Origin of the sequence: Rothia sp. LK2588, from assembly GCF_040946465.1 — a bacterium.
GTDB lineage: Bacteria > Actinomycetota > Actinomycetes > Actinomycetales > Micrococcaceae > Rothia.
The window spans coordinates 576716-634386 of sequence record NZ_JAYWLS010000001.1 but is presented as its reverse complement, the minus strand read 5'-3'; the positions used below and the strand labels follow the sequence as shown (position 1 = coordinate 634386).

The 57671-nt window shown below is 57.9% G+C and carries 56 protein-coding genes and 1 tRNA gene (2 of these 57 running past the window's edge); 34 read left to right on the top strand and 23 right to left on the bottom strand.

Going from position 1 to position 57671, the window contains the following annotated elements; genetic code table 11:
* Window positions 1-65, top strand: partial view of a preprotein translocase subunit SecG gene (secG, locus tag VVR12_RS02995; RefSeq protein WP_409349872.1) — the 3' end only. It extends 166 nt beyond the left edge of the window; the window shows 65 of its 231 coding nt (coding positions 167-231); the start codon falls outside the window, past its left edge; it ends in the stop codon at window positions 63-65.
* A 142-nt stretch (window positions 66-207) separates the two neighbouring features.
* Here the strand turns inward: secG and pgl are convergent, their stop codons facing one another.
* From pgl to tkt, 5 genes are all read right to left on the bottom strand, one after another.
* Complete coding sequence (pgl, locus tag VVR12_RS02990) at window positions 208-972, bottom strand: 6-phosphogluconolactonase (protein ID WP_368549628.1); 765 nt, start codon at window positions 970-972, stop codon at window positions 208-210.
* Entirely contained in the window at window positions 965-1948 is a 984-nt protein-coding gene (locus VVR12_RS02985) for a glucose-6-phosphate dehydrogenase assembly protein OpcA (protein WP_368549627.1), read from the bottom strand. Before VVR12_RS02985 ends, pgl begins: the two co-directional genes overlap by 8 nt.
* Window positions 1945-3477, bottom strand: a complete 1533-nt coding sequence (gene zwf, locus VVR12_RS02980; RefSeq protein WP_368549626.1) for a glucose-6-phosphate dehydrogenase — start codon at window positions 3475-3477, stop codon at window positions 1945-1947. The genes VVR12_RS02985 and zwf overlap by 4 nt, the downstream gene beginning before the upstream one ends.
* 127 nt (window positions 3478-3604) lie before the next feature.
* Complete coding sequence (gene tal / locus VVR12_RS02975) at window positions 3605-4714, bottom strand: transaldolase (RefSeq protein WP_368549625.1); 1110 nt, start codon at window positions 4712-4714, stop codon at window positions 3605-3607.
* A gap of 20 nt (window positions 4715-4734) precedes the next feature.
* Window positions 4735-6846, bottom strand: coding sequence for a transketolase (gene tkt / locus VVR12_RS02970; protein WP_368549624.1), 2112 nt, complete (start codon window positions 6844-6846; stop codon window positions 4735-4737).
* Between the two features lie 394 nt (window positions 6847-7240).
* Here tkt and VVR12_RS02965 point away from each other — a divergent pair, with 394 nt between their 5' ends.
* Complete coding sequence (locus VVR12_RS02965; protein WP_368549939.1) at window positions 7241-8176, top strand: heme o synthase; 936 nt, start codon at window positions 7241-7243, stop codon at window positions 8174-8176.
* 79 nt (window positions 8177-8255) lie between these two features.
* Here VVR12_RS02965 and VVR12_RS02960 read toward each other — a convergent pair whose 3' ends face one another.
* From VVR12_RS02960 to VVR12_RS02950, 3 genes are read right to left on the bottom strand one after another with little or no spacing between them, the layout of a single operon-like run.
* A complete protein-coding gene (locus VVR12_RS02960; RefSeq protein ID WP_368549623.1) occupies window positions 8256-9341 on the bottom strand; it encodes a heme A synthase in 1086 nt (361 codons plus the stop codon).
* Window positions 9342-9381: 40 nt separating this feature from the next.
* Window positions 9382-10149, bottom strand: coding sequence for an ABC transporter permease (locus VVR12_RS02955; protein ID WP_368549622.1), 768 nt, complete (start codon window positions 10147-10149; stop codon window positions 9382-9384).
* On the bottom strand, window positions 10146-11039 hold the full coding sequence (locus tag VVR12_RS02950; protein ID WP_368549621.1) for an ABC transporter ATP-binding protein: 894 nt from the start codon (window positions 11037-11039) through the stop codon (window positions 10146-10148). Before VVR12_RS02950 ends, VVR12_RS02955 begins: the two co-directional genes overlap by 4 nt.
* Window positions 11040-11310: 271 nt before the next feature.
* Between VVR12_RS02950 and VVR12_RS02945 the strand changes: the two genes are divergently transcribed.
* From VVR12_RS02945 to VVR12_RS02925, 5 genes are read left to right on the top strand one after another with little or no spacing between them, the layout of a single operon-like run.
* Entirely contained in the window at window positions 11311-12057 is a 747-nt protein-coding gene (locus VVR12_RS02945) for a helix-turn-helix transcriptional regulator (RefSeq protein WP_368549620.1), read from the top strand.
* A gap of 58 nt (window positions 12058-12115) precedes the next feature.
* On the top strand, window positions 12116-13573 hold the full coding sequence (gene sufB, locus VVR12_RS02940; protein ID WP_368549619.1) for a Fe-S cluster assembly protein SufB: 1458 nt from the start codon (window positions 12116-12118) through the stop codon (window positions 13571-13573).
* 2 nt (window positions 13574-13575) lie between these two features.
* A complete protein-coding gene (gene sufD / locus VVR12_RS02935; protein WP_368549618.1) occupies window positions 13576-14814 on the top strand; it encodes a Fe-S cluster assembly protein SufD in 1239 nt (412 codons plus the stop codon).
* A 32-nt stretch (window positions 14815-14846) separates the two neighbouring features.
* Window positions 14847-15602 carry a Fe-S cluster assembly ATPase SufC gene (gene sufC / locus VVR12_RS02930; protein WP_368549617.1) on the top strand — a complete coding sequence of 252 codons (756 nt, stop codon included), beginning with the start codon at window positions 14847-14849 and terminating at the stop codon, window positions 15600-15602.
* A 29-nt stretch (window positions 15603-15631) separates the two neighbouring features.
* Window positions 15632-15964, top strand: a complete 333-nt coding sequence (locus VVR12_RS02925; RefSeq protein ID WP_368549615.1) for a metal-sulfur cluster assembly factor — start codon at window positions 15632-15634, stop codon at window positions 15962-15964.
* 74 nt (window positions 15965-16038) lie between these two features.
* Here VVR12_RS02925 and VVR12_RS02920 read toward each other — a convergent pair whose 3' ends face one another.
* From VVR12_RS02920 to VVR12_RS02905, 4 genes are all read right to left on the bottom strand, one after another.
* On the bottom strand, window positions 16039-16971 hold the full coding sequence (locus tag VVR12_RS02920) for a neutral zinc metallopeptidase (protein ID WP_368549614.1): 933 nt from the start codon (window positions 16969-16971) through the stop codon (window positions 16039-16041).
* Window positions 16972-16983: 12 nt separating this feature from the next.
* Window positions 16984-17613, bottom strand: coding sequence for an energy-coupling factor transporter transmembrane protein EcfT (locus VVR12_RS02915; RefSeq protein WP_368549613.1), 630 nt, complete (start codon window positions 17611-17613; stop codon window positions 16984-16986).
* On the bottom strand, window positions 17603-18298 hold the full coding sequence (locus tag VVR12_RS02910; RefSeq protein ID WP_368549612.1) for an energy-coupling factor ABC transporter ATP-binding protein: 696 nt from the start codon (window positions 18296-18298) through the stop codon (window positions 17603-17605). The genes VVR12_RS02915 and VVR12_RS02910 overlap by 11 nt, the downstream gene beginning before the upstream one ends.
* Before the next feature lie 86 nt (window positions 18299-18384).
* Window positions 18385-18999, bottom strand: coding sequence for a biotin transporter BioY (locus VVR12_RS02905; RefSeq protein ID WP_368549611.1), 615 nt, complete (start codon window positions 18997-18999; stop codon window positions 18385-18387).
* A 174-nt stretch (window positions 19000-19173) separates the two neighbouring features.
* Here VVR12_RS02905 and abc-f point away from each other — a divergent pair, with 174 nt between their 5' ends.
* Window positions 19174-20772 (top strand): ribosomal protection-like ABC-F family protein, encoded by a 1599-nt coding sequence (gene abc-f / locus VVR12_RS02900; protein ID WP_368549610.1) that lies wholly within the window; start codon window positions 19174-19176, stop codon window positions 20770-20772.
* 317 nt (window positions 20773-21089) lie between these two features.
* Here the strand turns inward: abc-f and VVR12_RS02895 are convergent, their stop codons facing one another.
* The 4 genes from VVR12_RS02895 to VVR12_RS02880 form a co-directional block, all read right to left on the bottom strand.
* Complete coding sequence (locus VVR12_RS02895; RefSeq protein ID WP_368549609.1) at window positions 21090-21821, bottom strand: metal-dependent hydrolase; 732 nt, start codon at window positions 21819-21821, stop codon at window positions 21090-21092.
* 74 nt (window positions 21822-21895) lie between these two features.
* Entirely contained in the window at window positions 21896-22852 is a 957-nt protein-coding gene (locus tag VVR12_RS02890) for an SURF1 family protein (protein ID WP_368549607.1), read from the bottom strand.
* A gap of 3 nt (window positions 22853-22855) precedes the next feature.
* Complete coding sequence (locus VVR12_RS02885) at window positions 22856-23107, bottom strand: acetone carboxylase (RefSeq protein WP_368549606.1); 252 nt, start codon at window positions 23105-23107, stop codon at window positions 22856-22858.
* 10 nt (window positions 23108-23117) lie between these two features.
* Window positions 23118-23612, bottom strand: coding sequence for a DUF3099 domain-containing protein (locus VVR12_RS02880; RefSeq protein ID WP_368549605.1), 495 nt, complete (start codon window positions 23610-23612; stop codon window positions 23118-23120).
* A gap of 149 nt (window positions 23613-23761) precedes the next feature.
* Here VVR12_RS02880 and VVR12_RS02875 point away from each other — a divergent pair, with 149 nt between their 5' ends.
* On the top strand, window positions 23762-24478 hold the full coding sequence (locus VVR12_RS02875; protein ID WP_368549604.1) for a beta-ketoacyl-ACP reductase: 717 nt from the start codon (window positions 23762-23764) through the stop codon (window positions 24476-24478).
* Between the two features lie 63 nt (window positions 24479-24541).
* A complete protein-coding gene (locus tag VVR12_RS02870; protein ID WP_368549603.1) occupies window positions 24542-25285 on the top strand; it encodes an SDR family oxidoreductase in 744 nt (247 codons plus the stop codon).
* 7 nt (window positions 25286-25292) lie between these two features.
* Here the strand turns inward: VVR12_RS02870 and serB are convergent, their stop codons facing one another.
* Window positions 25293-26225 (bottom strand): phosphoserine phosphatase SerB, encoded by a 933-nt coding sequence (gene serB, locus VVR12_RS02865; protein WP_368549602.1) that lies wholly within the window; start codon window positions 26223-26225, stop codon window positions 25293-25295.
* A 93-nt stretch (window positions 26226-26318) separates the two neighbouring features.
* Here serB and VVR12_RS02860 point away from each other — a divergent pair, with 93 nt between their 5' ends.
* From VVR12_RS02860 to VVR12_RS02845, 4 genes are all read left to right on the top strand, one after another.
* On the top strand, window positions 26319-27113 hold the full coding sequence (locus tag VVR12_RS02860) for an ABC transporter ATP-binding protein (protein ID WP_368549601.1): 795 nt from the start codon (window positions 26319-26321) through the stop codon (window positions 27111-27113).
* Between the two features lie 56 nt (window positions 27114-27169).
* Entirely contained in the window at window positions 27170-27979 is an 810-nt protein-coding gene (locus tag VVR12_RS02855) for a TrmH family RNA methyltransferase (RefSeq protein WP_368549938.1), read from the top strand.
* A 144-nt stretch (window positions 27980-28123) separates the two neighbouring features.
* Window positions 28124-28384 carry a type B 50S ribosomal protein L31 gene (locus VVR12_RS02850; RefSeq protein ID WP_368549600.1) on the top strand — a complete coding sequence of 87 codons (261 nt, stop codon included), beginning with the start codon at window positions 28124-28126 and terminating at the stop codon, window positions 28382-28384.
* A 137-nt stretch (window positions 28385-28521) separates the two neighbouring features.
* A complete protein-coding gene (locus tag VVR12_RS02845; protein WP_368549598.1) occupies window positions 28522-29727 on the top strand; it encodes an LCP family protein in 1206 nt (401 codons plus the stop codon).
* Between the two features lie 83 nt (window positions 29728-29810).
* Here the strand turns inward: VVR12_RS02845 and VVR12_RS02840 are convergent, their stop codons facing one another.
* Both VVR12_RS02840 and pepN read right to left on the bottom strand, forming a co-directional pair.
* Window positions 29811-30962, bottom strand: coding sequence for a hypothetical protein (locus tag VVR12_RS02840; RefSeq protein ID WP_368549597.1), 1152 nt, complete (start codon window positions 30960-30962; stop codon window positions 29811-29813).
* 139 nt (window positions 30963-31101) lie between these two features.
* Window positions 31102-33744 (bottom strand): aminopeptidase N, encoded by a 2643-nt coding sequence (gene pepN, locus VVR12_RS02835; RefSeq protein WP_368549596.1) that lies wholly within the window; start codon window positions 33742-33744, stop codon window positions 31102-31104.
* 200 nt (window positions 33745-33944) lie between these two features.
* Here pepN and VVR12_RS02830 point away from each other — a divergent pair.
* Window positions 33945-34031: transfer RNA gene (locus VVR12_RS02830), tRNA-Leu, on the top strand.
* A 309-nt stretch (window positions 34032-34340) separates the two neighbouring features.
* Window positions 34341-35306, top strand: coding sequence for an L-lactate dehydrogenase (locus tag VVR12_RS02825; RefSeq protein ID WP_368549595.1), 966 nt, complete (start codon window positions 34341-34343; stop codon window positions 35304-35306).
* Window positions 35307-35373: 67 nt separating this feature from the next.
* On the opposite strand, the gene VVR12_RS02820 is transcribed toward VVR12_RS02825, so the two are convergent.
* Window positions 35374-35616: a DUF5703 family protein gene (locus VVR12_RS02820; RefSeq protein ID WP_409349871.1), complete on the bottom strand. Its 243-nt coding sequence runs from the start codon at window positions 35614-35616 to the stop codon at window positions 35374-35376.
* 54 nt (window positions 35617-35670) lie between these two features.
* Between VVR12_RS02820 and VVR12_RS02815 the strand changes: the two genes are divergently transcribed.
* The 3 genes from VVR12_RS02815 to mshC all read left to right on the top strand — a co-directional run bounded on the left by VVR12_RS02815 (window position 35671) and on the right by mshC (window position 38301).
* Window positions 35671-35973 (top strand): hypothetical protein, encoded by a 303-nt coding sequence (locus VVR12_RS02815; RefSeq protein ID WP_368549593.1) that lies wholly within the window; start codon window positions 35671-35673, stop codon window positions 35971-35973.
* A 92-nt stretch (window positions 35974-36065) separates the two neighbouring features.
* Window positions 36066-36902: an undecaprenyl-diphosphate phosphatase gene (locus VVR12_RS02810; RefSeq protein ID WP_368549591.1), complete on the top strand. Its 837-nt coding sequence runs from the start codon at window positions 36066-36068 to the stop codon at window positions 36900-36902.
* 85 nt (window positions 36903-36987) lie between these two features.
* Complete coding sequence (gene mshC, locus VVR12_RS02805; protein ID WP_368549589.1) at window positions 36988-38301, top strand: cysteine--1-D-myo-inosityl 2-amino-2-deoxy-alpha-D-glucopyranoside ligase; 1314 nt, start codon at window positions 36988-36990, stop codon at window positions 38299-38301.
* Window positions 38302-38342: 41 nt separating this feature from the next.
* Here mshC and VVR12_RS02800 read toward each other — a convergent pair whose 3' ends face one another.
* Window positions 38343-39227 carry a PAC2 family protein gene (locus VVR12_RS02800; protein ID WP_368549588.1) on the bottom strand — a complete coding sequence of 295 codons (885 nt, stop codon included), beginning with the start codon at window positions 39225-39227 and terminating at the stop codon, window positions 38343-38345.
* Between the two features lie 176 nt (window positions 39228-39403).
* On the opposite strand from VVR12_RS02800, the gene VVR12_RS02795 reads away from it, so the two are divergent.
* The 14 genes from VVR12_RS02795 (at window position 39404) to VVR12_RS02730 (ending at window position 56194) form a co-directional block, all read left to right on the top strand.
* The gene (locus tag VVR12_RS02795) at window positions 39404-40108 is read left to right on the top strand and encodes a site-2 protease family protein (RefSeq protein ID WP_368549586.1); all 705 of its coding nucleotides are present in this window, start codon (window positions 39404-39406) and stop codon (window positions 40106-40108) included.
* A 73-nt stretch (window positions 40109-40181) separates the two neighbouring features.
* Window positions 40182-41231 (top strand): tRNA (adenine-N1)-methyltransferase, encoded by a 1050-nt coding sequence (locus VVR12_RS02790; protein ID WP_368549585.1) that lies wholly within the window; start codon window positions 40182-40184, stop codon window positions 41229-41231.
* Between the two features lies 1 nt (window position 41232).
* Entirely contained in the window at window positions 41233-42930 is a 1698-nt protein-coding gene (gene arc / locus VVR12_RS02785; RefSeq protein ID WP_368549584.1) for a proteasome ATPase, read from the top strand.
* A 14-nt stretch (window positions 42931-42944) separates the two neighbouring features.
* Window positions 42945-44534, top strand: coding sequence for a depupylase/deamidase Dop (gene dop, locus VVR12_RS02780; RefSeq protein ID WP_368549583.1), 1590 nt, complete (start codon window positions 42945-42947; stop codon window positions 44532-44534).
* A gap of 13 nt (window positions 44535-44547) precedes the next feature.
* A complete protein-coding gene (locus VVR12_RS02775) occupies window positions 44548-44748 on the top strand; it encodes a ubiquitin-like protein Pup (RefSeq protein WP_368549582.1) in 201 nt (66 codons plus the stop codon).
* Between the two features lie 44 nt (window positions 44749-44792).
* Window positions 44793-46226: a Pup--protein ligase gene (gene pafA, locus VVR12_RS02770; RefSeq protein WP_368549581.1), complete on the top strand. Its 1434-nt coding sequence runs from the start codon at window positions 44793-44795 to the stop codon at window positions 46224-46226.
* Window positions 46227-46287: 61 nt separating this feature from the next.
* Window positions 46288-47304 (top strand): FKBP-type peptidyl-prolyl cis-trans isomerase, encoded by a 1017-nt coding sequence (locus VVR12_RS02765; protein ID WP_368549580.1) that lies wholly within the window; start codon window positions 46288-46290, stop codon window positions 47302-47304.
* A gap of 30 nt (window positions 47305-47334) precedes the next feature.
* The gene (locus VVR12_RS02760; protein ID WP_368549579.1) at window positions 47335-47733 is read left to right on the top strand and encodes an FKBP-type peptidyl-prolyl cis-trans isomerase; all 399 of its coding nucleotides are present in this window, start codon (window positions 47335-47337) and stop codon (window positions 47731-47733) included.
* A 50-nt stretch (window positions 47734-47783) separates the two neighbouring features.
* The gene (locus VVR12_RS02755) at window positions 47784-49712 is read left to right on the top strand and encodes a transcriptional regulator (protein ID WP_368549578.1); all 1929 of its coding nucleotides are present in this window, start codon (window positions 47784-47786) and stop codon (window positions 49710-49712) included.
* A 410-nt stretch (window positions 49713-50122) separates the two neighbouring features.
* The gene (tatA, locus tag VVR12_RS02750) at window positions 50123-50401 is read left to right on the top strand and encodes a Sec-independent protein translocase subunit TatA (protein ID WP_368549577.1); all 279 of its coding nucleotides are present in this window, start codon (window positions 50123-50125) and stop codon (window positions 50399-50401) included.
* 92 nt (window positions 50402-50493) lie between these two features.
* Window positions 50494-51354, top strand: a complete 861-nt coding sequence (tatC, locus tag VVR12_RS02745; RefSeq protein ID WP_368549576.1) for a twin-arginine translocase subunit TatC — start codon at window positions 50494-50496, stop codon at window positions 51352-51354.
* Between the two features lie 96 nt (window positions 51355-51450).
* Window positions 51451-54264: a DEAD/DEAH box helicase gene (locus VVR12_RS02740; protein ID WP_368549575.1), complete on the top strand. Its 2814-nt coding sequence runs from the start codon at window positions 51451-51453 to the stop codon at window positions 54262-54264.
* A 24-nt stretch (window positions 54265-54288) separates the two neighbouring features.
* Window positions 54289-55335: a hypothetical protein gene (locus VVR12_RS02735; protein WP_368549574.1), complete on the top strand. Its 1047-nt coding sequence runs from the start codon at window positions 54289-54291 to the stop codon at window positions 55333-55335.
* 109 nt (window positions 55336-55444) lie between these two features.
* Window positions 55445-56194, top strand: coding sequence for a polyprenol monophosphomannose synthase (locus tag VVR12_RS02730; protein WP_368549573.1), 750 nt, complete (start codon window positions 55445-55447; stop codon window positions 56192-56194).
* Between the two features lie 58 nt (window positions 56195-56252).
* Here the strand turns inward: VVR12_RS02730 and VVR12_RS02725 are convergent, their stop codons facing one another.
* Complete coding sequence (locus tag VVR12_RS02725; RefSeq protein WP_368549572.1) at window positions 56253-56591, bottom strand: RNA polymerase-binding protein RbpA; 339 nt, start codon at window positions 56589-56591, stop codon at window positions 56253-56255.
* 631 nt (window positions 56592-57222) lie between these two features.
* Between VVR12_RS02725 and VVR12_RS02720 the strand changes: the two genes are divergently transcribed.
* The gene (locus VVR12_RS02720; RefSeq protein WP_368549571.1) at window positions 57223-57600 is read left to right on the top strand and encodes a DUF3054 domain-containing protein; all 378 of its coding nucleotides are present in this window, start codon (window positions 57223-57225) and stop codon (window positions 57598-57600) included.
* A gap of 63 nt (window positions 57601-57663) precedes the next feature.
* On the opposite strand, the gene trpD is transcribed toward VVR12_RS02720, so the two are convergent.
* Window positions 57664-57671 carry the 3' end of an anthranilate phosphoribosyltransferase gene (gene trpD / locus VVR12_RS02715; protein ID WP_368549570.1) on the bottom strand. The gene runs 1042 nt beyond the window's last position, so only the last 8 of its 1050 coding nucleotides appear in the window; the start codon falls outside the window, past its right edge; its stop codon occupies window positions 57664-57666.

Below are 57671 nucleotides of genomic sequence, written 5' to 3'. Positions count from 1 at the left end.
TGTTGTGGGTACTCTCAGTGATTGCCTATGCTTTGGTACTACGTTTCGAGACCTCTCTCGCATAGACCAAGCATCCCGATGCTTATAAAAATCCCCGGTTGCCCTGAGGTAACCGGGGATTTTTGTACTGAGTTTTGGCGGATGTCTCACCTGGGCAACCGAGTTGATCCGCTAAGGATTCATGTTCCCAAGGAGGGGTTCAGTAAACTAACCCCTCAGGGCGTCCTCGACTGCCAGAATCAGCGTTTCCTGGCGACCACGGGCACCTGCGGCTGGGGTCTCAGTGAGCATCTCGGACGTCATCTCATCCTCGGCAAAGTTCGCGGCTTGTACAAGTCGGTCGGATGCCTCGGCCTTGTCAGCACCGGAGATCAAGAACCAAATACGCTGCGACTTGTTGATCACCGGACGCGTCAGGGTCACCCGATGCGGCGGAGGCTTGGGGGAGTCGTGCACCGCCAGCGTGACGTCCTGCTCAGCGAGTATCTCATCGCGGTGAGGAAAGAGCGAGGCGATGTGGCCATCGGGCCCCATACCCAGGAGAGTGAGGTCGAAGACGGGTGAGACGCCATCGACCGCGTGTTTCGCCAGTTCCTCTCGGTAACTTTCGGCTGCTGCCTCGGCGCTCTCGAAATCAGTGGATGAACCCATCACGTGCACATTCTCAGCGGGAACGTTCAGTTGCCCGAGGAGGGCATCATAAGCCTGTTGAGCGTTGCGATCTTGATCTCCGCTGGCTACGAACCGTTCGTCCGACCACCAGAAATGAACCCGGGAAAAGTCGATGTTGTGGAGATCTTCTCGTCGGGAGAGCTCGTCGAGAACGGCGATGCCCATGGTGCCGCCAGTGAGGCTGACATGAACATCGTGGTCACTCTGCAGGGTTTCTTCGATCACCGCAAAAATGCGGGCGGCGCCCTCTGAACGCAGGTTCTCGGCGCTGCTATGAGCGACAATGCGGGGCTTAGGCATCGAACACCTCCGTGTATTGGTTGTCCGCGGAAAGTTCTTCATCTTCGTTGAGATCCACCACGATGCGTCCGGTCTGCAGGCCCTGGGTGAGTACTTCACCGTAGACGAGGTCTGGATCCAAACGACGGAGCTCCTCCGCCAGGCATTCTGCCAGGCTACGAACCGGCAAGGCGATCTGTTGGTCAGGCATTCCCGGGCTCGAGATGGTCGCAATGTTCAGGGCCGGGCGCTCGAGCACCACGTTGCCGTCGGCGCGTTCCAAAACCACCCGGTACAAACCGCGCTGAGCGGCAGTCGTGGAAAGATGCACCTGAGCGTCCAGTTTCATACCCAACCAGGCGCCGAGCAAAACGACCGACGGAGATTTGGACGACCCGGAAACCACGACGCGTTGCACCGGCGATTGCGGCAACTGATCCAAAATGGCTGCCAGCTGAATACGCCACAGCGTCAGACGGATCCAAGCGAGGTCTGTATCACCGGCTTCGTAGTTCTTGGCCAGCTGCGAAAGGATGACCATCGGGTCGTCTGCACGGGCGGAATCGGTAATCCGTCGAGCGGCGATGGTACCCACGTCTGTACGTGAAGGATCCTGCGGAACGGTGTGCGGCCACCAGACCACAATAGGGGAGTCCGGCAATAACAGACCCGAAATGAGCGATTCGGTGGGCTCGGCAGCCTTGCCCCATCCGTGCAACACGATCAGTTCTGAGGCACCGGAATCTCCGCCGATCTCCACTTCTGCATCGAGCCGATCCTCGGCGGAGGCGTCTTCGGCGATGTGCAGAATAATACGGCAGGGATGTTCGTGGGAGGCGCGCTGCGCAGCTTGCAAGGCCGCGTCGGAATGGCCTTGTTCGGCCAGCACGATCAGAGTCAACACGCGACCGGCGGTCATCATCCCCGTTGCATCGTGCAATCGAGCGATCTCTTTTTCGATCTTGATCGTATCGGTGTTATGCAATTCGTGAATCACGGACGTCTCCAAGCACGATTATCGCGGGCCAACATGTCGTGGGCCGAATCAGGCCCCCAGGAACCGGGAGCGTAGGGCTCAGGTTTAATCTTATGCTCGGCCCAATACTTTTCGAACGGGTCAAGAATCTGCCAGGAGAGCTCGACCTCCTGGTGACGGGGAAACAGGGGAGGTTCTCCCAACAAAACATCCAGAATCAGCCGTTCGTAGGCCTCAGGTGATTCTTCGGTAAACGAATGCGAGTAACCGAAATCCATGTTCACATTTCGAATCTGAGACTGGGTTCCGGGAACTTTGGACGCAAACCGGATGGTCATCCCTTCATTGGGCTGCACCCGGATAACAATTGCGTTCTGGCAGTTCTCTTCGGTCTGATGGAACAGGAGATTAGGTGACTTCTTGAAAACCAGCGCGATCTCCGTCACCCGGCGTCCCAAACGTTTACCCGTACGCAGGTAGAACGGTACGCCGGCCCAGCGGCGCGTGTTGATACCGACTTTAAGTGCCGCGAAGGTTTCGGTCCGCGAATCTGCGGGGATGTCTTTTTCCTCGAAGAAGCCTTTGACCTCTTCACCACCCTGATAACCACCTTCGTACTGACCCAAGGCGAAGGCGTTTTCGAGATCCTGGGGCAACGAGACTGCCGCGAGTACCTTTTCCTTCTCCGCCCGCAGGGCAGCAGCGTTGAAACTGTTGGGCTCTTCCATCGCGGTGAGGGCCAACAACTGCAACAGGTGGTTCTGAATGACGTCGCGGGCGGCGCCCACGCCGTCGTAGTACCCGGCGCGCGTTCCGATGCCAAAGGGCTCGGCCATGGTGATTTGGACGTGATCGATGTAGTTGGCGTTCCACACCGGTTCGAACATCTGGTTGGCAAAACGCAAAGCCAGCAGGTTCTGCACGGTTTCTTTACCGAGGTAATGGTCGATACGGAAAATCGAATCCGCGGGGAAGACATCCTCGACGATGGAATTGAGCTCACGCGCAGATTCGAGGTCGTGACCGAAGGGCTTTTCGATGACTACGCGACGCCAGCTTTTCTCAGATTCGCTCTGCGCCAGGCCGTGCGCGGAGAGTTGTTTGAGCACCTGTTCGAAGGCCTTGGGCGGGATAGACAGGTAAAAAGCGTGATTACCCTGGGTGCCGTGTTCAGCCTCGAGCTCGCTGAGGGTTTCTTTGAGCCGTTTATAGGCGGCATCCTCGTCAAAGGCACCCTGCACAAATCGGATACCCTTGGCGAACTGCTGCCAGACATCCTCGCGAAATTCTGTGCGGCTATGTTGCTCGACGTGTGTGCGCACCTCGGCGCGGAAGTCGTCATCACTCCAATCGCGGCGTCCAAAACCAACGAGTGCGAAGCTGGGCGGCAACAATCCTCGATTGACGAGGTCATAGGTAGCCGGGAGGAGCTTCTTGCGTGCAAGGTCTCCGGTAACGCCAAAGAAAACAAGGGAGCTGGGGCCGGCAACTCGGGTCAAACGCCGGTCGCGCGGATCCCGCAACGGGTTCTTGTCGTGACTGTTCGACACAGTACTTCCTTAAAAACTGGTGGGGTATTCCACAAAGAGTGGCTACCCGCCCGCAGGAGGGTAGCCACCGGGTTCAAGCACCACGATACACGGTTAGTCGACCGTCTCCGTAGGCCTCAAGTTCGCCTTAGAGAGCGGCATCGGCCAGGGCCGTGCGAACGGTGCCTAGCAACTCATCCCAGGAGGCGTCGAACTTCTGCAGACCATCGTCTTCCAGCTTCTGCACGACCTCGTTGTATGAGATCCCCAGTGCCTCGATGTCATTGAGGATTTTTTCCGATTCGTCGTAGGTGCCGGAAATGGTGTTCCCCGAAACCTTGCCCTGTTCGGCGAAAGCGTTGAGGGTTTTCTCGGGAACCGTGTTCACGGTGTTCGGAGCTACCAGGCCAGACACGTAGAGGTCGGCGGGCAGGGAGGGGTCTTTAGTGCCCGTCGATGCCCACAGCGGACGCTGCACGTTGGCACCTGCCGCGGCCAGACGCTGCCAGCGCTCGGTGGAGAACTCTTCTTCGAAAACCTGGTAGGCCAGGCGAGCGTTGGCAAGCCCTGCCTTGGACTTCAGAGCCAACGCCTCGTCGGTACCCACCTTGTCGAGACGAGCATCGATCTCTGCGTCGACGCGTGAGATAAAGAACGAGGCCACCGAGTGGATTTTCGAGAGATCTTTGCCGTTTTCCAGTGCCTTCTCCAAGCCCAGCATGAAGGCGTTGATTACCGCGCGGTAGCGCTCCAGCGAGAAGATCAAGGTCACGTTGACCGAGATGCCCTCGGCGAGGGTGTCGGCGATGGGGGCCAGACCCTCTTCGGTCGCGGGAATCTTGATCATGACATTGTCGCGATCAACTTGCGCGGCGAGCTTCTTGGCCATCTGGGCGGTAGCGTCACCGTCGCGTGCCAGCCGGGGGTCGACCTCGATGGATACGCGGCCGTCCTTGCCCTGGGTGGCGTCGTAAATCGGCGCGAAAACGTCGCAGGCGTTGCGGACGTCATCGGTCATGATCTCGAAAACGGCGTCTTCAAGTTCGGACTTATTGCCTGCCAATTCCTTGACCTGTTCGGCGTAGGACTCACCGTTGGAGAGCGCCCCGGCGAAGATCGTGGGGTTGGTGGTGATGCCGACAACGTTTTGTTCGTCGATCAGCTTCTGCAGGCCACCGGTGGTGATGCGTTCGCGGGAGAGGTCATCGAACCAGAGCGAGACACCCGCGTCAGAGATTTTCTGAGTTGCTTCAGTCATGAGAAATCCTTTACTTGTGGTTACTTTGCAGCGGCGATAGATGCCTGAGCCTTGGCGACAACGTTCTCTGCGGTAATGCCAAACTTCTCGTAGAGCACCTCTGCGCTGGCCGATGCACCGAAGTGATCGATGGCCACCGCCTCACCGGCGTCCCCGAGGATGTCGTACCAGCTCATGGCAGAACCGGCTTCAACGCTCACGCGTGCCTTGACAGATCTGGGCAGAACCGATTCACGGTAGTCTTCGGACTCCGCGGCAAACCACTCGCGGCAGGGCATAGATACAACGCGAGCCTGTACGTTCTGCTCGGCGAGTTTCTTGCGGGCCTCGAGCGCAATCTCAACCTCCGAACCGGTGGCGATGAGGATGACGTCGGGGGTGCCCTCGGTATCGGCCAGGATGTACCCACCGCGGGTAGCGTTCTCGGCGGAGGCGAACTTCTCACCGTCAACATCGGCGTGAATGTCTTCGCGGGCAATGGTCGACAGACCCTGACGGGAGAGGACGATGCCTGCCGGATGATCCGTGGTCTCCAGCATCTTGCGCCATACTACAGACGTCTCGTTGGCATCAGCGGGGCGAATCACATCCAAGTTCGGGATGGCTCGCAACGACGACAGGTGCTCGATCGGCTGGTGAGTCGGGCCGTCCTCGCCGAGACCGATTGAATCGTGGGTCCAAACAAAGATGTTGGGCACGCCCATCAACGAAGCCAGGCGAATCGCCGGGCGCTGGTAGTCGGAGAACACCAAGAAGGTGCCGCTGAAGGGGCGCGTGGGTGAAGAAAGCACGATGCCGTTGGTGATGGCCGCAGCTGCGTGTTCACGAATACCGAAGTGCAGGACGCGACCGTAGGGGTTCGCCTTCCACGATTCGGTGGAGCGGTGGGCGGGGTTAAAGGACTGGCCGTCCTCAATGGTGGTGTTGTTCGAACCGGCGAGGTCGGCGGAACCGCCCCACAGCTCGGGGAAGGTGTTGGCGATAGCGTTGATCACCTTGCCCGACGCCGCGCGGGTAGCCATAGACTTGCCAGCTTCGAAGGTGGGGAATGCCTCGCGGTAACCTTCGGGGAGCTCGCCGGAGCGCAGGCGCTCATAGAGCTCGGCCTTCTCCGGGTGGGCCTGCTTCCACTGTTCCATCTTCTCGTCCCAGGCGCGGTGTGCCTCGGCACCCTTCTCGACGACTCGACGAGTGTGGTTGAGAAGTTCGGGATCCATCGCAAAGTGCTGGTCGGTATCGAATCCCAGCACCTCCTTGGTGGCGATAACCTCTTCGCTCCCCAGTTTGGCGCCGTGGATGCCGCCGGTGTTCTTCTTATTAGGCGCGGGGAAACCGATGATGGTGCGGAGCTCAATGATGGAGGGCTTGCCGGTCTCCTTTTCGGCGGCCTTAATGGCGTCGTAGAGATCCTCGATACCCTCGTTGTATTCACCCGATTCGGTCCAGTCGACCTTCTGGGTGTGCCAACCGTAAGCTTCATAACGCTTCATGATGTCTTCGGTGAAGGCCACATCGGTATCGTCCTCAATGGAGATGTGGTTGCGATCGAAGATCACGATGAGGTTGCCCAGTTCCTGGTGACCGGCCAGAGAGCACGCTTCGGAGGTGACGCCTTCTTCAAGGTCGCCTTCGGAAGCGATGGCGTAGATACGGTGGTCGAAAGGTGAGGTACCGGCTTCAGCCTCGGGGTCGAACAGGCCACGCATACGACGCTGGGCATAGGCGAAACCTACGGCAGAGGCCAGGCCTTGACCCAGCGGGCCGGTGGTGATTTCCACACCCTTGGTGTGCTTGTATTCGGGGTGACCGGGGGTCAGCGAACCCCAGGTGCGCAAGGATTCCAGATCTTCCATCTCCAAGCCGTAACCGTTGAGGAAAAGCTGAAGGTAGAGAGTCAGCGAGGTGTGGCCGGGGGAAAGAATGAAGCGATCGCGACCTTCCCAGCGGTCATCACTGGGGTCGTGACGCATAATCTTCTGGAACAAAAGGTAGGCAACGGGGGCCAAACTCATTGCAGTGCCCGGGTGGCCGGAACCGACCTTTTCCACGGCGTCCACCGCCAGAACGCGTGCGGTATCGACGGCACGCTGATCTTGCTCGGTCCATTCGTATTTCTGATCAAGTTCGGGCATGACAATCCTTTCTTTAAACCTGTGTGTCTCTATCCCAGAATAGTTCACCCGAGCCAGGTGGCAATGGGGGAGTAGGGTCTTGAACGCCTGCTCACCGACCACGGGGAGCGTTAGTTTTAGAGCGTCAAAGGGTATAGTATGGAATTTGACTATCTGTTCATTTGCTGTGCCTAAAATTCACCTTAAGCAGGGTTCTACTGAGCCACCCGGGTGTAGTGCACAGGCCCCTGAACAGATGTTCGATTCAGCAGGAAATGTGGGCGTCGTGTCGATCCCCCATTCTTGAGAATCACGGAATAACTGCACGTAAACCACATACACCAACATCGATTCCGGTAGGAGCCCAACGTCATTGAAGGGTCTTAATGCCAACAGCACGGTCACAGAAGAAGCCGTGACCGCCCGTTCCACACCGCCCACCCATAAGGTCGGCCTGGCTCGTAAGGTGCGAGCCTATATCCACCTGACGAAGCCGCAGGTGATCGAACTGCTCTTGGTGACCACGGCTCCGACCATGATGTTTGCAGCCGGTGGGATGCCAAGTCTCTGGCTCATTCTCAACACCATGATTGGTGGCGCTATGGCAGCCGGTGCGTCCGGCGCATTCAACTGCTACATCGACCGCGAAGCCGATCGCAAGATGAAGCGCACCGAGAAGCGCCCCCTGGTCACCGGTGAGCTTTCCGACCGGGAAGCACTCGTTTTCGCTTGGGTGCTGGCCGTCGTCTCCATCATTTACCTGTGGGTCTTGGTCAACCCGCTCTCTGCCGTATTGGGCCTCATCGCGATTCTGCTGTACGTGGTCTTCTATTCGATCTTCCTCAAGCGCCGTACCGCGCAGAATATTGTGTGGGGAGGGCTGGCAGGGTGTATGCCGGTCTTCATCGCCTGGGCAGCCGTTGAGAACCGCATTACCTGGGCCGCCGTCGTCCTCTTTACCGTGATCTTCCTCTGGACGCCGCCGCACTACTGGCCGCTGTCCATGAAATACGCCGAGGACTATCAGCGAGCCGGGATCCCCATGCTGGGCGCCATCGCCACAGCCAAGAGTGTCTCCGTTCAGGTGGTGCTCTACGCCTGGGCCATGGTGATCTGCTCGCTGTTGCTCATCCCGCTGGGTGGTGCCGGTTGGGTCTATTCGATCACCGCCGCACTGGCCGGTGCGTGGTTTATTTACCACTGCCACAAGTTGCACAAGTTGGCGGTGGCCCATCAGGCGACGAGCCGCACAGCAATGACGGTTTTCCACGGTTCGATCACCTACCTGACCGTACTGTTCATTGCACTGGCCATCGACCCCTTTGTGGGTAGCGCGGTGACCTCCCTCTAAAGTTTTCTGAACCAGATGCGCCGGGGCCCCTCATCGAGAAGATGAGGGGCCCCGGGCTATCTCTATGAGCGTTGAGTTGTTAGTGTTCGATGCGGATATCTGCTTGGTGACGCGCTGCAGGAGAGCTCAACACAAAGAGCTTTTCGATGAGAGCACTAGCAGCCCAGATAAAGATGGCCGAGCCCAGCAGGTGCAACCACACAAACCAAATCGGCAAACCGGTAAAGAACTGGATGTAGCCGATGATGCCTTGCACGACGATCGCGACCAGCACGAAGTTCAGCACGCGGCGCACCGTGGTGGGCCAGTTGAACTTGCGAGCCAACACGAAAGCGATGACCACGACGGCACAGAAAGCCCAGACCGAGAAAGAATGCAGGCGGGTAACCACCCAGGGGTCGAAGGCATGACGGTGCGCATCGGGATCACCGGCGTGCGGGCCGGTGCCGGTCGTCACGGTTCCCATGAAAATGAGGAACGCGCACAGCACACTCGAGACCCAAGCGATCGTACGCATCAACGAAGCGCCGGCAACGGTGTGCTGACCTTCGATGTGTTCATGTGCACGAGTGGCGGGTTCAAAATAACGCTTCACTCTATTGAGATACACGGCAGCCAACGCGATCATGATGGCGGTGAGGTAATAGTGAGCGGTAATCATCCAGGGGTTAAGACGCAGCCAGACGCTGATACCACCGACCACGGCCTGGACGGGAATACCCCACAAGAGTAACAACGTGAGGTTGAAAAGATCGGCATAGCGGTATTCGCGAGATCGCAGGCCCACAAACAGTTTGGGCCACAGACCCTTGAACCCAGTCACATCGGGTAGCGCGATACGCAAAATCGAGAGAAAAGCCAGGATGGTAACCAGCATTAAACCAAAGGTCAGCAAACGGTTGGTGAACTCAACTAACCCATGGATGCCCATCTCTGGGGTGGTCGTCCATGATCCGTCTTTGGTGCAACGGGGCCAAGTGTCACAACCCAGCCCGGAACCAGTCAAACGCACGATGCCTCCCGAGGCGATCAAGACCATATTGGCAATGACCACCGCGTAAGCCATGGTTTTGACCCAGGGGATGTACCGCGCCGGCATGATCTTGTCCGCCAGGGAGGGGTGGTCACCCGTGCACGAGGTGACGGTTCGCGAAGGTAAATTCATGAGCTTCCTTTTTCGACTGTGTATGACGGAACGAGCCTGCCTAAGCAGACCATTTGAAGTATTTGATGGCCAAGCCAGCGCAGAGAGCTACCCAAGCCACGATGATGAGGTGCGGAACAATGAGGAATTGATGGTGCAACATTTCCGCTCTGAGCGCGTGACCCAGTGCGCCCGAGGGCAGTAACCCGACCACGGTAGAGAGAACGCCGGGGAGCCTGGACCCGGGGATGAGTGTTCCACCCACGGCGGCGAGAATAACCCAGGCCATGTTCACGATGGCGAGCGTTGCCTCTGCGCGCACGGTGCCAGCGATCAACAAACCGAGCGCCGTAAAGGCTGCGGTGCCGAGGATCACGGTGGGCAACGCCATGACGAGGCCGGTGAGGCTGGGGCGCCATCCGAGGGCGAAGCCCAGGGAGCCCACGACAATGAACTGAATCGCGATCACACCGAGTACCGCAGCTATCTTTCCGGCAATTAACCCCGATTTCCCCAGCGGGGTAGTTGAGAGGAACCGTAGCACCCCGTACCGGCGATCGAAACCGGTGGCAATGCCCTGGCCCGAGAGCGCGGTGGAAAGCACGCATAGAGCCAGGACGCCGGGGACGGCTGCGTTCATTCGGGTAGTTCCGATGGACGCGGCGTAACCGTCGATGAACCCGGTGTATTTCAAGGCCAAGAGACCCATCACGGGGAATGCAATGTTGAGCATGAGTTGCTCTCCATTGCGCAACATCGTGAGGAATTCGTAGCGCGCTTGTGCGGCGATCCGTCGGCTACCGGAGGCGGCATAGGTCTGCTGGGTCATCGAATATCACGGCCTGAAATGTCGAGGTAAACGTCTTCGAGGGTGCGCGGGGCGAGTTCAACGTAACTGGGCATGCGGTGGGCGGAGGAGAGAGTAGCGAAGACTTCGCTCAGGATTTCCGGAGTGAAGGGGCCCGATAGCGCATACCGCCCCGCTCGTTCGTGGTGTAGTGCGAAGTCATGACCGTGCTGCGGCAACAGATCGGAAACGGTGAGATCGGAGGTTTGCAGACCCAGCCGCAACACCTGATGATCATCTGTATTCTGCTGCAGAAGTTCAGTTACGGTACCTTCGATCACGTTGGTACCTGCATGCACGATGTACACGTAATCGGCTAGCCGCTGCGCATCGTCGAGCAGGTGCGTGGTCAGGATGATGGCGGTACCTTTATCGCGCTCCTCGGAGATGATGTCGAAAACCACCTGCCGCGATTGGGGGTCCAGCCCAGCCGAAGGTTCATCGAGAAAGAGCACTTGGGGATTACCCATGAGGGCGGCGGCCAGAGCAACGCGTTGCTTTTGTCCGCCAGACAGTCGACGCACCGTGGTGCGGGCAAAGGTATCGATGCCGAGCCGGTGGACGAGCTCGTTCACGTCTTTAGGACGGGCATACATCGTGTGGATGTGACGCAATAATTCGATGGGACGCACGGATTGGGGCAGACCGCCGTCCTGCAACATGATGCCTACGCGAGCCCGCAATTGGGCGTCGGCGCGCCACGGATCTTGACCGAGCACTCTGACCTCGCCGGCGTCCGGCGCGATCAAACCTTGAGCGCACGCGAGGGTGGTGGTCTTGCCGGCGCCATTAGAACCCAAGAGTACGGTGATCTCTCCTGGGTACGCAGTCAGACTGATGTCTTGGACCGCCACTTTGAGCGGAGAGGTCACCGAACCATCTGAAGAGGCGTTTCTGCGACCGGAGGTTTTAAAGATTTTTTGGATTCCGCGAAGCTCTAGGGCGGGCGTGAGCTCTCTGCGAGGAATACGGGGGCGGTTCATGTGCTGCACCATATCATCTTAGTTCTTTTCATTCTGCGGCCCGAATAAGAGCACCCAAGCTCAGGGGATTCCCAGGCGGTTTGACGTGCGCTTTCTGAGCGAGGGCGAAAATAGGGGAACCTTACTAGCGTTATACATGCAATTAGGTCATACTTTAGTTGTGTATTCCTTCAAAACAGCTCGAAAGACGTCTGCCACCGGCGCGCCCGCGGCAGAGACTGAAGAGAAAACCCGCGACCGCGTACTGCGAGGGGTTCTCGAACTTGGTCCCATTTCGGCTGCCAGCCTCGGCGAGGAATTGAATCTCACTCCCGCGGCGGTGCGCCGCCATCTCGATGCCCTCGAGGCCGAGAGCGTGATTATCGTGGCCCCGCATAAACAGCACGGGGCAGGCGCGGGACGTCCTGCTCGCCGATACGTGGTGGCGCCCCAGGGGCACTCGCGGATCGGCAATGACTATCTCGACATCGCCCGAGATGCACTTTTGATGTTGCAACAGCAGGTAGGCGACGAAGCTCTCCGGGCCTTCGCAGGTCAACGCGCCGTTGAGATGGAAGCTAAGTACCGCCCGATCGTTGAAGCCGCCGGGCCAGACATCGCCGACCGGGCGAAGGCCTTGGCGGAGGCGATGAACCATGATGGATTCGTCGCGTCAGCAAGTACTTTTGCCCCGCCGGCCGACACGAAGTTGCCGCAGCACCTCTTGGCGAGCATCCAACTTTGTCAAGGCCACTGCCCGGTGCGCGATCTCGCCGCCGAGTTTCATATTTTCTGTGACCAAGAAACAAAACTGATCGCCGATTTGTTAGGCGTAGATGTGAGACGTTTGTCGACTATGGCAGATGGGGCTCACGTTTGCACGACTCACGTGCCGCTGACCCGCGATCCCGAAACCACTACCGAGTAACTCAAAACCGAGACTTCTCCCGTGATCACCCACGGGATAATACGAAAGAAAGGCCACCATGACTGATCAGGTTGAGCGTCAAGCCAACGCTAATGTCATCTCTGAAATTCTGGAGGCGAACCCGGAGCTCGAAGGTATCGGTACCTACGAGTATGGTTGGTTCGACTCGGACGAAGCCGGCCAGGCTGCCCAGCGCGGTTTGAGCGAGGACGTCGTCCGCGACATTTCCGCGAAGAAGAACGAGCCCGAGTGGATGCTCAACATGCGTCTGAAGGCTCTGAAGTTCTTCGACCGCAAGCCGATGCCGACCTGGGGCGCGGATCTCTCCGAAATCGATTTCGACAATATCAAGTACTTCGTGCGCTCCACCGAGGGCCAGGCGAAAACCTGGGAAGATCTGCCCGAAGATATTCGTAACACCTACGAAAAGCTCGGCATCCCCGAGGCTGAGCGCGAGCGTCTGGTCGCCGGTGTCGCTGCTCAGTACGAATCCGAGGTGGTCTACCACCAGATTCGCGAGGATCTTGAATCCCAGGGCGTTATCTTCGTCGATACTGATACCGCGCTGAAGGAACACGAAGATCTCTTCCGTGAATACTTCGGCACCGTAATTCCCACAGGCGACAACAAGTTCTCGGCCCTGAACACGGCGGTGTGGTCCGGCGGCTCCTTCATCTACGTGCCGAAGGGCGTTCACGTAGACATCCCGCTTCAGGCCTATTTCCGCATCAACACCGAGAACATGGGCCAGTTCGAACGCACCCTGATCATCGCCGATGAAGGATCCTACGTTCACTACATCGAGGGTTGCACCGCGCCGATTTACAAGTCGGATTCCTTGCACTCCGCGGTCGTTGAAATCATCGTCAAGAAGAACGCGCGTGTTCGCTACACGACTATCCAGAACTGGTCGAACAACGTCTACAACCTGGTGACCAAGCGAACCCTTTGTGAAGAAGGCGCCACCATGGAGTGGGTCGATGGCAACATCGGTTCCAAGGTCACCCAGAAGTACCCGGCCGTCTACATGGTGGGGGAGCATGCCAAGGGCGAGACCCTGTCTATTGCGTTCGCCGGTGAAGGTCAGCACCAGGACACCGGTTCGAAGATGGTTCACATCGCTCCGCACACCTCCTCGTCGATCGTTTCGAAGTCGATCGCACGCAACGGCGGGCGCTCTGCCTACCGCGGCTTGGTTCAGGTGCGCGAGGGTGCCCATCACTCCAAATCCAACGTCGTGTGCGACGCGTTGCTCGTTGACACCATTTCGCGTTCGGATACCTACCCCTACGTGGATATCCGTGAAGACGACGTCACCATGGGCCACGAGGCAACGGTTTCCCGCGTCTCCGAAGAGCAGCTGTTCTACCTCATGCAGCGCGGTTTGAGCGAAGAAGAGGCTATGGCGATGATCGTTCGTGGTTTCGTCGAGCCGATCGCCCGTGAGCTCCCCATGGAATACGCTCTCGAGCTCAACCGCCTCATCGAACTTCAGATGGAAGGATCTGTAGGCTAATAATGTCTAATACCGAACACATCACTGAGAACCGCGCCGCTATCCCGGGTATGACCGATGAGGGCGAGAAGCTGGCCACCGAGCACGTGCAGGACGACACGATCCGCACCGGCGAGGTCAAGCCGCTGGCCGATTCGTCCCGCGCCGGACGTCCGACCTCGTACAAGGTGGAAGACTTCCCCGAGCTGACCGGCCGCGAGGAAGACTGGCGCTTCACCCCGCTGAAGCGTTTGAACGGTCTGCACACCGAGGCCTTGCAGGGTGCCGCACCGCGTATCGACGTCTCCGCACCCGAGAACGTGACCGTGGAGACCGTGGACCGCAACGATTCTCGCATTGGGACCGCCGGCATCCCCGAAGACCGCGTGGCAGCCAACGCCTGGAGCAACTTCTCCGAAGCAACCGTGGTGACCATTCCCGCCGAGGCTGAACTGTCTCAGCGAGTTGAGCTGGATATCACCGGTGAGTCCACCGCTCCGGCCGCTCAGCACGTGGTGATCGAGGCTAAGCCTTTCTCTAAGGCGGTCGTGGTCCTGCGCCACACCGGTTCGGTGACGCTCTCACAGAACGTGGAGTTCATCGTGGGCGATTCGGCGACCCTGAACGTTATCACCATCCAGCAGTGGAACGACGACGCGGTGCACGCCTCCGCGCACTATGCCAAGCTGGGACGTGACTCCAACTTCAAGCACGTCAACATCTCCCTCGGGGGAAAGACCGTGCGTATCACCCCCACCACCAAGTTCTCCGGTCCCGGTGCCAGCACCGAGATGTACGGTCTCTACTTTGTGGACGCGGGGCAGCACCTCGAATCGCGTCTCTTCGTCGATCACTCGATTCCCAACTGCAAGTCTCGCGTGACCTATAAGGGCGCCTTGCAGGGCCGGAACGCGCACTCGGTGTGGGTGGGCGACGTCCTCATCGGTAAGGACGCCGAAGGCACCGACACCTACGAGCTGAACCGTAACTTGATTCTCGAGGACGGCCCGCGTGCCGACTCCGTGCCAAACCTGGAGATCGAGACCGGTTTGATCGCCGGTGCCGGTCACGCCTCTACCACCGGTCAGCTGGACGACGAGCACCTGTGGTACCTGCAGGCACGCGGCATTCCCGAGGCGGAGGCCCGCCGACTGGTCGTGCGCGGCTTCCTCAACGAAATCATTCAGCAGGTTCGAATTCCGGAACTCGAAGAGCAACTCACCGAGGCTCTCGAAGCGGAACTGGCCATCAGCAATAACTAGCGCACAGCGCCCCACCAACTTTTAGGAGAATAATGTCAACTCTTGAAATCAAGGATCTGCACGTTTCGGTGATCCTCGACGACGAAAACACCAAGCCCATCCTCAAGGGTGTGAACCTCACCATCAATTCCGGTGAGATCCACGCGATTATGGGCCCCAACGGTTCGGGTAAGTCGACGCTGGCGGCCACTATCGCCGGCCACCCCAAGTACCGTGTCGATTCCGGTGAGATCCTGCTGGACGGTGAAGACGTCACCGAGATGTCCGTGGACGAGCGTGCCCGCGCCGGCCTGTTCCTGGCGATGCAGTACCCCGTGGAGATCCCCGGCGTGACCATGTCGAACTTCCTACGCTCGGCCAAGACCGCCGTTGACGGCAAGGCTCCCGCACTGCGCACCTGGACCAAGGACGTCAAGGACGCCATGGCACAGCTGGAGATCGACCCCGACTTCATCTCTCGTAATGTCAACGAGGGCTTCTCGGGCGGCGAGAAGAAGCGCCACGAGATTCTGCAGCTGGAACTGCTCAAGCCCAAGATGGCGATCCTCGACGAGACCGACTCCGGTCTGGACGTCGACGCCCTGAAGATCGTTTCCGAAGGCGTCAACCGCGCTCACCAGGCCAACGACATGGGTGTCATGCTGATCACCCACTACACCCGTATCTTGCGCTACATCAAGCCCGAGTTCGTACACGTGTTCGTCGACGGCCACATGGTCGATCAGGGTGGCCCCGAGCTGGCCGATCGTCTGGAAGAAGAGGGTTACGTTTCTTATATCGGTAAGTAACCACGCCTCTAGAATCGGAAGGAGTCATCATGACTGATCTGACTCAGACGGGCCGCCCGTCGCAGGAAGAAATCGAGGACGTTCTGAAGAACGTCATCGACCCCGAATTGGGCGTCAACATCGTTGATCTCGGTCTGCTCTACGGCATGCGATGGGACGATGCAGGCGCGCTCGTTCTGGACATGACCCTGACCACCGCGGCCTGCCCGTTGCAGGATGTCATCGAGGAACAGGTCAAGCAGAACCTGGAAACCATGATCGACGAGTGGCACGTCAACTGGGTATGGATGCCGCCGTGGGGTCCGGAGCGGATCACCGAAGACGGCCGCGACATGATGCGCGCCCTGGGCTTCAACGTCTAGACCGGCCCGCAGAATAAAAAATGGTCTCGGAACCGAGAAGGTTCCGAGACCATTTTTTATCCCTGAAAGGTGATCTACGCGTTGGGATGATCCAGATCAGCGGCGCGGAAAGTGTTGCACTTGTTGATGTCACCCGACTCGTAACCGGCCATGAACCAAGCCGTACGCTGAGCTGAGGTGCCGTGAGTGTAGGTGGAGGGGTCCGTCCGGCCCTGGGAGGTCATCTGGATGTGGTCGTCACCGATCACCTCGGTGGCGTTGACAATGCGGTTGACCTCGTCGGCGGTGAACGGTTCCAGCTGCACGGCGCTGGAGGTGTCTTCGGCCGCGTGGTTGGCCCACAAGCCGGCGTAGCAGTCGGCCTGCAACTCAACGCGCACTGCGCCCGAATCCGCACCGTTGGGATCACGCTGCGAGTACTTGAGGTCGCCTAGGATGTTCTGTATCGAGTGACCGTATTCGTGGGCCAGCACGTACTGTTCGGCCGACTGGCCGCCCGTGGCACCTAGCTGGGTCTTCATGTCATCGAAGAAGGTGGTGTCTACATACGCCTTGTGGTCGGCTGGGCAGTAGAAGGGGCCGGTGGCGCTGGTGGCGTTACCGCAAGCGGTCCGTACGCGCTGCGAGAAGAGATGCAGGGTAGGACGCTGGTATTCGACACCGGTGGCCTGCGGCAGGTAGCTGGACCAGAAGTTGTCCAACGAGTTCGACGTACCCACCATGTTGCAGGAGGAATTGCTGTTGGCATCCTCACCGGTCTTGCACTGCTGAGCCAGATCTTGACCTGCGTTATTGTCGACCTGTTCGTAACCGTAACCGGGGTTGTTGCCGGTGGCCTGGTTGAGCATGTCGATGCCGTCCTGCCCGAAGAGAGCACCGACGACGAGCATCACGACCACGCCGCCGAGACCACCGCCTACGGCGAGCCCGCGTCCGCCACCAAAACCGCCTCCACCGGAGGACTCGATCCCGCTGGTATCGAGTTGCGAAAAATCTTTGAAAGCCATGGGAAAAGCATACTACCGGCGGTGCTCGTCTTCGGGTGTGTCAAGGCCGCGCGCCGAGAGCGCGTCGCCGGTCTCTTGGGCGTAGGCAACCGTGGTCACCACCAACGGCGTAAAGAGCCGAGCGGGCCCAACCCGCAGACCACGTGCGCGAACAGCGGTTTGTAAGAGGTTCCAACGTTCCATGATCACCGGAATGGAACGGATCATCAACGCGATGGATAATCCGATGCTCTCCGGCGAGAGCCCCAAGAATTTTAAGGGAGAGCAGCACCTGACGAATCCCTCGATCAAGCGCGGCATGGCTGTGGTGAAGAGGAGAACATTGGAGGCCAAGATGAGGCTGAGCAGTGTCAATATCACTTCGGCCCCCAGGGCGAGCTTCTGGCTCAGCAGGTAATAGACCGCCATAGCCAAAAGCAACCACTTCAGCGCAAACACGGTGGCGATCACCTGGCGTACCGGCATCCGGGCTGCGGCACCCGCTAACAGTACGCAACACAGCACCGTGGCGGGTACAACCCAGCCACGTGTCAACGCGCAGGCGAAGGCGCAGGCGGCGATCAGCGTCCATTTGATCCACAGGGGAGCGCGATGGACGACGGTATGGCCGGGGCGATACGCACCGAACAGCTCAGGACGCATCGGGCTCGTCTCCGGGGAACCCCTCAGCGCACCACCGCCGGTAGTCGGCGATCACCGCGGAGCTGGGACCCTGTGCGATGAGACGGCCTCGGTGGATCACGAGGGCCTCGTTACAAGTCGCTGCTAGTTCAAGATCGTGGGTGCTGATGACCAGTTGCTGATCCAGACTTTCTAGAAGTTTCAGGAGTTTTAGTTTGTTCTGCAGGTCCAGGAGGGTAGTCGGTTCGTCGAGGAGCAGAACTCGTGGTTCCACCGCCAACACGGCGCTCAGTGCAGCGAGTTGTCGCTCACCACCGGAGAGATCGTACACGCTATGGTGAGCTCGGTGAGCTAGACCTCGCTGGGCCAGGATCTGAAGGGCCCGCTGTCGTCGTTGCTCGATGTCGGAAACACTGCGTCGCAGGGAAAGCTCTACATCTTCGACGGGAGTGGGCATGATGAGCTGGGCCTGTGGGTCGGAGAACAACAAACCCACGTGGCGGCGTACCGCCATCAGGTGTTCCTCAACGGTGAGACCGTTGACCGAGACCGTCCCGGCCGTCGGCTCCACAAGCCCGTTGAAGAGCTTGAGAAAGGTTGATTTTCCAGAACCGTTTAACCCCAACACGGCGGTCGTCGGGCTACGTAGCTCACAAGAGACATCGCGCAAGACCTTCACGGTGGAGTCGGCCTGCGGAAATGCCACGGAAACTTGATGAACCGACAACCCCGCGCCCTCGATGAAAGGCACGGGGTTGTTTTCCCGGTATGTCGGTTTTTGGAACCACATGGTTAACGGTTGGTCGCGTGATCGTTCGGTCGGGTAGCCAGACCGTTGGCTGCGAGAGCGGGAAATGCACGGTGAACTGCCAGCGCCACGAGTGCGGCGATGACTGCCTTGATGAGGTCACCGGGGATGTAGAGGGCGGCGGCTCCCAGAGCCACGGGCAAGCTGAGGTGCGCGTTGATCATCATTCCCGCCACACCGCATGCGGTGATGAAAACGAATCCTGCCAGCGCGGCGATGACTTGCCATACGATGCTCGCATTGCCGCGGCGCCGCCGCAAGAAGCTGTAACCTAGCGCACCGATGATGAAGGCACCGATGGGGTAGGAGACGAGGTAACCTGCCGAGGGTGCCGCCAGCGTCCCAATCCCCGCTCCGCCGCCGGCGAATACGGGCAGGCCAATAAACCCAACCACCAGGTACAACAGGGCTGCCAGAGCGCCGCGTTTTCCGCCGAGGACGAGCGCCGTCAGGTAAATGCCCAAGGTCTGGAAGGTGATGGGGACGCCCGCGGGGCCCACGGGGAAAGCGGGCAACAATGCGCAGACGGTGATAAAAGCGGCAAAGACCGCGACCAGGGCGATGTCGCGCCCAGTATGCGAACGGTGTCTATTTGTCATGATCTCTACTATAAGGACTATTGAACACCGTTCAAAAAGCGTGGGATGTGATCTACGTTCGCAGGTCAACTACCGGGCAACGGAGCGTCCGGGGAGGATCCCATATGCTTCTGCGGTGCTTGGCCTTAGAATGGAGGTTCGTCTGCCACGCGAACCCATGAGGGAAGGTATTTCTTGATCACTGTTCAAAACCTGGAGTTACGTGCCGGTGCCCGGCTGTTGATGGAAGAAGTGAACTTCCGTATCGACAAGGGTGACAAGATCGGCCTCGTGGGTCGCAACGGTGCCGGTAAGACGACCATGACCAAGGTGCTGGCTGGCCTCACCCTACCCGCTGACGGCAACGTCGTGCGTTCGGGAAAGATCGGTTACCTTCCGCAGGATCCCAAGGTCGACGATATGTCGCAGCTTGCTCGAGACCGAATCCTCTCTGCCCGAGACCTCGATGGCGTTTCACGTAAGATGCGGCAGGCTCAAGAGCAGATGGCCAGCGACGATCCCGATGTGCGTGCTAAAGGTATGCGCCGCTACGACCGCCTCGAAGCCGAATTCATCGCCGGTGGTGGTTACGCCGCCGAATCGGAAGCCGCTACCATCACCCACCACCTTGATCTGCCTGAGCGCATTCTGAACCAACCGCTCTCCACGCTCTCCGGCGGTCAGCGCCGCCGCGTGGAGCTCGCCCGCATTCTGTTCTCCGACGCAGAGACCATGTTGCTGGACGAGCCCACCAACCACCTCGATGCCGACTCAATCGCCTGGTTGAGGGAGTTCCTCCGCAATTTCCAGGGTGGTCTGATGGTTATCTCGCACGACGTGGAGCTCATGGAGCTGGTGGTGAATAAGGTGTTGTATCTCGATGCCAACCGTTGCGTGATCGACGTGTACAACATGGGCTGGAAGAACTACCTTGCTCAGCGCGAGCAGGACGAGGCGCGGCGTAAGCGAGAGCGTGCCAATGCCGAGAAGAAAGCCTCGGCCCTGATGGAACAGGCCGAGAAGATGCGGGCAAAGGCAACGAAGGCGGTTGCGGCCCAGCAGATGATCAAACGTGCCGAACGGTTGATGCGCGGTCTGGAAGAAGAGCGAGTGGCAGACAAGGTGGCCGCGATTCGATTCCCCGAACCGGCGCCCTGCGGTAAGACTCCGCTCAGCGCCGAGGGGCTCTCAAAGTCCTATGGATCTCTCGAGATCTTCACCAATGTCGACCTGGCTATCGACCGCGGTTCTCGGGTTGTCGTCTTGGGGCTCAACGGCGCCGGTAAGACGACGCTGCTGCGGATGTTGGCGCGGGTAACTCAACCGGATAGCGGGGAAGTGGTCTACGGCCACGGTGCGAAGGTGGGTTACTTCGCTCAGGAGCACGAGATCTTGGATGGTCAGCGCAGCGTCTTAGAAAATATGCAGTCTGCAGCACCCGACCTGGACGCGACCAAGTGCCGCACTATTTTGGGGTCGTTCCTGTTTTCGGGGGATGACGTGGACAAGCCGGCCGGGGTGTTATCTGGCGGCGAGAAAACGCGTCTTTCGCTGGCTACCCTTGTGGCCTCCCAGGCGAACGTGCTGCTACTGGACGAGCCGACCAACAACTTGGATCCCGCCTCTCGCGAGGAGATTCTCAACGCCTTAAAGCTTTACGAGGGAGCCATCGTCATGGTTTCCCACGACGAAGGAGCAGTTGAGGCGCTGGACCCGGAGAGGGTGCTGCTGTTGCCAGACGCCGTGGAAGATTTATGGACCAAGGAATACCAAGACCTGATTTCGCTGGCTTAGCGTGTCTGGGTGGGGTTATCCCGTCCTGTGGTCTAGGATTGTGGTATCACCCGATGGTGATGCTAGGTTTATGAATCTCCGGCAAAGAAGCCGGGCGCTTTGACCAACAAGGTGGTTGGGAAAGCACAGGGAAGGAGCTTATATGTTGGATGCAGATCACGTTATGTACCCCGCTATCGCAGACGAGAACGTAGAGGTAGACGTTTTCTGGGCTGAAGCAGATTCTGAATAGTCTTCTGCAGTGAACTACCGATAGGGGAGTTCATGACAAAAACCCTGGAGAGGCACTTGCCGCTCCAGGGTTTTTCTTTAAGGTTTTATCGGGTTAGTGGGTCCAAGTGGCTGAGATATGACAGAGGGGTTGGTGTCTGACCCGTCAGGGCCAACACCGACCAGATCAGATATAGAGCGAGCGCGACGCCAAGGGCGTGTTCGCGTCGTGAACCGGCGTCCCCCAGAATCGGCAACGCCATATAACCTGACTTTCGCCACAGCGCCGAGGCCACCACGGGTTTGACGACCAGCGGCCACACCAGGTTGACCCCGCGAGTCGTCAAGAGGTCACCGACGATGTGGACGGTTGCTCCCACTGCGATGGATAGGGGGAGCACGGCCAGCGAGCCGGTAGTCCATGCCAGGTACCCGAGACCTATGGCTCCGATCCAACCACCGGGTGCACCCAACATGCGCAGCGTCAGACCGCCGGCATAGCCGGCGAGGAAAAGCGAGGCGTAGGGGATTCCCTGATGGGTCAACTGTTGTGCGGCCACCGCGATGACCCAAAATAAAACGACACCGAGTATGGAGTGCGTTCCTTTGCGGTGCCCACCGGATATGGCGCTAACGGTCGCGGAAACCACAGTGGAAACGGGAGGTATGGAGTGCGCGATCGTGCCATTTTTGTGGTCGATATCGGGAAACATCCCTGCCCCGGCGCAAGCGAGGGTGGTGACGAGCAATGTCCCGTGATCCATGGGGGCCAGAAAACCCAGTTCGTGAGCGGTGACCCAAACTGCGGCCGCACTGAGAGTGTGGGTATACCCCATCATCGAACATCATTCCTTGATCGTGTCTGATTAGTAGATACAATGTAACACGATTAGAACACTTGTTCGAACTCTGCCTATCGTTCGAGTCGATCCAGGTATGCGTCTTCGATTTCTTCGTCGGTCGGGGTGGATCGTTGTTTGGCCAATCTCGGGCGAACGATGTTTTTCATATGGGCCGGCATATCGTCGACCATCTCCATCTTGCGCAGGACGACGGCTTCGTCCTCTTCGCCAATGTAGTTACCTTGTTCGTCGTAGAACTGACCGTAATAGGCTTCTAGCTCTGCGGCGACCTGAGCGTCGAGTTCATCGTTGCGTACTTTTTGGCGAGCTAACCAGAAATACGCTACGTAGCACATGAGCGCAAAAACGTACCACTGCACCGAGTACGAAAGATTGGGGCCGGTGTCCAGTTCTGGTTTTTGGGCGAGCTCAGGCGTGGGCGCAGCAGGGTCCTCGCTCATGAGTTTGCCATACGCTCCGGTGTCGATGGGAAGGCCGGTAGTGTGAGCGATATCCGGAAGGTCGATCGAGGAGACCTGGCCGGCAGGGGCGTCTTTTCCGTTGTCTTTCTCACCGCTGTGCACTCGAGCAGTCACGGTAACGTGACCTTGCGGAGGTTCCGGTACCTTCACGCCGGGTTGCGCTGCATCGACGTCGGCGGCCGGTACCCAACCCCGATTGATCACCACGGTTTGCCCCTGATCAGTTTTCAGCGGCACCAGAACCTCAAAACCATTGAGCCCCTCGTAGGGCCGGTTGCGGACCAAGAGTTGGTGATCCCGCAGATAGGTGCCGTGCATCGTGACGGGTTTCCACTGGTTCTCTTCCTTGAAGTCAGAGAAAACCCCGGGGTTTTTAGCCAATGGGATGGGTGCAGAGTCATAGTTGGTCGTGACGAGCGAATTGCGGTAATCCAATTCGTCTTTTCGCCCCATCTGCCAGCCGGCGAGGTACAGGCAGATCAGTGAAAAAAGTATCGCAAAAACAAAACCGGCGATCCATTTGCCGGTAAGCAAAAAACGGTACACGGGTTAGACGTCCTGACCTTCGTCGGCTCCGTCGAAATTCTTAGTTTCTTTGAGAAAACCACGCGCCCCCAGGAAGTCTTGGAGGTACTGAACATGGTCTGGGCAGGCCAGCCAGACTTTACGACGATCTTCGGTGTGGATTCGAGGATTGTTCCATAATAGTTGAAAACTGGCCTGTGCCCTGCACCCTTTCCGTGAACATTGCCGTTCTGGGGCTTCGGGGGGCTGGTTGCCTAATGAGTTGAGCAGGTCCACTCGATGTCCTTTACGGTCGCGGCGATGAATCAGATGCGGCGGGCGTCTCGATGATCTCTCCCTCGATGATGTCTTCTTCGGTGCGATCAATCGCATCCGACGTGTATACGTCTTCATACTCATCGCGTTCGGCATGCGGTCGATTGGGATATTCTTGCTCCGGTTCGTTTGCTGAGGCGCTCTCCAACATCAGACGTTGCTCGGGTGTGAGATAGGCGGAGAAGTCGTTGGTCTCGGCGCGGTGGTTCCCGTTCGCCTCCACCACCGCCACCCAGGGGACGACGGCGGCCGCAATAAAGCAGGCCCACATCAGCCACCCGTCGGCAAAGATACCTAAAACAATAAAGACAATGCGCAAAAACATCTTGAGCGCATAGCTTTTGAAACGATGGTCGACATCCGTCGAATGACGAGATTGGGCGGAGGTGATGGAATGAACCTCCGGCTCGGCGGATCCGAAACCGTATTCACGCAGATCTTCAGCGGTCCAATACTTCTGCGACACCACCCTCACCCCCCTCTTATCGAAAGTTCAAACACCCTCAGTCTAGAACTTATCGCTTGCCCGTGCACCGTGGGTTGTTCATTGTCGCAGGCCACCACGTAAGATGAACGTGAAACCAGTAGCCATGACAACCTGTGAAAGGCACGCTTGTGACTGAAACTACAGTTAAAACCGTACTCGTGACCGGTGGCAACCGAGGAATCGGCCGAGCCATCGCCGAAGAGTTTAAGCAGGCGGGTCACAACGTGGCCGTGACCTACCGTAGCGGAGAGGCACCTGAAGGTTTCTTCGGGGTCAAGGCAGATGTGCGCGATGCATCCGCTATCGACGCCGCTTTCAAAGAGGTCGAGGCGGAGTTCGGCCCCGTGGAGGTTTTGGTGGCCAACGCAGGCGTCACCAAAGACATGTTGCTGATGCGCATGAAAGAAGAAGATTTCACCGACGTGGTGGATACGAACCTCACCGGTTCCTTCCGAGTCGCCCAGCGTGCCATCAAGGGAATGCTGAAGAACAAGCGAGGTCGCATCATCCTCATTTCCTCGGTTGTGGGACTCTACGGTAGCCCGGGTCAGGTCAATTACGCCTCCTCCAAGGCAGCATTGGTGGGCATGGCCCGCTCCATCACTCGCGAATTGGGTGGCCGCAACATCACCGCCAACGTGGTTGCCCCCGGGTTCATCAACACCGAAATGACCGCCGTCCTGCCGGAAGAAACCCAGGCACAGTACAAAGAATCCATTCCCGCCGGTCGTTTCGCCGAGCCGGAGGAGATCGCCCGCGTAGTGCGCTGGCTGGCATCGGATGAAGCTAACTACATCTCGGGAGCCGTGATCCCCGTCGACGGCGGTCTCGGCATGGGCCACTAACTCGCTAGACCATCCGGCCTGCATGTTCATTCAGCGGGTCACACACCGACTTAAGGAATTTCTATGTCAAACCTGCAAGGTAAAACCATTCTCGTCACCGGTTCTTCCCGTGGCGTAGGCGCAGACACCGCCCAGATTTTGGCGGAGGCCGGCGCCAACGTTGTCATCAACTACCGTTCCAAGGCACCTCGTGCTGAAAAAATCGTCGCCGCTATCACCGAAAAGGGTGGTTCCGCGATTGCAGTGGGTGCCGACATTACCAAGGAGGACGACGCCCAGCGCCTGATCGATGCGGCTGTCAACGAATTCGGTGGTCTGGATTATCTGGTGCTGAACGCCTCCGGCGGTATGGAATCGGGCATGGTCGAAGACTACGCGATGATTCTCAACCGCGACTCGCAGCTGCGCCTGGCACGCTTGGCCGCAGAGAAGATGAGCTCCGGTGGCCGGATCGTGTTTGTGACCAGCCACCAGGCCCACTTTATCCGCGAAGTGGAGACCATGGAGCAGTACACCCCCGTGGCGCTGTCTAAGCGTGCCGGCGAAGACGCGTTGCTGGAAGAAGTCCCCGCTCTGTCCGAGAAGAATATCTCGTTGGTTGTGATCTCCGCCGACATGATCGAGGGTACCGTCACCGCATCACTGTTGAACCGTTTGCACCCCGGTGCCATCGAACAGCGCCGTGAAGAGGCTGGCCGCTTGTACACCGTCAACGAGTTTGCTCAAGAGGTCGCGAAGATGGTTACCGCCGACGTCCCGACCGGGCACATCGAATTGGTGGGCGGCGCACAGGGCTTCATCAAGTAGTCCTGGTTCAGACCCCTAGCAAGTGGCGGACGGCATCGAGGCGCGCAACGTTGACTTCGGCGTCCGCCACCTGTCGTAGTGGGTCTTTAGCTCTAAAAGCGACGCCGAGGCCAGCGTCTTTGACCATGAGAACGTCGTTGGCGCCATCGCCTATGGCCACGGTGTCAACGAGTGAGATTCCTGCAAGAGTAGCCCACTCCTGAAGGGTCTCGCGTTTGACCTCCGGCGTGATCACCGGGCCGCGGAGGTCTCCCGTCAGCTTTCCCCCGGCCACCTCTAAGCGGTTAGCGCGGGCATGGTCGAGCCCGATGAGATCCGCCAAAGGTTCAAGAATTTCCATGAAACCGCCCGAAACCGTGGCTACCGTATGCCCCCGGTCATGGAGCGCGCGCACGAGTTCATACGCGCCGGCGGTAAAGGTGATATTTTGGACGACCTCGTCGAAGACAGAGACAGGTAATCCTGCGAGGGCTTTGACGCGCCGGCGCAACGATGTTTCGAAGTCGATTTCCCCGGACATGGCGGCTTCGGTGACCTCGGCGACCTCGTGTTCACGGCCGGCATATCGGGCCAGTTCGTCAATCACTTCCTGTGTGATGAGTGTCGAGTCGGTATCAAACACCACCAGTCGAGGTTGTTGAGGATCGACCATGGTTTCGACCGCAGAGAGCGTTCCGTCAAAACCGTGGGACTCGGCCAGATTGCGCAATTGACGCCGCAACGATTCGAGGGAGCCCCGGTAGGTGCCGACACCGAGATAAGTTGCATAACCTGGTCCGACAGCCTCATACGTGCGGTGACGGGGGCCGCTACGCACCACTGAGTGCTCGTCGAGGGTCAACAACCCGACCTGATCGAGTATTCGAGGCACATCGTTAATAACGCTGGCGCTCACGGAATCAGAAGTAGAGAGTCCCACCACGGTGACTGAGGTATCCATGCAGACATTTTACCTAGGTGAATCCTGTGTGGAAGCGCAACATCGAAGTCGGGTATTTCTCGGTGGTCGAAGCGCCGTTATAGAGTAGCTTCCATGAGCGCAGTTTTAGACCTGAACCAAGTCACCGTTACTCGTGGATCCCAGAATCTTTTGTCTAACTTTTCCTGGACAGTCAATGATGGGGAAAAGTGGATCGTCCTCGGCCCCAATGGCGCCGGCAAGTCTACTTTGCTGTCGATCGCTGCGGCTCGACTGCACCCTACCTCCGGTACCGTCGATATCCTCGATGAGATTTTGGGCGCCGTGGATGTATTCGAACTCCGCCCTCGAATCGGACTGTCTTCTGCAGGCCTAGCCAAAACCATCCCCGACGGGGAAAAAGTGCGCGACGTGGTGGTGACCGCAGCTTATGCGGTATCCGGACGTTGGCGTGAAGAGTACGACGCGCTCGACGACGATCGCGCCGCCGGACTGCTGTCCATGTGGGGAGTCGACAAGCTCGCAGATCGCCGTTTCGGCACCCTCTCCGAAGGCGAGAAGAAGCGAGTGTTGATCGCTCGTGCACTGATGACGGACCCGGAACTGTTGCTGTTGGATGAGCCCGGTGCGGGCATGGATATCGGCGGCCGCGAAGATCTGGTGATGCGCCTCTCGGGACTCACCGACGATGAATTCGCGCCCGCCACCATTCTTGTTACTCACCACCTCGAAGAGATTCCGCCTGGGTTTACCCATGCGCTGTTGATGAGCGAGGGCAAAGTGGTCTCGGCTGGTCCCATCGATGAGACGATCACCGCCGAGAACCTGCGCGCGGCCTACGGCATGGGCTTCGACATCACTCGTCACGAGAACGGACGCTTTTCGGCGTTTGCCCACCTAGCCCAGTGACCCCTCGTCAACTCAGCCCCGAGGATCTAGCTGAACGCGCCCACCGTGTTCGCCAGATCCCTTCAGTGCACCCCCTGGCCGAGATTCCGCTGCACACGCGGCGCTACTTTGAATCCCTGACCGACGTCAAGCTTCGATCCCTGAAGGAGCCGGAGTGGGGAGTTTTCATCGCCGAATCCTCGAAGGTAATTCGTCGCAGTGTCGCGGCGGGGCACCGTCCGCAGGCTTTCGTCATGAGCGAGAAGTGGGCGGACGATTTGGCGGATCTACTCGAACAATTTCCCGGGGTTCCCGCCTACGTGGGAAATGAGGAGGAGCTCGAGCAGGTGACTGGTTTTCACCTGCACCGTGGCGCCCTAGCCGCGATGCAACGTCCTGCGCCTCCCGCCTTGAGCGAGCTGTTAGCCGACGCACACCGTGTGGTGGTGCTGGAAGACATCGTGGATCACACCAATGTGGGTGCGATATTTCGATCAGCTGCAGCGCTGGGGGTAGACGCCGTGCTCGTCTCTCCGCGGTGCGCCGACCCCCTGTATCGTCGCTCGATCAGAGTCTCCATGGGCACGGTCTTTCAGGTGCCCTGGGCGCGGTTAGAGAACTGGCCCGAGGATCTTCAGACTCTGCACGAGCTCGGTTTCTATTCGGCGGCCCTAGCCCTGCACGATGACTCGATGACCCTCACCGAACTGGGGGAGCGAAACGTGGATAAACTGGCGCTGATTCTCGGCACGGAAGGGCACGGGTTGCGTCGGCGGACGGTGGAAACGGCCCACTCGACGGTGATCATCCCGATGGCTCACGGTGTGGACTCCTTAAACGTCGCAGCTGCGGCAGCGGTGGCCATGTGGGAGACCAGAAAAAAGTAGGGCAAATCATGTCTGCTGGCGCAGAATGGTACGGGCAGTGGTGCTAAGGTTGATTTTTGGTTGTTTAAACCATGGACGCTGACGCGTCATTCATCCAAAATCCTAGGCGCCTGGCAAAATCCAGGGCAGAAGAAGGTAACTATTATGCAGGCAGATATCCACCCGGATTACCACCCCGTACTCTTCCGCGACTTGGCATCGGGCAAGACTTTCCTGACCCAGTCCACCATGACCTCGGAAAAGACCGAGACTTGGGAAGACGGCAATGAGTACCCCCTCGTCGAGGTTGAAATTTCCTCCGAGTCGCACCCGTTCTACACCGGTAAGCAGCGCATCATGGACTCCGCTGGTCGTGTGGAGCGATTCAACGCTCGCTTCAAGAACTTCGGTGGCAAGCGCTCCTAGTTTCAGACTTTTCTCAGAACACCCCACGCAGACTTGTAGTCTGTTGTGGGGTGTTTTGTTTACGTTCATGGGTAGAATACACTCTGAACTTCTCATTATCTCATTGATTTACAGCGTCCACTCTAAGGAGCCTTGTTATGGCCGTTGCCCCCGAAAGCAACAGACCCCCACGCAGGAAGAAAAAGGGACTCATCGTTCTCGGTGTGATCCTCGGCTTGATTCTTGCCTTGGGTATTGGCGGTTGTGCCTATGTAGCCAGTATTGGCAAGGCATGGGACGACGGCACCGACAAGTTCCAGTCTCAGGTATTCCCTAACGAAGACGGCACCCTCAGCGATCCCAATAACGCCAACGACGGTAAGAATGCCAACGGTGATAACGGGGAGGACGCCAACGGAAAGAACAAGGACGTACCCGCCGCTCTTCAGAACGGTGAGATCACCAAAGACAAGGGTGAGAAGAAGGTAACCCCGGAAGATCAGAACGGAAATGGAATTCCCGACAAGGTTGAGAACGGGAAGGTGACCAAGCGTCCTGAAGAAACGGGTTCGACCGATATCTTGCTGCTCGGTAGCGACTCGCGCGCCGGGTCCGCCGAGGCCGTCAACGTGCAGGGACAACGTGCAGACTCGATCATGATTCTGCACATCCCGAACAATGGTGGCGATCCCTATCTCATCTCAGTCATGCGTGATACCTGGGTCAATATCCCCGGTCACGGTTCGGCCAAGGTAAACCACGGTCTGGATTACGGCGGGGTAGGCCTGCAGGTTTCCACCCTGGAGCAGCTACTCAACGTGCGTATCGATCACGTCGCCGAGATCGACTTCACCGGATTCAAGTCGATGACCGATGCACTGGGCGGTGTCGACGTGAATGTTCCAATTAGCTTCAAGTCTGATCACTATGAATACACTCAGGGCCAGATGCATATGGATGGAGCTCAGGCTTTGGAGTTCGTGCGTCAACGTTACGCATTCGAAGATGGCGACTACCAGCGAGTGCGCAACCAGCGAGCATTCATGGACGGTGTTCTCCACACGATCCAATCCAAGGGAGCGTTCAACAACGCTACCAATTTCAAGAATGTAGTGGAATCTATCGCTCCGTACGTCACCGTGGATAGCGGTCTGGACTCGGGCGAAATGGCTCAGCTAGCCACCCCTTACATTGCCAAGGGCGGGGCGCATCTTCACAAGCTCACCTTGCCGAATGCCGGAACGGGTTGGTCGGCCGATGGGCAGTCCATCGTCATTCTTGACTCCGAAGCCACCTCGCAACTCTCCGACGCATTGCGTAACAACACGATGTCTGATTACACCGCTAAATATGGCGAAGACTAATGTGAAGACCTACTGATAACGCCCCGCTCCTGAGATTCAGGAGCGGGGCGTTTTTGTCCGGGGAGTATTGTGCTCAGCGAGTGCTACTCGACGGCGTGACGAGAGGTTGCGGTTCGATCCATCGCCAACGCGAGAAAGAGGAGCGAGGCGCCCAAGACTAACCCCACCACACCGAGGAGGGGCTTCCACATCACGGCAAAAATGCCACCGATCAAGATCAACGCACCCACAATTGCTAGCAGAATGGGCAGGCGCCGATCAGGTGCCAGCGAGCGCCCACGCGCAACGGAACCGGTCGTAGCGGAGGTTTCTTCCGGCGTTGATGCAGGAGCCGAAGCCAGCGACCCTACAAGCCCTCGCTTCTTCTTCGGTGCCGTGTTCTGTCTGTTGGTTTCGCCATCGGTGGGTTGATAAGCGTCCGGCACATCGTAACTATCGGCGGTTTCAACCAACTCGGGTACGTTATTGGGTAATTCCTCGAACCACTCTTGATCCAGATCACTGGGACGCACGGCCTGGACCGTCAACGACAGCTCAAGAGAGTTACCGCGGATGGTGCCCCAGGCACTGGTGAGTTTGTTGCGCTCGAAGGCATAGCGGATGACGGGGGCCAACTGCTCTGACATTTGTGTGCTGAGGCGACCCACCCGTTTACGGTCGTGGAAAACCTCGACGGAATCGACCAGGGTGCCATTGGCCTGTTTGAGTTGATTCGCCTCGAGGGTCAGTATCACTCGACCTTCTCCGGAAGGGGGCAGGATCGAATGGAGGTACTCGGCGTAATCCTTTTCGTCGAGCACCTTGAGAGAGGGCCCCTGGGGCATGAGTGCGGCCTGAGTGGGCGCCTGGTTGAGCGGGAAAAGTGAGCCCGAGGGGGAGAGGTTGAGCAATCCCTGGCTTTCGATGTTGTTACGGCCATCTTCTGTGCGCAGGACGGCTGACAGCTGGAAATACGCGATGGGCACGTAACCACTGGCCACGACGCGGGTGATGGGCTTCCAGTATTCTCGAGAGTTCTCGGGGCTGAGGCGGCCTACCTTGAGATCGTCGATGTAAACGGCGATGCTGTTCGGCTCATAGGGGTTGTCGGGTTCGGGGACCAATCGGGCTTCGCCGGTCCACATTCTTTCCCGGTCAACCTGGAGCTCCTCGAAGACCTGCAGGATCTCGTTATCATAAAAATCATTCGTGATGACTTCAACTGTGCCACGATCACCAAGTGCATAGTCGGTCAAGGGGAGCTCCTTTAGAGTGACAAAATATTCAAGTAATAGCTTCTCACGAAAACACCGGTCTAGTACCGCATATCCGGCACCAAACCGGTGCTTCGCTGAGGAAAATTACCCGTCGGTAGGGGAACAGAGTTGCCGGTCTCTAGGAGCGGACGGCGTTGAAGGCTTGTCCCTGTAATGACCTACGGGTGTGATCGAGTTGTTCGATGATGAGGCGGCGGAGTGCGACGGGTGCATCTGGTCGATCCCGGAGGAATTTTTCGGCGTGTTCGACGACCGGGTGCTCGGAGATAGTGCCCTCCCATTGGGCATGGGGGAACAGGCCCAGTACCACTCGGGTTGCCATACCGATAGAGCGAGACTGCCACGTGGTTTCCAATGTATCGAAGTAACGGTTGAGGTGAGCTTGCCGTAACGCTTCGTCTCCCTCTTGGTATCCCTGGGCGGTTGCAGTGAGGATGTCGTTCGAGAGTGTCTCATTGGTCAGAACATCGTCAAAGGCCTGGGTCTTGGTGTCCTCGCCAGGGAACGCAGCCATGCTGTGCGCGTAACCGCGCTGTGCGATGGCCGAGGGGTGAGCCTTCACAACGCTTTGCAGTTCGTCTCTATCGACCTTGTCTTGGGCGGCGAGAGAAATAAGGGCGGCCCACCCCAGGGTCTGGGTGAGGGCGAGGCCAGCGGTACCGGAATAATCCATCGTGGTCTCACCGCGAGCGCCGGGTACGGCTGCCCGCGCGAACTCCTCACCCTGCGCGGTATGCGCAGCGAGGGAGAGCATCGCACGCATGAGAATGAGTTGTTTATCCCCTCCTTCCTCGCTGTCCTTCAGAGCCGCTTCAGACGCCGTAAAGAGCTCATCCCACAGGGGCTGACGCTGTGGGGCAGGCGTGAAATTCCGGATTGCTTGCTGGGCTTGAAGCAAAAGGGTGTTGAGGAGGGTGGCGGATTGCTCGGGAAGAACGGTTCGCGCAACCGCGGTGACGAAACGATGAGTGCTCAGCCGGGCGTCCCGCACCTGGTTCCACAGGCTGGACCAGATCAGACCGCGGGTCATAGCATCTTCAAGGGTGTGCGTATAGCGGAGGGCGACTTCTAAGCCGTCTTCTTCACTGAGTACGATCTTCGCATAGGTGAGATCCTCGGCGTTGAGCACGATGAGGTCGGAAGCTCCCAACGCCTCTCGTTCCTGTTCTTTAAAGTGTACGGAGTAGTCTTTGATCTCACCCGGGGGTAAGACCACGTCGGATTCGAAATTTCCTCGGAGGGTCTCTCCGTCGAGACGGTACCCCCGCACTTTTAGGCGGTGGGGGCGGCCGAGGGCGGGATCGTTCCCTTCCGGCAGATCCTGACTGATCAGCAACTCGGTATGCGGTCCGGAATAAATACGCCGGGTTCGTAGAGTGCTCAGGCCGCTCGTTTGTAGCCAGGCCTGAGCCCAGGTCAACACGTCGGCAGAGGAGCATTCATCGAGCGCTGCGAGGAAGTCGTCGAGCGTGGTGTTTTTCCAGGCATGACGCTGGAAGTAGAGCCGAGCACCGGCAATGAAGGAGTCGAAGCCCACGAAGGCCACCAGTTGCTTTAATACCGAGGCGCCCTTGGCGTAAGTGATGCCGTCAAAGTTCTGCCGGGCCGCCTCGAGGTGAGGGATGTCTGCGACGATGGGGTGGGTTGTGGGTAACTGGTCCTGCCCGTAGGCCCAGGCCTTACGGTTATTGGCAAAGCTGACCCAGGCGTCCTCGAACCCGGCCGCCTCGCGAGCTCCCAGGGTTCCCATGAACTCAGCGAACGATTCTTTGAGCCAGAGATCATTCCACCATTTCATGGTGACGAGGTCTCCAAACCACATGTGTGACATCTCGTGGCAGATGACGTTGGCGCGACCTTCCAGTTGCTCCTGGCTGCCCCCGCCCTCGAAGAGGTAGTTTTCGGTGAACGTCACGAGACCTGGGTTTTCCATCGCTCCTAGGTTGTATTCCGGTACGAAGGCTTGCTCGTATTTGGGGAAGGGGTAGGGAAAGTCAAAGAGTTCTTGATAGAAATCCAATCCAGCCTTGGTCACCGCAAAAATGTTCTCGACATCGAAGTGCGGTGTGAGTGACTGGCGACAATAGGCAACGAGGGGAAGGGAGCCGTTGTTGACGGGTCCCGTGGGGTGGTAGGTGTCAGTGGCCACGTGGTATTCGCCGGCAAGGATGGTGGTGATGTAGGTCGAAATGCGAGCCGTGGGTGCGAAGACGCGCTTGGTGATGGACGCGTCGGAGGGGTCTTCGACGGTTTTCTCTAGGGGAGCGTTCGAGCTGACTACCCAGTTCTTCGGTGCGGTAATGCGGAAATTGAAGACTGCTTTGAGGTCGGGTTGTTCAAAGTTAGGGAAGACACGACGGCTATCGGCGGGTTCGTATTGGGTGTAAAGATAGACCTTGCCGTCTTCAGGATCGATGTAGCGATGTAGACCTTCGCCCGAGCGGGAGTAGAAGGAGCGGCCGTGCACGGTGACAACGTTGTCTGCGGCGAGGTTTTTCAGGTGAATGCGGGATCCCTCCACCACATCGGCGGTGTTGAGTAATTCCCCATTAACCTTCACGCTCTCGACGCTGTGGTGGATGTAGTCGAGGAAGGTCTCTGCGCCGTCCTGTGCCGTGAAGCGAAGGGTCGTGGCGGTGGGGTAGGAGGCGATCGAGGAGTCCGCTGCATGGGTGAGGTCGACGTGGACGTCGTAAGAGTCTACGTGGACGAGGTCGGCTCTGCGCGCTGCTTCTTCTTGGCTCAGGTTTTCGTTATTCACTGGGTTCCTTTTCGGGCGTTTTGAAGTGGGCGTAACGGTCCTTATTCAACCGATGGCATTAGATACATCATGACCGGCGAATGATTGTGATGCAACACACCTAGTAATCTGGGGTATCGATTTGCGCAGGGGGCCGACCCCGTGTAGATTATTACCTGTTGCCGCGAGAGGTTCGCAAGAATTTATCTCGTAGTTCACCTGCGCGGGTGGCGGAATAGGCAGACGCGCTAGCTTGAGGTGCTAGTCCTCATATATCGAGGGTGGGGGTTCAAGTCCCCCTCCGCGCACAACATTTCTCCTAGTGAGAAGCCGCAGAAAAGACCCGGTGTTGACACCGGGTCTTTTTTGTTGCCGCGAGTCAGAGGAAACATTCATCGAATGCGTCATGGTGAGACTCTAATGCTCACGACGGGCAAAAAAGTGAGTTTAAAGTCTGGATTACTAGCAGTGTCGTGAAGACATTAACTTAATAAACGGATTAAAAGGCACATAACCCCACATAACCGGGCATAATCGAAGGTAGCGGCTGGTGAACAACACCTGCCCCCTCACCGCCCAACTACCTCAGAAATTTTGTGAGCCAGGAGGCCTCGAGCATGACTCAGCTTACCCAAAAGAAAACCAAACTCGGCGTCATCGGCGCAGGGGGCGTGGGTTCCGCCACCGCCTACGCCGCAATGCTGCGCGGCTCGGCTGATGAGGTCGTGATTTACGACATCAATGGGGCGCTGGCTCGAGCTGAGGGCCTGGATATCACCCACGCGACGGGCCTCGCTCAAGACGTACGCGTCTCCGGGAGCGACGACATCGCCGTCCTCAAAGATTGCGACGTGATCTTCGTGACCGCCGGCGCCCGCCAGAAACCGGGCCAATCCCGCCTCGACTTGGTCGACGCCAATGTAGCCATTCTCAAGTCCATGTTGCCTCAGGTGATGAAACAGGCGCCGGATGCCGTCTTGGTCATTGTGACCAACCCCTGCGACGTCCTCGCCGTCGTCGCCCGAGAAATCACGGGGTTGCCAGCAGAACGCTGCTTCGCCTCGGGCACGGTGCTGGATTCCGCACGTCTGCGTTACTTCATTGCCGCGCGAGCTGGCGTTCGCGTGCGCCACGTCAACGCCAGCGTCCTGGGGGAGCACGGCGACAGCGAATTCGTCTATTGGTCCGCGGCGAACATCGGTCAGGTCTCGCTCGACGAGTGGAAGGACGAGGACGGCAACCTCATTTTTACCGACGAGGTCAAGGCGCAGATCGAGGAAGATACGATGCGGGCCGCCTACAACGTCATCCAAGGCAAAGGGTCCACCAACTACGCGATCGGCGTCGCCTCGGTGCGCATTGCGGAGGCGATCCTGCAGGGTCAAGACGCCATCCTCCCGGTATCGAGCACGATCAACGGCAAGTACGGCATCACAGGTAATGCGGCACTCTCGTTGCCCAGCATCGTGGGTCGCGGTGGCATTAAACGAGTCTTTGAAGTTCCGCTGACCGAAGAGGAAACGCAGAAGATGTGGCACTCTGCAGAAACGCTGAACGAGGTCTTAAGCAAGATCACCATCTAACGGCGTTCCTCACTGAAAAATAAGACGGGACCGGTTCTTGAACCGGTCCCGTCGTTTATTCCAGGACTTACAACACGCCTGCGGTGTTGCGAACCCGCAGTATCTTGCGTCGCAACCAAAAGCGTCGTTTACCACCGTAGAGGATCACCGAGCGGGCCAATTCCCACCGGCCATATTCGGTATGCTCACCCAATCGAGAGCGCACCTCGGAGACCTTTTCACCCGGTTGAGAGGTGATCATAAGATACTCGTAACGTTCATCGTTACCGAACGTTGACGTGCGAGTTAAACCTGCTTGATGTTCTCGCAAAAATACCCCCTGATGTCTTTCGCCGAAGGTGATTTTCCGGCTAGTGTCTATTACATGAGTAACGACCCTCGTGCCGCACTGGCAAACCTTACGAATGCTCTCGAGGAGCATCTTACCGCTATCGTCAATCGACGCGGCGAACACGACCCTGCGATCGATAACGCTTACGTGGCCGTGGCCAACGCGTTCGAACGGTACGAAGAGGCCCTCTTTGACGAGTACGAAGAGGTCACCCCTCTGGACGTCTACATCGATGATGAAGATGAGCTCGATGATATCGACGAAGACTTCGACGATGACGAAGATGATCTTGAGTATGAAGATCTCGACGAGGGTGAGAATTCAAGCCGGTTCTAAGCGAATGATCGCCTAACTCTCAGCAAAGTGTAATCAACACGGTGGGGCAAGATACCCACCGTGTTTGTTTTTAAACAGTAAAGTTCCCTGTTGTGGAATGGATACAAGCAATAATCTTAGGCCTGGTTCAAGGCCTCACTGAGTTTCTGCCAATTTCGTCGTCTGGACACATTCGTATTGTGAGCCAGTTCTTGCCGAATACCTCCGATCCGGGCGCGGCGTTCACCGCCATCACCCAGCTGGGCACCGAAACCGCGGTGTTGGTATTTTTCTGGCGGGACATCGTTCGCATTATCTCCCGGTGGTTTGGCTCCCTACGCGGCACCGTCGATAAGAAAGACCCGGACGCCCGCATGGGTTGGTTCATCATCATCGGTTCGATCCCGATCGTGGTGTTGGGCTTGCTCTTGCAGGATTACATCGAAAGCTCTTTCCGTTCGCTCTGGATCACCGCCACCATGTTGATCGTCTTCGCGATCTTCATCGCCATTGCAGACAAAATCGGCAAGGAGCAGCGTCAGCTCGAGGACCTCAACGCCAAGCACGGCATTCTCTACGGTCTGGGCCAGGCGTTGGCGCTGATTCCCGGTGTTTCCCGATCTGGTGGAACCATCACCACCGGTTTGCTCATGGGATACACCCGTGAGGCCGCTACCCGGTATTCGTTCCTGCTGGCCGTGCCCGCCGTCTTCGGCTCGGGTCTGTACCAGCTGGCTAAGAGCATCAATGACGGTTTCGACGGTTACTACGGCATCGGACCCACCGCGCTGGCAACGGTGATCGCTTTCGGCGTGGGCTACTTGGTTATCGGATGGTTGCTCAAGTACATCTCCAAGAACACCTTCACCATCTTCGTGTGGTACCGCATCGCGTTGGGCCTGCTGCTCTACGTCTTGCTCGGTCTCGGAGTTCTTGCACCTAACAGCTAAATCTCCAGATACCCGTTCACGTGCTCAGGCAGTGAACGGGTATTGTTTTTAACGGAAAGTTTTGAACGCTACTCGAAGGATCTCTATGCGCGCTTGGGATGCACCCTCCGTTCCGAATCTGCCCGGCCACGCCGAGCGTCCAACCATCTTTGACACCGCATTGCAGCGTAGCGTCCAACTTGAGCAAGAAGAGACGGCGGGTCTGTACGTGTGCGGGATTACCCCCTACGACGCAACCCACATGGGCCACGCCGCCACCTACGTGGCATTTGACCTCCTGCACCGTGCCTGGTTAGACGCCGGCATTAAGGTCACTTATGTGCAAAACGTGACAGACGTGGACGACCCGCTACTGGAGCGCGCCGAACGGGATGGCCTCGACTGGCGTCAGCTCGCCGAAGAACAGACGGAACTCTTCCGCACCGACATGGAGGCACTGCGCGTTCTACCTCCCCAGCACTACATCGGCGCGGTCGAGTCCATCGAATGGGTCGTGGACGCCGTCACCCAGCTCATCGATCGAGGCCTGGCTTACACGGTGCCCGGTTACACCGATGACAAGGGTGTTCAGCACCCCGCGGGTGATGTCTATTTCGATATCGAGAAGGCAGGTCGAATTAACCCCGAGGATCCAGAACACTGGGAGCTGGGTCAGATCTGCAACCTGAACAACGAAGAAATGCTTCCTATCTTCGCCGAACGGGGTGGCGATCCAGACCGCGAAGGCAAACGCAACGTGCTCGACCCCCTGCTGTGGCGTGTGGAACGTGCGGGGGAGCCGAGCTGGGACGGAAAGTCCCTGGGTGCTGGTCGCCCGGGCTGGCATATCGAATGCACCATGATTTCCCAGCACCTGTTGCCGGCGCCGTTCTCGGTGCAGGGCGGAGGTTCCGATCTGCAATTCCCGCACCATGACATGGGGGCTGGGCATGCCTACGCCCTCGCCGGTAAGCCGATGGCACGCCACTATGCACATACCGGCATGGTAGGTCTGGACGGCGAGAAGATGAGCAAGTCACTGGGCAACCTGGTGTTGGTCTCAAAGCTCCGCGCTCAGGGCGTCAACCCCGGTGTGATCCGTCTAGCCATCATGGATAACCACTACCGCACCGACTGGTTCTGGACCGATGAACTGCTCACCAAAGCACAGAATCGCTTCGACATGCTGGTGGAGTCAGTGCGTCAGGCCACGAGGGAGAACGACGAACTAGCTCAACAGACCCTGACCCAGGTGCGTCAACATCTATCCAACGATCTTGACGCTCCCTCCGCGCTCATCGCGCTCGATCAGTGGGCCATCGCGGCTCAGGCACGTCTTAACGATGGTGAGGACGTCGGGGGCGGATCGCTCGTTGCCGATCTCGTCCTCGCCCGGCTGGGCGTCGACCTACGCGACTAGGCTAGCGCTAAGCCTCGCAGGCCGGTGACCCGAGTTTTGGGTTACCGGTCGCGTCGTTTAAGGAACTGCTCGAATTCAGCGGCGATATCTTCACCGGATACTGAGTCGAGGGGGTCTGCTTCGGAATCAGCTTCTAACTGTGAAACATATGCGGCCAGCTCCGGTTCTTCGTCCATGAGCTCGGCGGCACCACGTTCCCAAGCGAATACCTCGTCTTCGACCACTTTCAGAGGTAAGGGCACGTCCAGGAGGCGTTCGATACACTGGAGCAAGGCATAGGTGGCTTTAGGGTGCGGGGGATGTCCCGCGTAATGGGGGATGGAAACCCAAGCGGAAAGGTCAGCTATCCCAAAGTTGCGGGCCGAGTGCGCCAGCACACCCACGATGCCGGTGGGGCCTGAATAGGTTTGTCGTTGAATCCCTGGCGAATTTCGCAAAAACCTGTCATAACTGGTGAGAGACAGCGGCAGGGGGCGCGTATGCGGCACCTCCGCCAGCAGGCTGCCCAGTTGCAGAAGATATTGCACGTGATGCTCTTTGGCCAGGCCGAGTAGTTGCTCGGTGAATTCCTTCCAAGCAAAGCTGGGTTCGGGGCCGCGCACCAGCAAGATGCGCAAATCACCGTCTTGTGCGGTGAAGCTCTGCACCGAAATACCTGGCCACTGGATGTCTCCCGTGCCGTTGGAATGGGACGTGAGTACGGGGCGATGCTGCGAGTAATCGATAAAGCGATCGAGCCCTTCGACGGGCACGTCCTGAGTCTCGAACTGGCGTCCCAAAAATTCCAGCGCTTCGCTGGCGGCCGCGCCGGCGTCATTCCAGCCGTCGAAGGCGGCGATCATCACGGTAACCGGTTCGCCGGATGCGCCGCGGGCGCGGGCGTCGTCGCGGAAAAGATTTCTGGGGGTGCGCAGTGCTGAGCTCATCACATACATTTTAGTGGACGGCCAGGTCTAATCCTATGAGCGCAACCGTTTAGGTAACGTGCTGTATATCGCCTTGTCGGTCGGCGTTGAACCGCTCTGACTCTGGTTAACTTCGTTAAACTCTTTTTGACCCACGTCTCAGCGAAAGTCAGGTTTCCATGCAAAGTGTTCCCGGAGTGCGTCTTGTGACAGTCCGCGGGGTGCCGGTGTACCTCAAGAAATCGTGGTTCGTGCTCATGGCGCTGGTGATCGTGGGATATGGCCTCTATCTCGCAGGATTTCCCGGTGTCGACCAGGGGAGAGCCTTCACCATCTCGACCACCGTCGCCCTGTTGATTGCACTCGGTGTTCTGATCCACGAGTTGGCACACGCAATGGCCGGCCTCTTTTGCCATCGCCGCATTCAATACATTTCGATGACTCTCTGGGGCGGTGTCACCAAGCTTTCTCCCGGTACCGCGGCGTCCTCGTGGGTGATTTCGGTCGCCGGGCCTCTCGTGAACCTGGGGTATGCGGGATTGCTGTACGCCGTGCTACCGGTGTTGCCCGAGACGGGCTTGGGAACCGGTGTGGCCATCGCCGCCGACGCCAACCTGATGATTTCTCTGTTCAATCTGGTGCCGTCCTACCCGCTCGACGGTGGACACGCGCTCGAGGCGTTCCTGACTATGATCACGGGCCGGCGCGTTTCGGCCATGATCGCTACCGCCTGGGTCGGCCTGTCGCTCATCCCGATATTGGTGATCGTGGTCATCTTCTTCGGTCTATGGCGTTCCACCCCCATGCTGGCTTTGGCCGCGTTTCTGGGGTGGTATATCTGGTCTTCGAGTATTCCCATCCTCAAGGCGTTTCCGCACCGCGGTGATTCTTTGAGAGAATAATAAAAACAGCATTTATGATGACAATTAAGTGCGTGCACGCATGATGTTCGACCACCTAGGAGACAGTCACCCGATGGCAGATATCACTCCCACCGGCAGTATCAACCGCCGCGGCCCCTTCCGCATCGGTGAACGAGTCCAGATCACCGACGAACGGGGCAAAATCACCACGATCACGTTGACCGACGGGGGAGAGTACCATTCTCATCGCGGGTTCTTCTCGCATGATCAGCTGATCGGTGCCAGTGAGGGGACTGTCATTGAGAACTCGGCTGGGATGAAGATTCAGGCGCTGCGCCCCCTGTACCGCGACTTCGTGTTGTCGATGCCGCGTGGCGCCGCAGTGGTCTATCCCAAAGACGCCGGTCAGATTGTCACGATGGCAGACATTTACCCCGGTGCTCGCGTGATCGAGGCTGGAGTCGGTTCGGGTGCTCTCTCCATCGCGCTGCTTCGCGCCGTCGGTGACTATGGCCACCTGCGTTCCTTCGAACGTCGTGAAGAATTTGCGGAGATCGCACGCGGCAATGTTGAAACGATGTTTGGCGGGCCGCACCCGGCCTGGGAGATCACGCTGGGAGATCTGGCGGAGGCCCTGCCCGAGGTTGAAGAACCGGGTACCGTCGACCGCGCAGTGCTAGACATGCTCGCGCCCTGGGAGTGCCTGGACGCGGTGGCGACCGCTTTGGCTCCGGGCGGCGTCATCATTTGTTACGTGGCCACCGTGACGCAGCTTTCCCGCGTGGCCGAGGCGCTGCGGGCTGACGGACGGTTCACCGAGCCCGAGTCGCACGAGACGATGGTGCGCGGCTGGCACGTTGAGGGATTGGCGGTTCGTCCGGATCACCGCATGGTTGCCCACACCGGTTTTCTGATCACTGCTCGTCGTTTGGCCGATGGCTCCGAGCGTTTGGCGCCGAAGCGCCGCTCGTCGAAGACTGACTTCACCGAAGAAGATATGAATGCCTGGACGCCGGCGGCTCTGGGCGAGCGCAATGTCACCGACCGTAAGCTCCGACGCGCCGCTCGAGATGCGCAGGCCCTCGCCGAACAATCCCTGCAGTCCGCCCAAGAAGCTGAAAAGAACCACTTCCGCAACACAATAGAAAACGAAGGTAGGTAAGATGAGTGATCCCGACGATCGTCGCGTCAGCATACAAGATTATGAGAGGGTACTGCGGCAGCTCAACGTAGCCACAGATAATCGTCGTAATCTTGACCGCCAGTTGCGGATGGCAGGCGAACGCAACCAGAAATTGGTGTTGGCCTTGGAGCGCACCAAGATCGAAATCGAAAACATGCGCTTGTCCATCGCGCAGGAGGTGACTCCACCGCTGAATTCGGCGGTGATTCTGGCAGTGCACGAGGGTCAGATGACCTATGACGACCTGTCGTCGGCGAAGACCCCCGCAGAGATCGAACCCTATCTGGATGTTCACCTCTCGGGGCGTCGGGTTCGCATCACTGCCTCGCCGTTGCTCAAACTGGCCGATCTCGCGCCGGGGATGACCGTTTTGCTCAATGATAAGAACGAGGCGGTACTCAGCCTGGGCTTCGAGTCTTATGGCGAGATCGTGACCGTGCGTGAGGTGCTTTCCAACGATCGCGTGGTGATCGATCTGCCGAACCAGTCGAAGACGGTTGCGAGAATTTCGGGGGCCTTGGATCCTGAGCACATGTCGATCGGCGACACTCTGACCTACGATCCCAAGATCGCTATGGTCACCGGGACAGTGCCGCATACCGATGCGCAAGAGCTGGTTCTAGAGGAAGTCCCCGATATCACCTACGCCAATATCGGAGGTCTTTCCTCGCAGATCAGCCAGATTCAGGATGCGGTGGAGCTACCGTTCCTGCACCCAGAAATCTTCCGCCAATACAATTTGACCCCTCCGAAGGGTATTTTGCTCTATGGTCCGCCCGGTAACGGCAAGACCTTGATTGCCAAAGCGGTGGCGAATTCTTTGGCCGCGCGGGTGGAGGCCATGTACCCCGGCCAGAAGCGAACCGGGTACTTCTTGAACATCAAGGGGCCCGAGCTACTGGATAAGTACGTGGGCGAGACCGAGCGTCAGATCCGCGATATCTTCACCGCAGCCCGGGAAAAGGCGGTTGAGGGTAACCCTGTGGTGGTGTTCTTCGACGAGATGGAATCGCTGTTCCGCACACGCGGTACGGGGCGTAGCTCCGATGTCGAGACTACGATTGTGCCGCAGCTACTAGCCGAGATCGACGGCGTGGAATCTTTGGATAACGTGATCGTTATCGGAGCCACGAACCGTGAAGATATGATCGACCCTGCCGTAATGCGACCGGGCCGCCTGGACATTAAGATCCGGATCAACCGTCCCGATGAAGAGGGTGCGCGAGAGATCTTCGAGCTCTACCTGAGCGATGATCTGCCCGTCTCTCCGCAAGTAATCGAGGCCGAGGGCTCCGCCGTCTCGGGCCTGTTGGCGTTGGTGGACCGGGCGATGTCGCAGCTCTTCGGTCAGCTCGATATCACACGGTACATCCGTGTGCGGTTGACCGACGGTAGCGAGAAGGTGCTCTCGCGTGGCCAATTCCTCTCGGGTGCGGTCATTCGCAATATCGTAGACGCCGCCAAGAAGTTGGCGATCAAAGACCAGCTTTCGGGTGTGGACGCGGGTCTCAACTTCGCGCATATCAATGAGGCGATCCGGGCCGAGTTCGAGGATCAGGTGGAAACACCGCAAACGGCAGAGGTTGCCGATGTGCTGGCTACGCTGGGCATCCGAGAGGGCATCGACGCGATCGTCCCCGCCCGAGAGGGTGGGTTCAACGCGGAGGTGAAGGCATGAGCGTGTGTCGCATAATGGGAACCGAAACGGAATTCGGCGTCATTGCCCCAGAAAAACCGGAGGCTAACCCCACCGTCCTCTCTGCTCAGGTCGTTAACACCTACGACACGATGTTTCGACGTGAGTTGGCCAGCACCAACACTTCCACGTGGGAATATGACTCGGAATCGCCGCTGGCGGATGCCCGTGGTTTTGAGATGGAGGAGAGCGAGGCTGATGCCTCTCAGCTGACCCATCGACGGCACGAATTAACGAGCGAAGATATCGCAGCTGAGGCCCTGGCCGAGTCGGGCATGTTTGCCGAACGGCTCGACTGGGACGCGGTGACCATGAATTCCATTCTGCCCAATGGGGCACGATTCTATGTCGACCACGCGCACCCCGAATATTCCAGCCCCGAGATCACCTCACCCATGGATGCGGTTCTCTGGGACGCGGCCGGGGACTACATCGCGGCGCAAACGGTGGAAACCATCGCACGGTTGGCCCCGCAGACCGGTCTGCCCATCGTCAATTTGTACAAGAACAACGCCGATTCTAAGGGGCAGTCGTACGGCTTCCACGAGAATTACCAGATCCGTCGAGACGTTGACTTCGACTCGGTCATTACGGGGTTATTGCCCTTCTTCGTCTCCCGTCAGATCATCACCGGTGCCGGCCGCGTCGGTCTAGGGGTCAACGGAGAACGGCCTGGTTTCCAGATCTCCCAGCGCGCCGATTTCTTTGAGCGGACGGTAGGGCTGGAGACTACCATTCGCCGGCCGATCATCAATACGCGCGACGAACCCCACGCAGATCAGCACAAGTATCGTCGCCTGCACGTGATCGTCGGTGACGCGAACCTGTCACACTACTCAACGCTGCTGAAGTTCGGAACAACTTCCGCCGTGCTGGGACTCATCGAGGCCGGTGCGGCCCCGCACATCAAGCTGGCGGATCCGGTGGCTGCAATTCACACCGTTAGCCACGATCTAGATCTTGAAGCCGAGCTTCCGTTGGCAGGCGGTGGCAGCACAACTGCCCTGGAAATCCAGCATGCCTACCTCGCCGCTGCCCGTGCATGGGATAAGAACCCGGATCAGCACACCCAGCGCGTTTTCGACCTGTGGGAAGAAACCTTGGATGCGCTCGAGAACGACCTTTTCTCGCTGGCGGATCGTTTGGATTGGGTTGCCAAGTACTTCGTGTTGCGACAGTACGTGTCTAAGGGCGTGGGTTGGGACGACCCCAAACTTGCCGCCATCGACCTGCAGTACAGCGACGTCCGCCCCGGCAAGGGGCTCTACCACAAGCTAGTGCAGCTGGGTCGCATGCGAACACTCTTCACCCCCGAGCAAATCGCGGACGCGGCGGCTCACCCGCCCGAAGACACGAGGGCATTCCTGCGAGGTCGCCTCATCAGTACTTTCCCCGACCAGGTCGTCAGTGCTAACTGGGATACGTTAGTGGTGCGTACTTCCGGTAAAGACGGGGTAGTCAGATATCCCATGCAGGAGCCGCTACATAATACTAAGGTTGAGGTAGCAGAACATCTCGATCAGTCCCGTAACGCATCTGACCTCATGCGACGCCTAGAACGCGCCGTAGCCGATGCACAATGCTAAAGAAGAGAGAACTATGGAACGCAAACAGGTACAGGCTCAGCACAATAGCGCAGCGGAGCAAGAAGAAACCCAGGTCAGCCTTCACCATCAGGCCACCGAGGTCGATCAGGAGCTGGTAGCCGGCACTGACGATCTGTTGAACGAGATCGATGGGTTGCTCGAAGAGAACTCGGAAGAATTCGTGAAGGGCTTTGTGCAAAAGGGCGGCCAGTAACTCGGTTCCGAACGCTCTGATCCAAAGCTGACAAGGGATAAATCATGGAACGACGAATATTCGGTATTGAGACCGAATATGGCATTACCTATGTGCCACACGGTTTGGGGCCGGTAAGCGCAGAAGATGCCGCACGCATCCTCTTCAAGCCGGTGGTGAACACCTGGCGATCGACCAATGTGTTCTTACCCAATGGCTCCCGCCTGTACCTCGATGTCGGGTCTCACCCGGAATATGCCACGGCAGAGTGCGCTACTCCGCGAGATCTGATCGCGCAGGACAAGGCAGGGGAGCGTCTTTTCGCGGATCTGGTGAACCAGGCACAGGATCATCTTGAATACACGGGGTATGACGGCAGCATCTACCTTTTCAAGAACAACGTAGATTCAGCCGGAAACTCCTTCGGGTCCCACGAAAACTACATGTTGGAACGCAAGGTGGAGTTCGCCCCGCTGGTTCGTTCCCTGATTCCCTTTTTGGTGACCCGACAGATCATGGTGGGCGCAGGGAAAACGCACCCGCAAGGCCCCGAACAGTGGGGCACCACCACCATTGGCCGTCCCGCGGAACCCAGCTACTCGTTCTCCCAACGGGCGGATTACATTTGGGAAGCGGCGTCCACCGCCACCACCCGATCACGTCCGCTCGTCAATACCCGCGATGAGCCGCACGCCGATTCCACCAAGTATCGTCGTTTGCACGTGATTAACGGAGACTCGAACATGTCTGAGGCAACCACGTTGCTGAAAATCTGTTCGACTGATCTAGTGCTTCGCATGATCGAAGACCATTTCCCGCTGAAGAATTTCGAGATCAAAGACACCGCCACGGCTTTGCGGGTGGTTTCTCATGACCTCACCGGTCGTCAGCGTTTCACCTTGGCAGACGGTAGCGAGCGCAATGCCCTCGAAATGCAGCGTCACTACCATGCCTCGGCACAGAAGTACGTGGCAGCGCATGGGGCTCACCATGAGGATGTCGAGTATGTTCTTGACCTTTGGGGTCGTGCGCTGGAGGCGGTTGAGACCGGAAACTATTCGGCTGTGGACACCGAGCTCGACTGGGCGATTAAGAAGAAACTGTTGGATTCTTATATCGCTCGAGGCGCTCGGGGGTACGACGATCCCCGCATTCAGCAACTGGACCTCGCCTACCACGACATTGACCCGGATCGCGGCGTCTTTAACGTTTTGGCTCGGGCTGGTCGCGCGCGGCGCGTGCTTGACCCCGATCTCATCGAGCGGGCAACGGTACAGCCTCCCGAGACGCGGGCTAAATTGCGTGGCCGCTTCATCCAGGCGGCCCGACGCACGGGTGAGCAGTTCACGGTGGACTGGGTTCACCTGCGTTTGAACGCCAAACCACATCTGAACGTCGTGTGCCAGGATCCGTTCGACGCTGAGAACGAGGCCGTGGACCGTCTCATTGAGACCCTGGGGCAATCCCCTCAGGTCGGTTGGCCCGCCCCCTTTATTTAATGGAACCTGCCGGCCACTTGGCCCGGTTCAGGTTGAGATACCTCCTACCGAAAGAATGATCGTGAAACATCAGAAAGCTCTCGCCGCAACCGGCATCGTCGTTGCGATGTTGCTCTCCGCGTGCTCTAGCAATGGTTCTAAACTCTCAGACGTCGACTATTCGATGAACGACGCCACCGCTGAACCGTCGATTTCAATGGAGACCCCGTTCATTTCGAAAGAGACTCAGACCCATGTGATCAATGAGGGTACCGGAGATTCCATCTCCGAAGGTGACGAGTTGGTCATCGACGCGACCATCTTCAGCGGTGAAGACGCTAAGTCGCAGCAGACCTCGTACCCGTCCAGCCCGTTGATGATCCCGGTCAGCAAAGACCTCAAGGATAACGCTCCCGATCTCTACGACATGCTGACCGGTCATAAGGTCGGAACCTCGTTCTCGTACAGCACGAACATGGTCAAGTCTGGCCCTACCGCGTCTCCGAGCCCGCTGGGTGAAGATAATCCCACCAATATTGAGGTTTATACCGTTCAGCAAAAGCTATTGAAGGAGGCGCAGGGCAAGGAATTGCCCAAGGACCAGGTCAATAAGGCGCTGGAGTCTTTCAACATTTCCGATCAGGACGGCTCGGCAACCATCAAGCTGTCCAAGGATCGTGGCGACGCCCCCAAGAAGTTGGTCTCTCAATCTCTCATCGAGGGCGAGGGTAAGAAGGTCAGCGAAAATGATAACGTCTACGTGCGGTATCAAGGCGTTCAGTGGAGCGACGGAAAGGCCTTTGACGGTAACTTCGGCGACAAGGGCAACACCGCTTCTTTCCCGCTGGGTGGAGTGATCAAGGGTTGGACCGAAGGCCTCAAGGATAAGCCCGTCGGCTCACGCGTGTTGCTACTGGTACCGGCAGACCAGGCCTACGGCGAGAAGCCCTCGCAACAGGGCCAGCCCGCCGGCGCTCTGGTGTTCGTTGTAGATATCCTGGGAGCCACCCCGGGACAGGCTATGCCGAAGGACGCCACCCACGGCCAGATGAAGAAGCCGGAAGACCCCAGCGCTTCCGCTCAGCCCTCTCAGAAGTAACTGGAAAACACAGCATCATAGGAGAAACCCATGTCTTTTGGTCAGCGTAAGCTCGATCGCACCAAGCCCGAGATCGATTTTCCCGAGGGCGGCTCGCCCGAGGAGCTGAAGATCATCGATCTGATCGAGGGAGCCGGGGCCACCGTGGAAGCCGGTGACCAGATCACCTGCCATTACGTCGGTGTAGCCTTCTCTACGGGTGAAGAGTTCGATGCATCGTGGAATCGCGGTGAGCCGTTGAGCTTCCGTGTTGGCATTGGCCAGGTCATCCAGGGCTGGGATCAGGGTCTGTTAGGAATGAAGGTCGGCGGGCGTCGTCGTCTCGAAATCCCCTCGGAGCTGGCCTATGGCGAGCGCGGTGCTGGCGCAGCCATTGCCCCGAACGAATCGTTGATTTTCGTCGTCGACCTGGTGGACGTCCGAAAGTAGCGATCTCGACCCTCTGGCCTCGACTGCGAGGCTGGAGGGTTTATTTAACGATGAGCCAAAGAACTGTTGAGCGCTACCTCGCCCTCTTTGATGAGCTGACACAGCACCCCTACGGCATTACGCGAGAAGAACTGCGCAGGGTCATCCCCGAGTACGCCGAGACTTACTCCCACGGCGCCTTTGTGCGGAAATTCGAGCGCGACAAGGCCGCCCTGCGAGCCATGGGTCTCATCGAAACCGTGAACCCGCAGGCTACCCAAGATCAGGAGTATGCCTACCGGGCGCCGCGCCCTGATCGCCCTGCTCAGCTCACCTCAGCAGGCAGCCTAGGACAGTCGGTGACCTACGCATTGGTGTCGAGTGCGTGGGGAGAGGGAGATCTTGCTCAGACCGTTCAGACCGCTTTGACGAAGATCGGTTGGTCGGTGACGCCGGCGGGGGAGTCTTCTACCGCCGTGCGAGAAGGCTGGTTCGAACCCCCGCATCTGGCCACGATCTTGCAGGCTTTGGCCGAACAGCGCGTCCTCACCTTTGTCTATGAAAATGTAGTGACCGGTGAATTGTCGGAGCGGCATGTGGTAGTGGGCGCTGTGGGCCGCCGATTCGACCGCTGGTATTTGTGGGGCAAGGAGCTGAGTGCAGCTTCCGCGGTGGGGGAAAACCCGCAGCGCGGCAAGTTCTTCCGGTTAGATAGGATGAGCGCAGTGTGGTGCGAGCAACCTTCATCGCGCGACGCTTCGCTTGATGTCTCGCTCCTAGACGTCGACGAACTTTTCGATGGCATCCAACGTAGTCGGCCAGAGACCGTTGTTGTTCGGGACGCCGCCACCGAACAGTCGCGTGAAATCGAATCTTATTCGGTCCCGGAGACCGCGACACTTGCCATTCTTGAAGGGGCCGTCGTGGAGCCGTCTATGGACGGTGACGGTAAATACCAGAACCGGGTCCGCCTCACCTACCTAGCGATGTTAGAGCGTCTCATCGAAGCTCACCGACATACCGTAGAGGTCCCTGATCTCACGTGGACCCGCGTAGCAGATCAACGGCAACGGCGAACAGCTGACACCGAACTTTTGCATCACCTAGCCTTGGCTCGATACGCCACTGAAAACCCCGGTGTGACTATGAAGGAGCTGGGGCGTGCCTTCGGTCAAGGGGCTACCAAGACCCGCCGCCAGCTGGATCTGCTCCACGTGACTCTAGGTGAAGAAAATTTTGACTACAGGGAAGATGAGCAGGGGGTTCATGTTCGTACCGGGGCTCACGTCCATCAGGCGGTGAAACTGTCTGCTGTGGAGACGGTGGTTCTTCTTCTGACGATGCAGCTGATTTCTTCCGTGGCCGGTGCCGAGGTCACCTCCGTACAGCAAACCATGGCTCAATTGGCGATGAGTTCTCCGCAGGCACACGACCTGTTAAAGAGGCTCTCTGCCGATGTCACGACCAGCACGATCGAAGATCTCCAAGACGCGATGGAGTCGTCTTCTTCGGTCAAGGTGGAGTATCTCGGTGCACACGGTACAACTCGACGAACGCTTTACCCCTTGCGGTTACTCACTGAACTCGGGGTATCTTATGTTCAGGCTCAGGATGACGCCAGTGGCGAACAGCGTTATTTTCGGCTGGACCGTCTGCGGGTTATCGCACGGGAGAACCCGGTTCAACCTCAAGATGTGGAGGCACGTCCTTCGACCCAAACGCCCGCCGATTGGGTCCGTGAACAGGCTGCCGAGGTGGCTGTGGTGCGTTGGTCGGAAAGTCACGAGCTTTTCACCGATCGTTCACTGCCGACCTTTTCAGCTATCGCCATCGAGTACGCATCACAGGACGGGTATCGATACAGCCGAATTCCACTAAGCAATGAGGAGTGGCTCAAGTTCCGCGTTCTCGCTGAACGTGGATGGGTGGAGTTGGTTTCTCCGCAGCATCTGCGTGAGGACATCGCGCGGGACTGCGAGAAGCTGATTCGCGCGTCCTAAGGGATGGTGTTGAATCTCAAGAAGCTGTGTGGCTTATATACTGAGTGCTATGCCTTGGTGGTTTTGGATTGTTTTGTGGACAACGCTCGTTTTGACGTCAGCGGTGATTCTGGGATGGCTCTCATGGAGGGTCATTCGTCAGGGTGCCCGAGCTTTCGACGAGTTTCTGCTCCTCAATGATCGCCTGGCCACCGTGGTGGAGAAATCACCCCATCCTGCCACAGCAGACCAACCTCAGCGTCCCGCACCGGGGGTTGTCACACCGATTTCCCAGTCATACGCCGAGTATGAAGAAGGCAAAGAATCGCGCCGACGCGCTAGAATCTCTCGTAGAATACAAAAACGTGATTCATTAGGTCAGCCTCAACGTATGGGGGACCTAAGCTACAACGCACGGAAAGGTGCTCATCATGGGTAGACTGTTCGACAACCCGGTCATGCTGATTGTTCTTCTCATCATCATTTTGCTCCTGTTTGGCGCACCCAAGCTTCCCGGTATGGCTCGTAGCCTGGGGCAGTCAATGCGTATCTTCAAGTCTGAAGTCGACGGCATGAAGGAAGATAACAAGCGCAAGAACGCAGAAAACCTGAATGCACATTCTTCGTCGGATGTTGTATCCGGTGAAGTGGTCGACAATAACGGTTCCACCGCTGTTCGCGATCACAATCCCACCGACGGCATCAAATAGACCTTCAGCTCGTTAGAACCCGCACCCGATTTATCTTGAGGGTGCGGGTTTATCACACGCTGAGAACTAGAACCCACAGCAGAAGGTAATCCATGGCTAGAGCCAACAGTCGTAAAAATAATCCTCAAGCCAACATGGCATTGCAGGAGCATTTCCGCGAATTCAAAAACCGCGTGATTAAATCGGCCGTGGCCACCATCATCGGAGGCATTGCGGGATTCTTCCTCTACATGCCTTTCATTGAGGCTATTAAAGAACCTCTCGACGAAGTCAACCGTCAGCAGGGGCGCGACGCCGTACTGAACTACGCCAACGTGCAATCCTCGTTCAGCTTGATGGTGACCGTATCGCTGTACATTGGTCTAGTCTTGGCCGCGCCCGTGTGGCTCTACCAGCTGTGGGCATTTATTACCCCGGCCCTGTATAAGAAGGAAAAACGCTACGCGTTGGGGTTCATTTGTAGCGCTGTGCCTATGTTTATCATCGGTATCATTACCGCCTGGATCTGCCTTCCTGCTACCGTTCTGGCCCTGACCGCGTTTAACCCCACCGGCACCGCCAATTACATCAACGCCGAGGTGTACATCTCCTTCGTCGTAAAATTTATGGTCTCCTTTGCATTGTCCTTCGTCATTCCCGTAATTCTTGTGGGTTTGAACCTCATGGGCATCTTGAGCGGCCGCACGATCCTCAAAGCATGGCGTTGGGTTGTGGTGTTTGTGGCAACCATCGCTGCGATGGCTGCACCGGGAACCGACGTCATGACCATGTTCTATCTGGCAGCACCCTTGCTCCTCTTCTTCTTTATCGCGATCGCGATCTGCTTGGTCAACGACAAACGGCGGGCTAGGAAAAACGCAAAGCTTGCCCAAGGACTAGAAAAAGAAGACCTCACACGAAGCACCACCCCTGAGGAACTCGAACAACTAGGTCGAATCGAAACGAGGGAATAAACCCTCTTCATGCTAGAAGCGCCGGCTAAAAAGTCGGCGCTTCGCTGTCAGATAACGCAGGTCTTGCATATCGGGTGAAGGCTCTAGGATGGAAGCATGCCTACTTATGCGGAAAAGTACCAAGCGGCCAAGTCTCGGGCTGCACGAGAGAATACCGTGCTTGGAGCTTTCGAGAAATCCCTCGACTTTCAGATGGATGATTTTCAGCGCCAGGCGTGTGAATCGGTGCAGAATGGGCGCGCCGTTCTGGTGGCGGCACCCACGGGCGCGGGCAAGACCCTGGTGGGGGAGTTCGCCATCCATCTCGCTCTCTCGCAGGGGAAAAAGGCTTTCTACACCACGCCCATCAAAGCGCTGAGCAACCAGAAATATCACGATCTGGTGCAGACCTACGGCGAGGATGCCATTGGGTTGCTCACCGGGGACACCTCCATCAATTCGGAGGCACCAGTGGTGGTCATGACCACCGAAGTTTTGCGCAACATGATCTACGCTGACTCCGCGACGTTGACCAATTTGGGTTACGTCGTCATGGACGAGGTGCATTATCTCGCAGACCGATTCCGCGGAGCGGTCTGGGAAGAGGTCATCATCCATCTTCCCGAACACATCTCAGTTATCTCCCTCTCGGCGACCATTTCCAATGCCGAAGAGTTTGGTGCGTGGTTAGATACAGTCCGTGGCGCAACCGACGTGGTGGTCTCAGAGCACCGGCCCGTACCGCTGTGGCAACACGTTTTGGTCGGAAACCGCCTCGTCGACCTCTTCGTCGACGATACAACGGTGGAGGAAACCGCTGAACTCTTAGACTCCGACAACGAGGCGGCACCGGAAGTCAACCCAGAGTTGCTCCGACTCAGGGAGCCACGCCGGCGCCCCCGCAACGCGGATCGCGGGCGCCGCGGTCCCCGGGCACCCCACCAGCGTCGTCCTCAACACCACCCGGCCCCTGCGGACGGGCGAACCTACCGCGCCAGCCGATCGGAGATGATCTACGCATTAGACCGCGAGGCCCTCTTACCGGCCATCGTCTTCATCTTCTCGCGCGCCGGATGTGACGCTGCGGTGCGGCAATGCATTGACGCCGACGTCCGCCTCACCACAGACGCCCAGGCGCAAACTATACGCGCGTTCGTGGCTGAGGCAACCGCAACGCTCGAAGCAAAAGACCTCAACGTGCTGGGCTTCTATGAGTGGCGGGAAGGTCTATCTCGCGGCATAGCGGCCCACCACGCGGGAATGCTCCCCATCTTCAAGGAAGTTGTCGAGCAACTCTTCTCAGAGGGTCTCATCAAGGTTGTGTTCGCCACCGAAACCCTCGCCCTCGGCATCAATATGCCGGCACGGTCGGTGGTGCTAGATAAACTGACAAAGTTCAACGGTGAATCGCACGTCGATATCACGGCGGGGGAGTACACCCAGCTCACCGGACGCGCGGGGCGGCGCGGCATCGATATCGAAGGTCACGCGATCGTTCAGTGGAAACCAGGCTTAGAACCCTCCCAGGTGGCAGGGCTCGCGTCCAAGCGCACCTACCCCTTGAACTCGTCTTTCAAACCGACCTACAACATGTCGGCAAACCTGCTGGCGGAGTTCGGCACCGAACGAACCAAGAAGATCCTCGAGTCCTCATTCGCCCAGTTCCAAGCCGATAAATCGGTGGTGGGGGTGGCGCAGCGCGTTCGAAAGAACGAACGGGCGTTGGAGGGTTATCAAGAATCCATGCAGTGCCACTTGGGTGACTTCGCGGAGTACGCCCGGTTAAGGCGAGAGCTCAAAGACCTCGAGAAAAAATCCGAAAAGGGCAGAAAGCGTCTCGAACTATCGCAGGCCGTTGCCTCGATTCATCAGTTGGTACCCGGCGACGTCATCGAAATCCCGCACGGCCGAAATCGCGGATTCGCGCTGGTCATAGGGCGAAGCGATAACAACTCCGACCCCCGTCCGCCCATCATCACCTGGGAAGCGCAATTGCGGCGTCTGGACGCACGGGACCTCGACGGCGCCGTCGTGCCCGTGTCCAAAGTGAAGGTGCCCAAAAAATTCCAGGGGAAGACCCCCAAAGAACGACGGGACATGGCTGCCCGCATGCGTCAGGCACTCTACGACGGACGCCCCGCACGCTCCGATATACGAGACGTATGGTTCGATAAAAGGGAATCGAAGACGGAGCGGGAAATCGAACAACTCCGCAAACAACTGAAAACCCACCCCTGTCATGGATGTTCCGACCGGGAAAACCACGCTCGCTGGGCCGAGCGCTGGTGGAAACTCTCCCGCGAAACCGACGGACTGAGGCGGCAAATCAGCCGACGCACCAACACCATCTCGCAAACATTCGAACGCATCTGCCAACTCTTGGCAGACTACGGTTACGTGCGATGGGACGACGCCCGTGGATTCCTGCTCACCCCGCGCGGTCAAAGCCTGCGTCGCGTATACGGCGAGAAAGACCTCCTGACCTCGCTCTGTCTGGAAGAAGGGTTCCTCGATGGGCTAGACCCAGCATCCACCGCCTCAGTCATCTCTGCGCTGGTATACCAGGCAAAACGAGACGAAATAGGTATGCTCCGCAAGTATCCGCAACGATCGATGGAACCTGCCATGACGTTGCTCATCAAAGAGTGGAGCAAGCTCACAGACGCCGAGGAATCACACCGATTACCGCAAACACCCACGCCAGATTTCGGCATGGTCTGGCCAACCTACAAGTGGGCTCGCGGGCAGTCGCTGGCCCAAGCCATTGAAGGCACCGACTTGGCCGGGGGAGATTTCGTCCGATGGATCAAACAGGTCATAGATGCACTCGACCAAATATCACATGTCGCCCACAATGACCCCGAACTGAAGACACAGTGCGAGGCCGCCATCGGCCTGTTGCGTCGCGGCGTCATTGCAACCCAGCTATAAACATCCACGAGAAAGGAACCGCGCATGTCAACAACGGTGTTGAGAGACGGAAGCGTTTACTCTCCGGCAGATCCCTACGCCACCGCGATGGTGATTCAGGACGGCATGGTGCAATGGGTAGGCTCGGACGCCGGGGCTGAGTCAATCCTCGACGACTCGATGCAGGTAGAAGAACTGGAGGGAGACCTGCTGGCGCCTGCCTTCGCCGCGGCGGGCATCCGCGTCCACCCCGAGGACGACCTGCAAGACACCGTCCAGAAATACCGCGCGGCCGGATATGGTGCCTTGACCTTCATGCTCACCCCGGAGGCCCTCCAACAGCATCACCAACACCTGACATCACTCCAGGACGCCGCTATCTACCTTGAGATCGAACACCTCCACCAGATCCCCGATCACTTATCGGTTCAAGGAATTCTTCTAGACCCCCAGGGGATTCTCGAGAACGAAACCGGCATGAGCTTGTTAGACGAGGCCCAAGCGCGCGGGCTCAAAGCAGCACTTCGTGCTGACTCTTCGGCGCGAATCGATGCTGCCCTTCAGATAGCTCTGAAGATGGACTCCCTCCAGCGCATGAAACTAGCATTGCGTTTAGACGGTGTAACCGACCTCACCGAGAGCCACATCACCCAGCTGAGCTCCATGAACGTAGCCCTAGGCTTCACCAGCGGCCCTGCCCTTCAAAAAAGCGCCCTCAAAGCGGCCATCACTGCAGGAATCACATCCATGCTGGGATCTAACCCCACCCAGGATTCACAACTTCTCGGCTGGGAACTAGCCCTATCCATGGTGTCGGCGGGGGAGAGCGACCACCAATTATCCGCAAGGGCCACCTTCGCAGCAATGACCAAATCATGCTTTCGCGGAATGGGACACCGCAACCCCCTCATGGGACAACTGGTACCGCAGGCCCCCGCAACATTCTGTCGCTGGAGAGCCGATCAACTCATGGTACAAACACCAGACTCCCGTGTCGCCGCCTGGAGCACCGACCCCCGGGCACGTATCCCGCTCTTGCCCGTCCTCGAAGCGGGTAACCTGCCCACCCTCATCTCGCTACATCATGCATAAACCCCTGCGCCCAGTAACCCAAAAATCCCGAAGTGCAGTGTGGGAACCAAAAATATATACTGAACACTGTTCTGATCATCTGCCCCAAGGGCATGCAAGGAGTTAATCAATGCGAGTACTGACGGTCATTCCTACGTATAACGAACGGGAGAATCTGCCTGTCATCGTTGAACGGCTCCGCTTTGCCGTCCCCGAATCCGACGTCCTCGTGGTCGACGACAACAGCCCTGACGGAACCGGCCAGCTGGCAGATGAACTAGCGAACAGCGATTCACACATCCACGTCCTTCACCGCACCGTCAAAGACGGTTTGGGTGGGGCATACCTCGCAGGTTTCGACTGGGGACTCAACAACGGCTACGACGTCCTCGTCGAAATGGACGCGGACGGCTCACACCAGCCCGAACAGTTGCCGCTCCTCATCCAAGCCATCGAGCAGGGCGCCGACCTCGCAATCGGCTCCCGATACATCCCCGGAGGGAAAACCAAGAACTGGCCTGCCCACCGCCAAGTACTATCCCGCGGCGCAAACCTGTACACCAAGTTGATTCTCGGCACCAAGATCAACGACATCACCGCCGGGTACCGGGCCTACCGACGAGAAGCACTCCAAAAGCTCAACCTCGATGGCATCGACTCCAAGGGGTACGTCTTCCAAGTCGACCTAGCGTGGCGATCCGAACGCGCCGGTTTGAAGATCACCGAAGTACCCATCACCTTCATCGAACGCGAAATCGGAGACTCCAAGATGGACGGCTCCATCATCTTCGACTCGATGCGAAAAGTGACCACCTGGGGATTGGGAGCACGCACGGAAGGCGCCAAGAAATTCGTCCAGAAGCGACGTAAGAATCGATAAGACTCACACAAAAGGGGAGTCACGTCAATCAAGACGTGACTCCCCATTTTCTTTAAACCTAAAGTGAATGACGCTCGCGGTAGTAATCAATGCGCTGCTGAAGCGTCTCCTCAAGTTCCTCCATGCTGCGACGCTCGAGCAACATATCCCAATGGGTACGAACCGGCTTTTCGTTCGACTCCTGTTGCTCACCCTCACCGTTGACGAGAGACGCTTCCTTACCCGACTTAGCGGTCCAAGTCTGCGGGATCTCAGCCTCCTGAGCGAAGGTCACAAAGACGCGCTCGCCATCTTCCGTGCGGTATTCAACGCGTTGACGCGGGGCCGGCTCCACACCTGCTTCAGTTTCCATGGACTGCGAACCGAGACGCATTCCGCGTAAGCTACGATCGCTCATGAGTGATCCTCCCAAAGATTAGTTTTCTACACTCCAGGTTAACACCCCAGATGTGGGGTTATTCCCGTGTGTATATAGAGACTAGAGGTCAAGTATAGTTCAGCCTTCGCTCTGTCATGAAACGACGGAACAGGATACAAACCCACCGTCTCTAGAAAATGTCTAAAGTAAACCTTCAACTAATACTTTAAATATCATATCTAGGACTAGCTCGATCTGAGATTGTGGATAACTGAGAAAACCGAGGTCTGGGGGCTGAGTTGCGACACTACATTGCGGAAAGCACTCAGAATAATTGAACACTCGATATTTGGCTGACTCATCGACTTGCTGAAGCTTTGTGGGGACCGCGGGTTTATCGAACAGAAACGATAGCGAGGATTTAACCGAACAAGAGGATCAATCGAGGAGCCAGGATGCGGGGCTGAACGTGTGGTCTGATCACGGAGAGGCTGAGTTCAGTGGGCTGAGGTGTGGTGGTTGATAAAACACCAGAATAAGGCACATTCTTATCCTGGCCAGTTTTAGAGTTAAAGCCGATAATCTACATTATGTAAAGTAGACTCAAAGAGCGCTACCCCAGCGGTACGCTGGAGGTACTCAATTACACCTTCACCGTCAGGAAACCGCTGTGCAGACATATTCAACTTCATTACGCAACGTCTTGGTCATCATGGTGGTCGATATTGCTCTTATACTCGGATTTGCAGTGTTAGGACGTAGCTCCCACCACGAAACCCTGTTGGGTTCATTCAATGTGGCTCTTCCATTCGTTATCGCTTACTTAATCAGTTGGTTCATACCCATCGTTCGCCGTCAGCCCCACAATCTCTACCCTGCCGGCGTGCTGGTGTGGCTAATGGTAGCGCTGGGTGGTCAAGCGTTGAGAGTGTTGACGGGTGGTACAACTGCACTCAGCTTCATTATGGTCACCTTAGCCGTGCTAGGAGCCTTTATCTTGGGCTGGCGTCTGATCCTGATGGCCACCCGACGTGTCTCCAAGAAATAAACCTACATTAAACAATAGGGGCTCCCCGATTTCATGGGGAGCCCCTTCAACTTAAGGTTTAAGCTAATCTA

Coding starts and splice junctions, on each gene's coding strand:
- pgl (WP_368549628.1), bottom strand. CDS start 972: ATGCCTAAGCCCCGCATTGTCGCTCATAGCAGCGCCGAGAACCTGCGT.
- tal (WP_368549625.1), bottom strand. CDS start 4,714: ATGACTGAAGCAACTCAGAAAATCTCTGACGCGGGTGTCTCGCTCTGG.
- tkt (WP_368549624.1), bottom strand. CDS start 6,846: ATGCCCGAACTTGATCAGAAATACGAATGGACCGAGCAAGATCAGCGT.
- VVR12_RS02960 (WP_368549623.1), bottom strand. CDS start 9,341: ATGAATTTACCTTCGCGAACCGTCACCTCGTGCACGGGTGACCACCCC.
- VVR12_RS02955 (WP_368549622.1), bottom strand. CDS start 10,149: ATGACCCAGCAGACCTATGCCGCCTCCGGTAGCCGACGGATCGCCGCA.
- sufB (WP_368549619.1), top strand. CDS start 12,116: ATGACTGATCAGGTTGAGCGTCAAGCCAACGCTAATGTCATCTCTGAA.
- sufD (WP_368549618.1), top strand. CDS start 13,576: ATGTCTAATACCGAACACATCACTGAGAACCGCGCCGCTATCCCGGGT.
- sufC (WP_368549617.1), top strand. CDS start 14,847: ATGTCAACTCTTGAAATCAAGGATCTGCACGTTTCGGTGATCCTCGAC.
- VVR12_RS02925 (WP_368549615.1), top strand. CDS start 15,632: ATGACTGATCTGACTCAGACGGGCCGCCCGTCGCAGGAAGAAATCGAG.
- VVR12_RS02920 (WP_368549614.1), bottom strand. CDS start 16,971: ATGGCTTTCAAAGATTTTTCGCAACTCGATACCAGCGGGATCGAGTCC.
- VVR12_RS02915 (WP_368549613.1), bottom strand. CDS start 17,613: ATGCGTCCTGAGCTGTTCGGTGCGTATCGCCCCGGCCATACCGTCGTC.
- VVR12_RS02905 (WP_368549611.1), bottom strand. CDS start 18,999: ATGACAAATAGACACCGTTCGCATACTGGGCGCGACATCGCCCTGGTC.
- VVR12_RS02895 (WP_368549609.1), bottom strand. CDS start 21,821: ATGATGGGGTATACCCACACTCTCAGTGCGGCCGCAGTTTGGGTCACC.
- VVR12_RS02870 (WP_368549603.1), top strand. CDS start 24,542: ATGTCAAACCTGCAAGGTAAAACCATTCTCGTCACCGGTTCTTCCCGT.
- serB (WP_368549602.1), bottom strand. CDS start 26,225: ATGGATACCTCAGTCACCGTGGTGGGACTCTCTACTTCTGATTCCGTG.
- VVR12_RS02860 (WP_368549601.1), top strand. CDS start 26,319: ATGAGCGCAGTTTTAGACCTGAACCAAGTCACCGTTACTCGTGGATCC.
- VVR12_RS02850 (WP_368549600.1), top strand. CDS start 28,124: ATGCAGGCAGATATCCACCCGGATTACCACCCCGTACTCTTCCGCGAC.
- VVR12_RS02845 (WP_368549598.1), top strand. CDS start 28,522: ATGGCCGTTGCCCCCGAAAGCAACAGACCCCCACGCAGGAAGAAAAAG.
- VVR12_RS02825 (WP_368549595.1), top strand. CDS start 34,341: ATGACTCAGCTTACCCAAAAGAAAACCAAACTCGGCGTCATCGGCGCA.
- VVR12_RS02815 (WP_368549593.1), top strand. CDS start 35,671: ATGAGTAACGACCCTCGTGCCGCACTGGCAAACCTTACGAATGCTCTC.
- mshC (WP_368549589.1), top strand. CDS start 36,988: ATGCGCGCTTGGGATGCACCCTCCGTTCCGAATCTGCCCGGCCACGCC.
- VVR12_RS02800 (WP_368549588.1), bottom strand. CDS start 39,227: ATGAGCTCAGCACTGCGCACCCCCAGAAATCTTTTCCGCGACGACGCC.
- VVR12_RS02790 (WP_368549585.1), top strand. CDS start 40,182: ATGGCAGATATCACTCCCACCGGCAGTATCAACCGCCGCGGCCCCTTC.
- arc (WP_368549584.1), top strand. CDS start 41,233: ATGAGTGATCCCGACGATCGTCGCGTCAGCATACAAGATTATGAGAGG.
- dop (WP_368549583.1), top strand. CDS start 42,945: ATGGGAACCGAAACGGAATTCGGCGTCATTGCCCCAGAAAAACCGGAG.
- VVR12_RS02775 (WP_368549582.1), top strand. CDS start 44,548: ATGGAACGCAAACAGGTACAGGCTCAGCACAATAGCGCAGCGGAGCAA.
- pafA (WP_368549581.1), top strand. CDS start 44,793: ATGGAACGACGAATATTCGGTATTGAGACCGAATATGGCATTACCTAT.
- VVR12_RS02760 (WP_368549579.1), top strand. CDS start 47,335: ATGTCTTTTGGTCAGCGTAAGCTCGATCGCACCAAGCCCGAGATCGAT.
- VVR12_RS02755 (WP_368549578.1), top strand. CDS start 47,784: ATGAGCCAAAGAACTGTTGAGCGCTACCTCGCCCTCTTTGATGAGCTG.
- tatA (WP_368549577.1), top strand. CDS start 50,123: ATGGGTAGACTGTTCGACAACCCGGTCATGCTGATTGTTCTTCTCATC.
- tatC (WP_368549576.1), top strand. CDS start 50,494: ATGGCTAGAGCCAACAGTCGTAAAAATAATCCTCAAGCCAACATGGCA.
- VVR12_RS02740 (WP_368549575.1), top strand. CDS start 51,451: ATGCCTACTTATGCGGAAAAGTACCAAGCGGCCAAGTCTCGGGCTGCA.
- VVR12_RS02735 (WP_368549574.1), top strand. CDS start 54,289: ATGTCAACAACGGTGTTGAGAGACGGAAGCGTTTACTCTCCGGCAGAT.
- VVR12_RS02730 (WP_368549573.1), top strand. CDS start 55,445: ATGCGAGTACTGACGGTCATTCCTACGTATAACGAACGGGAGAATCTG.
- VVR12_RS02725 (WP_368549572.1), bottom strand. CDS start 56,591: ATGAGCGATCGTAGCTTACGCGGAATGCGTCTCGGTTCGCAGTCCATG.